Annotated in this window: 54 protein-coding genes (1 of these 54 cut by a window edge); 25 read left to right on the forward strand and 29 right to left on the reverse strand. The window is 72.7% G+C overall.

Going from position 1 to position 56701, the window contains the following annotated elements:
- Nucleotides 1–223, reverse strand: a 223-nt coding sequence (locus tag BM093_RS25500) for a transposase (RefSeq protein WP_143105517.1), incomplete at its 3' end; no start/stop codon positions are given.
- Nucleotides 224–632: 409 nt separating this feature from the next.
- Here BM093_RS25500 and BM093_RS25505 point away from each other — a divergent pair.
- The gene (locus tag BM093_RS25505) at nt 633–848 is read left to right on the forward strand and encodes a hypothetical protein (RefSeq protein WP_143105518.1); all 216 of its coding nucleotides are present in this window, start codon (nt 633–635) and stop codon (nt 846–848) included.
- A 27-nt stretch (nt 849–875) separates the two neighbouring features.
- Here the strand turns inward: BM093_RS25505 and BM093_RS25510 are convergent, their stop codons facing one another.
- Nucleotides 876–1487 (reverse strand): TetR/AcrR family transcriptional regulator, encoded by a 612-nt coding sequence (locus tag BM093_RS25510; RefSeq protein WP_093350930.1) that lies wholly within the window; start codon nt 1485–1487, stop codon nt 876–878.
- Nucleotides 1488–1591: 104 nt separating this feature from the next.
- On the opposite strand from BM093_RS25510, the gene BM093_RS25515 reads away from it, so the two are divergent.
- From BM093_RS25515 to BM093_RS25540, 6 genes are all read left to right on the forward strand, one after another.
- On the forward strand, nt 1592–3643 hold the full coding sequence (locus BM093_RS25515; RefSeq protein WP_093351148.1) for a fatty acid desaturase: 2052 nt from the start codon (nt 1592–1594) through the stop codon (nt 3641–3643).
- An 83-nt stretch (nt 3644–3726) separates the two neighbouring features.
- Nucleotides 3727–4359: a TetR/AcrR family transcriptional regulator gene (locus tag BM093_RS25520; protein WP_093350935.1), complete on the forward strand. Its 633-nt coding sequence runs from the start codon at nt 3727–3729 to the stop codon at nt 4357–4359.
- Between the two features lie 130 nt (nt 4360–4489).
- A complete protein-coding gene (locus BM093_RS25525) occupies nt 4490–5398 on the forward strand; it encodes an SMP-30/gluconolactonase/LRE family protein (protein WP_093350940.1) in 909 nt (302 codons plus the stop codon).
- 12 nt (nt 5399–5410) lie between these two features.
- Nucleotides 5411–6979, forward strand: a complete 1569-nt coding sequence (locus BM093_RS25530; RefSeq protein WP_093350945.1) for a class I adenylate-forming enzyme family protein — start codon at nt 5411–5413, stop codon at nt 6977–6979.
- Nucleotides 6979–7737, forward strand: coding sequence for an SDR family NAD(P)-dependent oxidoreductase (locus tag BM093_RS25535; RefSeq protein WP_093350950.1), 759 nt, complete (start codon nt 6979–6981; stop codon nt 7735–7737). The genes BM093_RS25530 and BM093_RS25535 overlap by 1 nt, the downstream gene beginning before the upstream one ends.
- The gene (locus BM093_RS25540) at nt 7734–8597 is read left to right on the forward strand and encodes an enoyl-CoA hydratase (RefSeq protein WP_093350955.1); all 864 of its coding nucleotides are present in this window, start codon (nt 7734–7736) and stop codon (nt 8595–8597) included. Before BM093_RS25535 ends, BM093_RS25540 begins: the two co-directional genes overlap by 4 nt.
- Nucleotides 8598–8612: 15 nt before the next feature.
- Here BM093_RS25540 and BM093_RS25545 read toward each other — a convergent pair whose 3' ends face one another.
- The gene (locus BM093_RS25545) at nt 8613–9269 is read right to left on the reverse strand and encodes a TetR/AcrR family transcriptional regulator (RefSeq protein WP_093350960.1); all 657 of its coding nucleotides are present in this window, start codon (nt 9267–9269) and stop codon (nt 8613–8615) included.
- A 173-nt stretch (nt 9270–9442) separates the two neighbouring features.
- Between BM093_RS25545 and BM093_RS25550 the strand changes: the two genes are divergently transcribed.
- From BM093_RS25550 to BM093_RS25560, 3 genes are all read left to right on the forward strand, one after another.
- Entirely contained in the window at nt 9443–10237 is a 795-nt protein-coding gene (locus tag BM093_RS25550) for an SDR family NAD(P)-dependent oxidoreductase (protein WP_093350965.1), read from the forward strand.
- A complete protein-coding gene (locus tag BM093_RS25555) occupies nt 10237–11784 on the forward strand; it encodes an acyl-CoA synthetase (protein WP_093350968.1) in 1548 nt (515 codons plus the stop codon). Before BM093_RS25550 ends, BM093_RS25555 begins: the two co-directional genes overlap by 1 nt.
- 70 nt (nt 11785–11854) lie before the next feature.
- Nucleotides 11855–12847: an LLM class flavin-dependent oxidoreductase gene (locus BM093_RS25560; protein WP_093350971.1), complete on the forward strand. Its 993-nt coding sequence runs from the start codon at nt 11855–11857 to the stop codon at nt 12845–12847.
- A 67-nt stretch (nt 12848–12914) separates the two neighbouring features.
- Here the strand turns inward: BM093_RS25560 and BM093_RS25565 are convergent, their stop codons facing one another.
- From BM093_RS25565 to BM093_RS25590, 6 genes are all read right to left on the reverse strand, one after another.
- Nucleotides 12915–13904, reverse strand: a complete 990-nt coding sequence (locus tag BM093_RS25565) for an NAD(P)H-dependent flavin oxidoreductase (RefSeq protein WP_093350974.1) — start codon at nt 13902–13904, stop codon at nt 12915–12917.
- A gap of 14 nt (nt 13905–13918) precedes the next feature.
- Nucleotides 13919–15319 carry a 4-hydroxyphenylacetate 3-hydroxylase N-terminal domain-containing protein gene (locus tag BM093_RS25570; protein WP_093350976.1) on the reverse strand — a complete coding sequence of 467 codons (1401 nt, stop codon included), beginning with the start codon at nt 15317–15319 and terminating at the stop codon, nt 13919–13921.
- Nucleotides 15320–15354: 35 nt separating this feature from the next.
- Nucleotides 15355–17010: a class I adenylate-forming enzyme family protein gene (locus BM093_RS25575; RefSeq protein ID WP_093350979.1), complete on the reverse strand. Its 1656-nt coding sequence runs from the start codon at nt 17008–17010 to the stop codon at nt 15355–15357.
- A 46-nt stretch (nt 17011–17056) separates the two neighbouring features.
- A complete protein-coding gene (locus BM093_RS25580; RefSeq protein WP_093350982.1) occupies nt 17057–17866 on the reverse strand; it encodes a mycofactocin-coupled SDR family oxidoreductase in 810 nt (269 codons plus the stop codon).
- A 126-nt stretch (nt 17867–17992) separates the two neighbouring features.
- Nucleotides 17993–18379: a nuclear transport factor 2 family protein gene (locus tag BM093_RS25585; RefSeq protein WP_093350985.1), complete on the reverse strand. Its 387-nt coding sequence runs from the start codon at nt 18377–18379 to the stop codon at nt 17993–17995.
- A 38-nt stretch (nt 18380–18417) separates the two neighbouring features.
- Nucleotides 18418–19611, reverse strand: coding sequence for an acyl-CoA dehydrogenase family protein (locus BM093_RS25590; protein WP_093350988.1), 1194 nt, complete (start codon nt 19609–19611; stop codon nt 18418–18420).
- A gap of 402 nt (nt 19612–20013) precedes the next feature.
- Between BM093_RS25590 and BM093_RS25595 the strand changes: the two genes are divergently transcribed.
- Entirely contained in the window at nt 20014–22665 is a 2652-nt protein-coding gene (locus BM093_RS25595) for an ATP-binding protein (protein ID WP_093350991.1), read from the forward strand.
- A gap of 13 nt (nt 22666–22678) precedes the next feature.
- Here the strand turns inward: BM093_RS25595 and BM093_RS25600 are convergent, their stop codons facing one another.
- Together BM093_RS25600 and BM093_RS25605 are read right to left on the reverse strand one after the other, a co-directional pair.
- The gene (locus BM093_RS25600) at nt 22679–23299 is read right to left on the reverse strand and encodes a LuxR C-terminal-related transcriptional regulator (RefSeq protein WP_093350994.1); all 621 of its coding nucleotides are present in this window, start codon (nt 23297–23299) and stop codon (nt 22679–22681) included.
- Nucleotides 23296–24528, reverse strand: a complete 1233-nt coding sequence (locus tag BM093_RS25605) for a sensor histidine kinase (protein WP_093350997.1) — start codon at nt 24526–24528, stop codon at nt 23296–23298. The genes BM093_RS25600 and BM093_RS25605 overlap by 4 nt, the downstream gene beginning before the upstream one ends.
- Nucleotides 24529–24701: 173 nt before the next feature.
- On the opposite strand from BM093_RS25605, the gene BM093_RS25610 reads away from it, so the two are divergent.
- Nucleotides 24702–25097, forward strand: coding sequence for an HsmA family protein (locus BM093_RS25610; RefSeq protein WP_093351152.1), 396 nt, complete (start codon nt 24702–24704; stop codon nt 25095–25097).
- 55 nt (nt 25098–25152) lie between these two features.
- On the opposite strand, the gene BM093_RS25615 is transcribed toward BM093_RS25610, so the two are convergent.
- The 7 genes from BM093_RS25615 to kdgD all read right to left on the reverse strand — a co-directional run bounded on the left by BM093_RS25615 (nt 25153) and on the right by kdgD (nt 32749).
- The gene (locus tag BM093_RS25615; RefSeq protein WP_093351000.1) at nt 25153–25626 is read right to left on the reverse strand and encodes a RidA family protein; all 474 of its coding nucleotides are present in this window, start codon (nt 25624–25626) and stop codon (nt 25153–25155) included.
- Entirely contained in the window at nt 25623–27278 is a 1656-nt protein-coding gene (locus BM093_RS25620) for a M24 family metallopeptidase (protein WP_093351003.1), read from the reverse strand. Before BM093_RS25620 ends, BM093_RS25615 begins: the two co-directional genes overlap by 4 nt.
- A 20-nt stretch (nt 27279–27298) precedes the next feature.
- Nucleotides 27299–28078, reverse strand: coding sequence for an ABC transporter ATP-binding protein (locus tag BM093_RS25625; RefSeq protein ID WP_093351006.1), 780 nt, complete (start codon nt 28076–28078; stop codon nt 27299–27301).
- A 19-nt stretch (nt 28079–28097) separates the two neighbouring features.
- Nucleotides 28098–29132 carry an ABC transporter substrate-binding protein gene (locus BM093_RS25630; protein ID WP_245773799.1) on the reverse strand — a complete coding sequence of 345 codons (1035 nt, stop codon included), beginning with the start codon at nt 29130–29132 and terminating at the stop codon, nt 28098–28100.
- Nucleotides 29129–29980 (reverse strand): ABC transporter permease, encoded by an 852-nt coding sequence (locus tag BM093_RS25635; protein ID WP_093351161.1) that lies wholly within the window; start codon nt 29978–29980, stop codon nt 29129–29131. Before BM093_RS25635 ends, BM093_RS25630 begins: the two co-directional genes overlap by 4 nt.
- A 191-nt stretch (nt 29981–30171) precedes the next feature.
- Nucleotides 30172–31782 (reverse strand): aldehyde dehydrogenase (NADP(+)), encoded by a 1611-nt coding sequence (locus tag BM093_RS25640; RefSeq protein WP_245773800.1) that lies wholly within the window; start codon nt 31780–31782, stop codon nt 30172–30174.
- Nucleotides 31783–31822: 40 nt separating this feature from the next.
- Complete coding sequence (gene kdgD, locus BM093_RS25645; protein ID WP_093351009.1) at nt 31823–32749, reverse strand: 5-dehydro-4-deoxyglucarate dehydratase; 927 nt, start codon at nt 32747–32749, stop codon at nt 31823–31825.
- A 104-nt stretch (nt 32750–32853) separates the two neighbouring features.
- Between kdgD and BM093_RS25650 the strand changes: the two genes are divergently transcribed.
- Nucleotides 32854–33744, forward strand: coding sequence for a LysR family transcriptional regulator (locus BM093_RS25650; RefSeq protein ID WP_093351012.1), 891 nt, complete (start codon nt 32854–32856; stop codon nt 33742–33744).
- A gap of 99 nt (nt 33745–33843) precedes the next feature.
- Here BM093_RS25650 and BM093_RS25655 read toward each other — a convergent pair whose 3' ends face one another.
- A complete protein-coding gene (locus BM093_RS25655) occupies nt 33844–36204 on the reverse strand; it encodes a penicillin acylase family protein (protein ID WP_093351015.1) in 2361 nt (786 codons plus the stop codon).
- 71 nt (nt 36205–36275) lie between these two features.
- Complete coding sequence (locus BM093_RS25660; protein WP_093351018.1) at nt 36276–37193, reverse strand: polysaccharide deacetylase family protein; 918 nt, start codon at nt 37191–37193, stop codon at nt 36276–36278.
- A gap of 248 nt (nt 37194–37441) precedes the next feature.
- Between BM093_RS25660 and BM093_RS25665 the strand changes: the two genes are divergently transcribed.
- The 6 genes from BM093_RS25665 (at nt 37442) to BM093_RS25690 (ending at nt 43912) form a co-directional block, all read left to right on the forward strand.
- A complete protein-coding gene (locus tag BM093_RS25665) occupies nt 37442–39229 on the forward strand; it encodes an ABC transporter substrate-binding protein (protein ID WP_093351021.1) in 1788 nt (595 codons plus the stop codon).
- Nucleotides 39230–39343: 114 nt separating this feature from the next.
- Nucleotides 39344–39658, forward strand: coding sequence for a hypothetical protein (locus BM093_RS25670; RefSeq protein WP_093351024.1), 315 nt, complete (start codon nt 39344–39346; stop codon nt 39656–39658).
- 5 nt (nt 39659–39663) lie between these two features.
- On the forward strand, nt 39664–40680 hold the full coding sequence (locus tag BM093_RS25675; RefSeq protein ID WP_177238706.1) for a CobW family GTP-binding protein: 1017 nt from the start codon (nt 39664–39666) through the stop codon (nt 40678–40680).
- 136 nt (nt 40681–40816) lie between these two features.
- On the forward strand, nt 40817–41731 hold the full coding sequence (locus BM093_RS25680; RefSeq protein ID WP_093351034.1) for a polysaccharide deacetylase family protein: 915 nt from the start codon (nt 40817–40819) through the stop codon (nt 41729–41731).
- A gap of 79 nt (nt 41732–41810) precedes the next feature.
- Complete coding sequence (locus BM093_RS25685; RefSeq protein WP_093351038.1) at nt 41811–42806, forward strand: asparaginase; 996 nt, start codon at nt 41811–41813, stop codon at nt 42804–42806.
- 92 nt (nt 42807–42898) lie between these two features.
- Complete coding sequence (locus tag BM093_RS25690; protein ID WP_093351043.1) at nt 42899–43912, forward strand: LacI family DNA-binding transcriptional regulator; 1014 nt, start codon at nt 42899–42901, stop codon at nt 43910–43912.
- 55 nt (nt 43913–43967) lie between these two features.
- Here BM093_RS25690 and BM093_RS25695 read toward each other — a convergent pair whose 3' ends face one another.
- From BM093_RS25695 to BM093_RS25710, 4 genes are read right to left on the reverse strand one after another with little or no spacing between them, the layout of a single operon-like run.
- Nucleotides 43968–44999 carry a pyridoxal-phosphate dependent enzyme gene (locus BM093_RS25695; protein ID WP_093351171.1) on the reverse strand — a complete coding sequence of 344 codons (1032 nt, stop codon included), beginning with the start codon at nt 44997–44999 and terminating at the stop codon, nt 43968–43970.
- An 8-nt stretch (nt 45000–45007) separates the two neighbouring features.
- Entirely contained in the window at nt 45008–45925 is a 918-nt protein-coding gene (locus BM093_RS25700; RefSeq protein ID WP_093351048.1) for a GHMP family kinase ATP-binding protein, read from the reverse strand.
- Nucleotides 45922–46731 carry a Rossmann-like domain-containing protein gene (locus tag BM093_RS25705; protein ID WP_093351053.1) on the reverse strand — a complete coding sequence of 270 codons (810 nt, stop codon included), beginning with the start codon at nt 46729–46731 and terminating at the stop codon, nt 45922–45924. Before BM093_RS25705 ends, BM093_RS25700 begins: the two co-directional genes overlap by 4 nt.
- On the reverse strand, nt 46728–47435 hold the full coding sequence (locus BM093_RS25710; RefSeq protein WP_245773802.1) for a class I SAM-dependent methyltransferase: 708 nt from the start codon (nt 47433–47435) through the stop codon (nt 46728–46730). Before BM093_RS25710 ends, BM093_RS25705 begins: the two co-directional genes overlap by 4 nt.
- Nucleotides 47436–47568: 133 nt before the next feature.
- Between BM093_RS25710 and BM093_RS25715 the strand changes: the two genes are divergently transcribed.
- From BM093_RS25715 to BM093_RS25730, 4 genes are read left to right on the forward strand one after another with little or no spacing between them, the layout of a single operon-like run.
- Nucleotides 47569–48600, forward strand: a complete 1032-nt coding sequence (locus tag BM093_RS25715; RefSeq protein ID WP_218162924.1) for a FecCD family ABC transporter permease — start codon at nt 47569–47571, stop codon at nt 48598–48600.
- Nucleotides 48601–49392 (forward strand): ABC transporter ATP-binding protein, encoded by a 792-nt coding sequence (locus tag BM093_RS25720; RefSeq protein ID WP_093351069.1) that lies wholly within the window; start codon nt 48601–48603, stop codon nt 49390–49392. It abuts the gene before it with no gap.
- 11 nt (nt 49393–49403) lie between these two features.
- Nucleotides 49404–50384 carry an ABC transporter substrate-binding protein gene (locus BM093_RS25725; RefSeq protein ID WP_093351073.1) on the forward strand — a complete coding sequence of 327 codons (981 nt, stop codon included), beginning with the start codon at nt 49404–49406 and terminating at the stop codon, nt 50382–50384.
- Complete coding sequence (locus tag BM093_RS25730) at nt 50381–51598, forward strand: MFS transporter (protein ID WP_093351078.1); 1218 nt, start codon at nt 50381–50383, stop codon at nt 51596–51598. The genes BM093_RS25725 and BM093_RS25730 overlap by 4 nt, the downstream gene beginning before the upstream one ends.
- Before the next feature lie 141 nt (nt 51599–51739).
- Here BM093_RS25730 and BM093_RS25735 read toward each other — a convergent pair whose 3' ends face one another.
- A complete protein-coding gene (locus tag BM093_RS25735) occupies nt 51740–52108 on the reverse strand; it encodes a DoxX family protein (protein WP_093351082.1) in 369 nt (122 codons plus the stop codon).
- The gene (locus BM093_RS25740; protein ID WP_093351087.1) at nt 52105–52401 is read right to left on the reverse strand and encodes a hypothetical protein; all 297 of its coding nucleotides are present in this window, start codon (nt 52399–52401) and stop codon (nt 52105–52107) included. Before BM093_RS25740 ends, BM093_RS25735 begins: the two co-directional genes overlap by 4 nt.
- Nucleotides 52402–52485: 84 nt before the next feature.
- Here BM093_RS25740 and BM093_RS25745 point away from each other — a divergent pair, with 84 nt between their 5' ends.
- Nucleotides 52486–53349 carry a sigma-70 family RNA polymerase sigma factor gene (locus BM093_RS25745; protein WP_093351092.1) on the forward strand — a complete coding sequence of 288 codons (864 nt, stop codon included), beginning with the start codon at nt 52486–52488 and terminating at the stop codon, nt 53347–53349.
- A 152-nt stretch (nt 53350–53501) separates the two neighbouring features.
- Here BM093_RS25745 and BM093_RS25750 read toward each other — a convergent pair whose 3' ends face one another.
- The 3 genes from BM093_RS25750 to BM093_RS25760 all read right to left on the reverse strand — a co-directional run bounded on the left by BM093_RS25750 (nt 53502) and on the right by BM093_RS25760 (nt 56155).
- Nucleotides 53502–54116: a DedA family protein gene (locus BM093_RS25750; protein ID WP_093351097.1), complete on the reverse strand. Its 615-nt coding sequence runs from the start codon at nt 54114–54116 to the stop codon at nt 53502–53504.
- 75 nt (nt 54117–54191) lie between these two features.
- A complete protein-coding gene (locus BM093_RS25755; protein WP_093351102.1) occupies nt 54192–55361 on the reverse strand; it encodes an LCP family protein in 1170 nt (389 codons plus the stop codon).
- Between the two features lie 443 nt (nt 55362–55804).
- Nucleotides 55805–56155: an ArsR/SmtB family transcription factor gene (locus BM093_RS25760; RefSeq protein WP_093351106.1), complete on the reverse strand. Its 351-nt coding sequence runs from the start codon at nt 56153–56155 to the stop codon at nt 55805–55807.
- A 320-nt stretch (nt 56156–56475) separates the two neighbouring features.
- On the opposite strand from BM093_RS25760, the gene BM093_RS25765 reads away from it, so the two are divergent.
- Nucleotides 56476–56701, forward strand: the 5' portion of a protein-coding gene (locus BM093_RS25765; RefSeq protein ID WP_093351111.1) for a hypothetical protein. 146 nt of this gene lie beyond the right edge of the window; only the first 226 of its 372 coding nucleotides appear in the window; the start codon lies at nt 56476–56478; the stop codon falls past the right edge of the window.

Consider the following 56701-nt stretch of genomic DNA (forward strand, 5'->3'; position numbering starts at 1 on the left):
CACCGGCGTTCTGGCGTGGCGCACGCACCGAACGTGCGCTGCGGGTGCGGGTGCCGTCGGGGGCGGTGCGGGTCCCGGTGCCGAGGTTGTCCAGCCACAACGCCAGCGTGGCCCGCTCGACGCCCAGGTCGGCGGCGATGCCCTTCACCGTCGCCCCGGGCGTGGACTCGTACAGCTCGACGGCCTGCCGACGGAACTCGTCGGAGTAGTTCTTGCGGGCCATGGTCAGACATCATCTCGCTTCCCCCGACCGTGCGGGGATCAGCGTGTCCACGGAACGGGGTCAGGGCCCCCCTGGGCGCCCGACCTCACTGAGATCAACCGGACCGTGTCCGGACACGACGTGTCGCGCCATGCGAGGTCGAGATCGGTAGCGGGTCGGTGACGAAGCGGGCGCAGGACAAGACGTCGGGCCGAGGCAACGGCGCCCTTCAGTCCGTCGCCGGGGGCGAGTGCCGCCCAGGCATCGGTCGAACGGGACCGGCCACTTCGGCCGGGCTCCCGCGCGGCGGTCTGCCGCACGCCTGGGGAAGCGCCCACCCGTCGATCGTTCGCTATCGCTCCTTCCCCACCCGGGACGCGCACATCGTCCTCGGGATGGGCACGCTCGGCGGCGAACCCAGCCCGTGCAGGTGGCCACGCTCGTGTCGCGCGGCATCTCGCTGCGTGGCTCGATGAGCGGCGACATCGGCGACTACCACACCGCGATGCAGCTGCTGGACCGTCACCGGACCCGGTTCGACTGGGACAAGCTGCTCGGCAACACCTACGGCCTCGACGGGATCGCCGACGCCATGGCCGCGATGCGCCGCATGGACGAAATCAAGCCGGTCATCCGGCCCGCGTAGCGGTCCCACGCCGGCCGGGGACGTACCTCAGGAGCCGCCGGCCACCCCGAGCAGCCCGTGGACCAGCCATCGCGCCTGCCTGACGGCCACCTCGGGCGGCGCCGAGGGCTGGGTGAGGTGGCTCAGGACGAGCCGCACGATCCCGTCGACGCACGCCTCCAGGTCCTCGGCGGAGCCGGCCCGACCGGCGTAGAGCTCGGTCATCGCCGTGGTGATCCGCTCGCTCGCCCAGCCGAGTACGGCATGCGGGCGGGCGGTGAGCAGTGGCAGCAGGCTCTCACCGCCCGCGCCGTCCGCGGCGAGGATCGCAGTGAGCAGCGCGTTCGTGGAGCCGTCGACGAGTGCGTGCCCGACCGCCGCGACGACCCCCTCGACGGGGTCGGCCGGGTGCTCACGCAGCCGCGCGAGGATCCCCTCCAGGAACAGCGCGGTCTCCCGGTTCACCATGGCGGCGCCGAGGGCCTGCTTGGTCCCGAGCTCGTTGTAGAGGTGCTGACGGCTGATGCCGACCCGGGTCGCGACGGCACCCATCGTCAGGGCCGACCACCCCTCGGTCGAGGTGATCTCCCGCGCGGCGTCCAGCGCCCGGTCGCGCAGCAACGCGCGCACGTCCTCCCGGAAGGATGCGGACTCCGCCACGTACCGAGACTACATCCAGGGCACGACCGTCGCTCCAGTTGACAAACAGTCTTCGTTTGTCAACGATCGTGGTCGCTCCGGTTCCCCGTCTCCTGGAGGCGTCGATGACGACGACCGAGCCCGCGGACGAGCGGCGGGTGCTGAGTGAGGAGGAGTCCCGGGCGATCCGCCAGGGCGTCCCCGATCCCCGGGTGCCGATGCCCACGGTGGCGCGCCCGACGGTGGCGTTGTTCGTCGTGTCGTTGCTGCTGTGGGTCGCGGCGACCTGGCTCGCGCTCGCCGCGACGAGTGCGTGGTGGCTGCTGCTGACGATCCCGGTGCACGCCGCGGTGACGTTCCTGATGTTCACCGTGCTGCACGAGACCGCGCACCTCGCCGCCGGCCGGCTCCGGTGGGTCAACGAGGCCCTCGGCAGGCTCTCCGCGGTGTTCGTCGCGGCCTGGGCGTCGTTCCCGACGTTCCGGTTCGTCCACATCGAACACCACCGCAACACCAACGAGGACTACTACACCGACCCGGACAGCTGGTCGGAGGCCGGACCGCCGTGGCAGCTGCCGTTGCGGTGGCTGACCCAGGACCTGTGGTACTTCCGCTTCTACATCCCGCGCATGCACCGTCGTCCGCGGGCGGAGGTGCTCGAGCAGGTCGGTGTCGCACTCGCGGTCGCGACCGTGTTCACCGCGCTCGTGCTCAGCGGTCACGGCTGGGAGCTGCTGACGATCTACCTGATCCCGCAGCGCCTCGGCATCCTCGTCCTCGCCTGGTGGTTCGACTGGCTGCCCCACCACGAGCTGGACGCCACCGCGAGGTCGAACCGGTTCCGGGCGACCCGCATCCGCGTCGGCTGGGAGCGCGTGATGACCCCGCTGATGCTGTACCAGAACTACCACCTGGTGCATCACATCCATCCGACGATCCCGTTCTACCGCTACGTGCAGGTGTGGCGGCGCACCGAGTCGGACTTCCTCGATCGCGACGTCCCGATCTCGACGGCCTGGGGTACCGAGCTCTCCCCCGCCGAGTACCGGGCGTGGCGCCGGCTGACCGACCACTTCGACCGTGACGCCGACCTGCCCCACCGGCCGCACCGGTTGCGCGTCGCCGACGTCCGCCGGCTCACCCCCGACTCGGTCTCGATCACCTTCGACGTACCGGACGAGCTGCGCGAGACGTTCCGCTTCGCACCGGGGCAGAACGTGGTCGTCGCCGCCGAGATCGACGGCGAGACGGTGCGGCGCAACTACTCGATCTGCACGGCCGCCGGTTCCGGCGTGCTGCGGGTGGCGGTCCGCCGCTGCGCCGACGGCCGCTTCTCCACCTATGCCGACACCCGTCTCGCAGTCGGTGACGAACTCGAGGTCAGCCCGCCGACCGGCCGGTTCACGCTGCACCCCGAACCGGGCGCCCGCCGGCATCTCGCCGCCGTCGCCGCCGGCAGCGGGATCACCCCGGTGATCTCCATCCTCGCGAGCGTCCTCGACGCCGAACCGGGCAGCCGGGCGACGCTGCTCTACGCCAACCGCGACGCCGGGTCGACGATGTTCGCCGACGAGCTGGCCATGCTGACCCGCCGGTTCGAGGGCCGGCTGACGATCGTCCACCACCACTCCCGGCCGGCTCCCGGCGCCGCGACGACGGCGACCGAGCACGAGCAGGTCCGGCACGACCGCCTCGACGCCCACCGGCTGCGCGAGCACCTGCGCGACCCCCGCCTGCGCGGCGCCGAGTGGCTGCTCTGCGGGCCGCCGGAGATGCTCGACCGGACGCGGACCGTGCTCGACGAGCACGGGGTCCCCGCCGAGCGGGTCCGGCGCGAGCTGTTCGTCGCCCCGGAGGACCAGGCCGACCAGGCCGAGCAGGACGCGCTCGCCGACATCGTCCCCGCCACGGTCGACGTCACCGTCCGCGGCGCCCGGGCGGCGGTGCGCACCGAGGGCACCGCGTCCATCCTCGAGGCGACACTCGACGCCGGCATCGACGTGCCCTACCTGTGCACCGGCGGGATCTGCGGCACCTGCCGCGCCACCGTCACCGAGGGGACCGTCCACATGCAGCAGAACTACGCGCTGGGTGACGACGAGGTACGTGCCGGCGCCGTCCTGACCTGTCAGTCCCGCCCGACCAGCCCGGTCGTCGCGGTCGACTTCGACCGGTAGGCCGCGTCCGGCGACCCCGACCCGGACGCCACCGATCCGCCCGCCACGAGACCGCGGCGCAACCGTCTGCCTAGGCTCGTCCCATGAACGACGACGGACGAGCGACGGCAGGCACCCGCGGGCGGCCCCGTCGCTCGAATGCCGAGCGCCGCGCCGCGACCCGCTCGGCCGTACTCGACGCGACCGTCACCGCGATCGTCCGCCACGGGTACCGGGGCGCGACCTCGGAGCGGATCGCCGAGATCTCGGGCCTGACCCGCGGCGCCCAGAAACACCACTGGGCGAACAAGGCCGAGATGATGGCCGAGGCGCTGCTGCACCTGCACGACAAGCTGATGGCGGCCGCCGTCGGCGAGCTCGAGCAGGCCTCCGACGCCGGCCTGCGGGCGACCATCGAGGCGTTGTGGCGCTCGTTCCAGTCGGACCTGTTCACCGCGGCGACCGAGCTCCACCTCGCCGCCCGCATCGACCAGGAGCTGCGCCCGCTGCTGATCGAGACCGAGCGCGAGATCGGGCGCCGGATCCGCAGCATCACCACCGCGGCCCTCGACGACGGCACACGCTCCTCCCAGCGCCTCGACGAGGTCGGCGACCACATCATCAACGTCATGCGCGGCATGGCCTTCCAGAGCTCGCTGAGCTCCAGCCCGGACCGTGAGCGCCGCCAGCTGCGGGTCCTCGAGCAGGCGGCGCTGGAGATGCTCCGGTCGGACTGACGCCACCGGCCGACCCCGGTGGGTGGTGGGTGGGCGCGGACCATTGACATCCATCCTGGGATGTTTTTACTCGGCTCGGCCCCGCGACGGCCACCGTCACACCTCTTCCGAGAAGGCAGGAACGCGCGTCATGACAACGAGGTCGGTCACTCTTCTGGCATCCGGTGGGCACTACTTCGAGGCGCCGCGCTGGCGCGACGGCCGGTGGTGGGTCTCCGACATCTACGCCGGAAAGGTCTGCACCTACGACGAGGCCGGGGTGCGGACCGAGGTCCTGCACGTCGAGGGCAACCCGTCCGGGCTGGCGTGGCTGCCGGACGGCTCGCTGCTCGTGGTGTCGATGCACGAGCGGAAGCTGCTGCGCCGCACCCCGGACGGCGAGGTGACGGTGCACGCCGACCTCTCGGCGGTGTGCGAGCACGAGATCAACGACCTGGTGGTCGACGCCGCCGGTCGGGCCTACACGGGCACGATCGGCTTCGCGGTCGCCGCGGGGGACGCCCCGCGCCCCGGCGCGGTCTACCGCGTCGACCCGGACGGGTCGGTGCACGTCGCGGCCGAGGACGTGGTGTGTCCGAACGGGATGGTCATCACCGGCGACGGCCGGACGTTGATCGTCGCCGAGTCGTTCGCCGGCCGGCTGACCGCGTTCACCATCGGCGACGACGGCGGGCTGAGCGACCGGCGGCTGTTCGCCCAGCTCGGGGAGCCGCCGGAGCTCGGTCCGCTGCCCGAGGTCATGGCCGCGCTCGCGCTGATCCCGGACGGGTGCGCGATCGACGCCGAGGACGGCGTGTGGGTCGCCGACGCGGGTCACCAGCGCGTGGTGCGCATCGACCGGACCGGCACCGTCACCGAGGAGATCCCCGACCCGGACGGCAACGGGGTCTACGCCTGCGCGCTGGGCGGGGACGACGGACGGACGCTGCTGCTGTGCGCGGTGTCGGACTTCTTCGCCGCGGCCCAGGGCATCGACACCGACAAGGCCACCCTCAAGACCGCCCGGGTGGACGTCCCGCACGGCGCGGGCCGGCCGTAACGGAGCGCGGACATGGACCCGGCGAACCTGCTGCGCAAGAGTGCCCGGCTGTACGGGCAGAACACCGCCTTCGTCTGCGAGGGCGCACGACAGACCTACTCCGAGCTCCTCGACCGGGCGATCCGGCTGGCGAACGCGCTGCGTGCCGCGGGCGTCCGCCCCGGCGACCGGGTCGCGATCCTCGGCGACAACGCCGCCGAGAGCCTGGAGCAGATCGCCGGACTCGCCCTCGGCGGGTACGTGCGGTGCGCGCTCTACGGCCACGACACCCCCGACCGGCACCGCTACCTGCTCGAGCTGGTCGGCGCCCGCGCGCTGATCGTGCAGGGCAGGCACCACCCCGCCCTGCGGGAGATGCTCGCCGAGCTGCCGGAGCTCGACACGGTCCTCGTCACCGGGGACACCCCGCCCGAGGGGGCCACCGGCTACGAGGCCGCCCTCGCCGCCGCCTCCACCGAGGACCCGCAGGTACCCCTCGCCCCGGACGACCCGCACATCATCCGGTTCTCCGCGGGCACCACCGGCAACCCCAAGGGCATCCTGCACACCGTCCGCGGCTGGGCGGACATGGGCACCGAGATGGCGCTCGTCCTCCCCCGCTTCACCGAACGGGACCGCTACCTCGCCCCCGCCCCGCTCAGCCACGCCGCCGGCATGTTCATCTGGCCCCTGGTCGCGGCGGGTGCCGCATCGGTGGTGATGCCGGCGTTCGACACGGCGCGGTACCTGGAGCTGATGGAGACCGAGCGGATCACCGTCGCGATGACCGTGCCGACGATCATGCAGATGGTCACCGCGCACCCCGACGCCGGGACCCGCGACCTAAGCAGCCTGCGGGCGGTCGTCTACGGGACCGCGCCCGCGCCGGCGGCCACGCTGGCCGCGGCGATCGAGGTGTGGGGCAACATCATGTACCAGATCTACGGGCAGAGCGAGGGGCTGCCGCTCAGCGTCCTGACGCCCGAGCACCACGTCGTCGACGGCACCGAGGAGCAGCGGCGGTGGCTGCGTTCGGCCGGTCGTCCGAGCCCCAACGCCGACGTCGCGATCCTCGACGACGACGGCAACCGGCTGCCCGTCGGCGAGATCGGGGAGATCGCCGGTCGCACCCCCGGCATGATGCGCGAGCTGTGGGGCAGTCCCGACGCCACCGCGGAGCGGATCACGCCGGACGGCTGGCTGCGGACCCGGGACATGGGCTCGATCTCCGAGGACGGCTTCCTCTACCTCAGCGACCGCAAGGAGGACATGATCATTTCCGGCGGCTACAACATCTGGCCGACCGAGGTCGAGGACGCACTCGCCGCCCACCCCGCGGTCGCCGAGGTCGCCGTGGTCGGCGTCGCGGACCCGAAGTGGGGCGAGACACCGCACGCCGCGGTCGTCCTGCGCCCGGGCGGGCAGGTGACCGAGGACGAGCTCATCGCCTGGAGCCGGGACCGGGTCGGCGCGGTGCGCAAGGTGACCGCCGTGCACGTCGTCGACGCGCTCCCGCGCTCGCCGCTCGGGAAGGTGCTGCGGCGCGAGGTCCGCGACCGTCTGGCCGCGGCCGGACGCCCCGAGCCGGTGGAGGCCGGGTGATGGCGCGCCTGACGGGCCGGGTCGCCGTCGTGACCGGTGCCGCGCACGGCATCGGCGCGGCGGCCGCCCGCCGGTTCGTCGCCGAGGGCGCCCGGGTCGTGCTCGCCGATGTCTCCGAGCGCGGCCTGGCCGCCCTGGCCGGCGAGCTCGGCGGGGCCGTCACCACGGTGCGGTGCGACGTCGCCGTCGAGGACGACGTCGTCGCGGCGGTGGACCGGGCGGTCGGCGCGTTCGGCGGGCTGGACATCGTCTTCAACAACGCCGCAGCGGGTGCCGGCGGGCAGATCACCGAGATGGACCGGGCCGAGTGGGACCGGGTCTTCGCCGTCAACGTCGGCGGCGTGCTGAACGGCATCCGGGCCGCCGTCCCGGCCCTGCGCGAGCGGGGCGGCGGCGCGATCCTCAACACCTCCTCGGTCGCCGGCCGCTGCGCCTCGCCGGGCATCGCGGCGTACGCGGCGTCGAAGGCGGCGGTGGAGTCGCTGACCCGCTCCGCCGCCCTGGAGCTGCGCGAGGACGGGATCCGGGTGAACGCGATCGTGCCCGGCCTGGTCCGGACGCGGGCCGCCGAGGCGAGTGCCCCGTTCCTCCTCGACGCGCTCGGCGCCGATCCCGACGACTACGTGGCCACCCGGCAGGGCCGCTGGGGCGAGCCGGACGAGATCGCCGCCGTGGCCGCCCACCTGGTCAGCGACGAGGCGTCGCTGACGACCGGACAGGCCTATGTCCTCGACAACGGAGCGACGCTGCGCGCATGACCACCGACACCGTCCGCTACGAGCGGCCCGAACCGGCCATCGCCCGGGTCGTGCTCGCGCGCCCGGACAAGCGCAACGCCCAGGACCGCGACCTGTTGCTCGCCCTCGACGACGCCTACCGGCAGGCCGTCCGCGACGAGGACGTCCGCGTGATCATCCTCGCGGCGGACGGGCCGGACTTCTCGGCCGGTCACGACCTCGACACCGACTGGGCGATGGACGGCGTCACGCCGCGCACGCTCACCGGCGGGTTCGACGCCCCCGGCGCGGAGGGCTGGTTCGCCACCGAGGAGGAGCTGTTCACCGGGCTGTGCCTGCGCTGGCGCGACCTGCCCCGGCCGACCGTCGCCGAGGTGCGCGGCCGGGTCATCGGCGGCGGGCTGATGCTGGTCTGGCCGTGCGACCTCATCGTCGCCGCCGAGAACACGACCTTCGTCGACCCCGTCACCGCGTTCGACATGAACGGGGCGGAGTACTTCACCCACCTCTGGGAGCTCGGGGCGCGCCGGGCGAAGGAGATGCTGTTCACCGGCGCGCCGATCACCGCGCACGAGGCCGAGGCGATCGGCATGGTCAACCACGTGGTGGCCGACGACGACCTGTCGGCCACCACGCTGCGGATCGCCCGCCGCATCGCCGCGCGACCGTCATTCGGGGTGCGGCTGGCCAAACGGGCGATCAACCAGGGCCTGGACCTGCAAGGACAGCGCGCGGCCGTCGAGGCGGCCTTCGGCTTCCACCAGCTGGCGCACAACCACAACCGGTTGCTGCACGGCGGGATGGTCGATCCGCGGGGGCGCGCGGTCATCCGCGACGAGGCACGCGGCGCGGCGCAGCGGGACACGCCGCAGAGCGGGTGACCCGGCGGCGCCGGCTCACGCCGTCGCCCGCACCTCGACCGCAGCCGCGCCCGCCGCGCCCGGCGCGCCCGCTCCCAGGGTGAGCGGCACGAGCGCGCGCACCTCGGTGCGGAGGTCGTCGAGCGCCTCGCGCTCCTGCCCGGCCACGTAGCGCAGCAGCGCCTGCTGGAAGACGCCGTCGAACATCCCGTAGACGGTGTGTGAGGTCAGCGCGACGTCGGTGCCGGCCAGCTCGGCGACGCGGGTGACGACCCGCCAGACCATGTCCTCGAGTGTGTGGTCGATCTGCTGGACCGCCTCGCGCAGACTCTCCTCGAACATGCTCTGCGAGCGCAGGTCGTACCAGAGCCGGTGCATCGGTGCCTCGTCGACGATCGTCTCGCACAGCTTGTCGGCGAACGCCGACACCAGCCCCCCGGCCGTCGTCGCGCCGGCGACGACACCGTCGTAGCGGGTGACGCACACGGCCTTGTACTGCCGGACGCCGTAGACGATCAGCTCGAGCTTGTCGCTGAAGTAGTAGTGGACGACCCCGTGGCTGAACGGCGAGTTGTTCGCGATCTCGCGCAGCGACGAGCGGGCGTAGCCGAGCTCACCGAGGGTGCGCAGCGCCGAGTCGGCGAGCGCGCGCCGGCGCTCGTCGTGCTTGTCGATCGGGTTGGCGCGCGCCATGCCACTTCCCTTCCCCTGCCGGCAGCCGGACCTCACAGACTCACAAACCCCACCGTAACCCATTCTCGTGACAGTCGGTCACGAAAATCTTGACACCTGCCCAGGAAAATCTTGACAGTCGGTCAGGGACCCGGGATGGTGTGCCGACCATCACCGCCGATGAAGGAGTGCCAGTGACTCAGATCGACCTGACCGGACGCACCGCGCTCGTCACCGGGGGCGCGCAGGGACTCGGTGAAGGGATGGCCCGCGCGCTGGCCGACGCGGGGGCGCGGGTCGTCGTCGCGGACATCCAGGACGATCTCGGGACCAAGCTCGCCGAGACGCTCGGTGAGCAGCACGGGTTCGTCCACCTCGACGTCACCGACGACGCGTCGTGGGAGGCCGCCGCCGCGTCGGTCGTCGAGCGGTTCGGCGGGCTGGACGTCGTCGTCAACAACGCCGGTCTCGAGGTCACGCAGCTGCTGGCCGACACCGAGGCCGACGACATGCGCCGGATGCTGGACGTGAACGTGGTCGGCACGATGCTCGGCATCAAGCACGCCTTCCGGACGATGCGCCCGGGCGGGGCGGCCGGGCAGGGCGGGACCGTCATCAACGTCGCCTCGGTCGCCGCGACGATCGCCTTCCCGGCGATCGGCGGCTACTCGGCCACCAAGTCGGCCATCGACCGGCTCACCCGGGTCGCGGCGATGGAGTCGGGCAAGCTCGGCTACGGCGTCCGCGTCAACTGCCTCTACCCCGGCCTGATCCCGACGGCGATGGGCCAGAAGCTCGCGGTGGAGACCGCCGGCCTCGGCCTGTTCGAGAGCCCGGAGGCCGCCGTCGGCGCCGTGGTGGAGCTGACTCCGTCGGGCCGGCTCGGCGAGGTCTCCGACATCGCGGACGCGGTGGCCTTCCTCGCCTCCGACGCGTCTCGCTTCGTCAACGGCGCCGGGCTGCCCGTCGACGGCGGCATGGGCATGTGATGCGCCTGACCGACTACCTCGACAAGGGGGCCTCGCTGGACCCCGGCGCGCCGTGCCTGGTCTGCGACGGCGAGGTGGCGACCTACGCCGAGGTGCAGGACCTCGGCGGCCGGGTCGCCGCCGCATTGGCCGCGAACGGCGTCGAGCCCGGTGACCGGGTCGCGATCCTCTCGGCGAACGACCCGACGGCGTTCACCTGCGTCTTCGGGATCAGCCGGGCCGGCGCCGTGTGGTGCCCGATCAACCCGCGCAACGAGGCGGCGGAGAACCGCGAGCTGCTGGAGCTGTTCGGCTGCTCGGTCCTGATCTTCCAGTCGTCGTTCGCGCCGCTGGTGGACGCGATCCGTGCCGACCTGCCGCAGCTGCGGCAGCTGGTCTGTCTCGATGCCGACCTGCCGTGGGCGACCGGGTGGGACGCCTTCCTGGCCACCGGCGCGTCCGACCCGGTCGACCGGCACTGCCCGGACGACGTCGCCATGATCGTCGGAACCGGCGGAACCACCGGCCGCCCCAAGGGCGTGGTGCTCACCGGCACGAACATCGAGACGATGACGGCGATCACGCTGATGAGTTACCCGTGGCCGGCGGACGGCGGGCGGCCGGTCTACCTGGCGCTGGCCCCGCTCACCCACGCCGCCGGGGTGCTGTGCTTCCCGATGCTGTGCCGGGGCGGCTCGATCGTGGTCATGCGCAGCCCCGACGTCGGCGGCTTCCTGGACCACGTCGAAGCGCACCGGGTGACCCACACGTTCCTGCCGCCGACGCTGATCTACATGGTGCTCGACCACCCGTCGCTCGACGGGCGGGACCTGTCGTCGCTGCAGTGCTTCTGGTACGGCGCCGCACCGATGTCGGTGACCCGGCTGGAGGAGGCGCTCACCCGGATCGGGCCGGTGATGGCACAGCTCTTCGGGCAGACCGAGGCGCCGATGATGGTCTCGACGATGGCCCCGGCCGAGCACTTCGGCCCCGACGGCGCCGTCGCCCGCGGGCGGCTGGCCTCGGCCGGACGACCGTCGCCGCTGGTGCGGCTGGCCATCATGGCCGACGACGGTCGGCTGCTCGGCCGCGGCGAGCGCGGGGAGATCGTCGTGCGCGGCTCCCTGGTCATGCGCGGCTACCTCGACAACGAGGCGGCCACCGCGGAGGTCTCGGCCCACGGCTGGCACCACACCGGCGACATCGGCTACCTCGACGACGACGGCTTCCTCTTCATCGTCGACCGGGCCAAAGACATGATCATCACCGGTGGGTTCAACGTCTACTCCTCCGAGGTGGAGCAGGCGCTGATGGCCCACCCCGCCGTCGCCGACTGCGCCGTGGTCGGCCTGCCCGACGACAAGTGGGGCGAGCGGGTCACCGCCGTCGTCGCGCTGCGTCCGGGCAGCGAGCTCGATCCCGCCGAGCTGACCTCCTTCGTCAAGGCCCGCATCGGCAGCGTGAAGACGCCCAAGCAGGTCGCGGTCTGGCCGGACCTCCCCCGATCGAAGATCGGCAAGGTCCTCAAGACCGAGGTCCGGGAGCAGCTCCTGAACGTTCCGGCCTGACCGGACCCCTCGTACACACCCACACCGGGCGGCGCGACCCGCTCGTCGACACGGCTGGGAGGCCGCGCACATGAAGCTCTCGCTCTACCTTCCGAACTTCCGGGACACGGTGACCGTCTCCGAGCTCGAGGAGCTCACCGCGCTCGCCGAGGACCTCGACTTCGACTCGGTCTGGACGCTCGACCGCATCGTCGTCCCCGAGGCGTCGGACCGCGGGGAGCTGCAGTACTCGTTCGGCATGATCCCCGAGATGCCCAAGGGGCTCCCGGTGTCCTCGCGGGGCCAGTGGCTCCAGGGCATGCCGCTGATCCCGTGGCTGGCGGCGAAGACGTCGACGGTCCGGATCGGCATGAGCATCATCGACACCCCGTTCCGGGCGCCCGGTGTCCTGGCCGCCGAGATGGCCACCATCGACCACCTGTCCGGGGGCCGGCTCAATGTCGGTGTCGGGGCTGGGTGGATGCCCGAGGAGTTCGCGGCCTCGAGCGCCTCGCACATCTTCCCCAAGCGCAACAAGCACGTGCGCGAGACGATCGAGATCATGCAGGGCATCTGGACCAACGATGTCTTCGAGTACCACGGCGAGTTCGCCGACTTCGAGAAGTGCGGCTTCGGCGCCAAGCCCGTGCAGCAGCCCGGCCCGCCGATCTTCTTCAGCGGCCTGAAGGACCCGAAGCGCGCGGCGACCCGCATCAGCCGCTACAACCTCGCCGGCTGGATCGGCATCCAGGACTCCCCCGAGGACATCGCCCGCTGGCGCAGTGAGATCGCGCGCGAGCTCGGCGAGATCGGCAGCGACCGCACGGTCGACGACCTCGAGATCAGCAGCATGCTCTGGACCGTGATCACCGACCAGGAGGTCGACCAGTCGCCGCAGGGCAAGCTCACCAACCTCCTGGTGGGCACCGCCGAGCAGATCACCGACCGGCTGAAGGCCTACAAGGAGGCCGGTATGACGATGCCGATGTTCTGGCCGCCGTTCCAGGACGTGCCGGTCGCGAAGACGCTCGACGACCTCAAGCGCCTCAAGGAGGAGATCCTGCCGAAGGTCGAGGCCGCGTAGCCGCGTCCTCGACCCACGTGGGTTCGGCCGTGACCGGGAAGGTCACGGCCGACCCCGCCGCGTTTCCTCAGGATCCGGCGACGACGACGGCCTGCGCCATCCCGGCGAGCCTCCCGCCGATGATCTCCTCGGCCTCCCGCACGATCCGGGAGACCAGCTCGGCACAGGTCGGGACGTCACGGACCAGGGCCTGCACCATGCCGGCGGTCCAGATGCCGTGGTCGAGGTCGCCGGTCTCGTAGACCTTCGCCCCGCGGACCCCGGCGACGAGCTCGCGGACGTCCTCGAAGGCTGCGCCCGCCGCCAGCCGCTCGACGACCTCCCGGGAGACGGCGTTGTCCGCCACCCGGGCGGTGTTGCGCAGCTGCCGGAAGATCAGCCGGGTGTCCCGCTCCCCCGCCTCGACCAGGCGGTCCTTCACGTTCTGGTGGATCCCGGACTCCACGGTCGCCATGAACCGGGTGCCCATGTTGATCCCGTCGGCGCCGAGGGCGAGCGCCGCGACCAGGCCGCGGCCGTCGGCGAACCCGCCGGAGGCGATGAACGGGATCTCGAGGGCGTCCGCCGCGGCGGGCAGCAGGACCAGCCCGGGGATGTCGTCCTCGCCGGGGTGGCCCGCGCACTCGAAGCCGTCGACGGACAACGCGTCGACCCCGAGCGCCTGCGCCGTGAGCGCGTGCCGCACCGAGGTGCACTTGTGGATGACCTTGATGCCGGCGGAGTGGAAGTGCTCCAGGTGCTCGACCGGGTTGGCCCCGGCGGTCTCCACGACCGGCACGCCCTCGTCGATGACGACCTGCCGGTACTCCGCGTACGGGGGCGGAGTGATGGCGGGCAGGATCGTGAGGTTGACCCCGAAGGGCCGGTCGGTGAGCTCCCGGGCGCGGCGGATCTCCGTGCGGAGGTCCTCCGGTGTCGGCTGGGTCAGGGCCGTGATGAACCCCAGCGCAATGGCGTTCGCCACCGCGGCGACCAGCGGTGCCCGCCCGACCCACTGCATCCCGCCCTGCACGACGGGATGGGTGACCCCGAACAGTTCGGTGAACCGTGTCCGCATTCGCTGCTCCTGCCTCAGATACCGGCGAGCCGGCGGACGTAGTCGGTCGCCGCGGCCGGGTCGTAGGACCGGGCGATCTGCATCTTCTCCGCCTCCAGCGCCCCCTCGGCGTGGGTGGCCAGCACCGACTGGTAGCCGCCGTAGTCGCGGATCGTGAGGTCCCCGATGAAGTTCAGGATCCGCAACCGCTGCTCGGCCGGCACCGCGGCCGCGTAGTACTTCTCCAGCACCGCCCGGATCTGTGGGTTGCCCCAGTCCTCGCTGCCCGGCCCGGTCGCCAGCAGACCCCCGGACAGATCCACGAGCGTGGCACTCGCCTCGTGGAACCCGTGGGCGAAGGTGTACTTGGCCATGTTCACCGCCAACGGGTCCGGCAGCCACACCCCCTGCGCCCCCTCGCGCGCACGCAGCGCCGACAGCTCCGCCAGCCCCCGCACCGTCTCCGCCCACGCGATCAACCGGGCGATCTTGTCCCGGACGTGCCCGGCCCGGCTGATCCCGTTCGCCTCGGCGACCAGGTGCGCGGAACCGACGATGATGTCGAGCAACGGCAGCTTGTAGTTGATCGCAGTGAACCGGTGGTAGTCGACGAACGCCAGTGCCAACGGCCCCGCCAGCTCCGGACGGCGATCGAGGAACACCCGCTCCCGCGGGACACGGACGTCGTCGAACACCGTCAGCGACTCGAGCAGCTTGTGCTTCGACGACAACGGGAAGCTGAACGCGTCACGCTCACCCGCCGCATAGGGCGAGACGTAGAGGTTCAACCCCGGCGTGTCGATCGGCACCGCGAACGAGACCGCGTAGTCACCGTCGTCGCCGCCCATCGCCCGCGTCGGCAACACGATCAGCTCGTCGGCGTTCGCCGAGAACGAGGTATGGGTCTTCGCGCCCCGCACCGTGATCGAGTCCGCATCGGAGTCGACCACCCGCAGGTACAGATCCGGGTCGGCCTGCTGCGACGGCCCCAGCGCCCGATGCCCCTTCACATCGGTCTGGGCCACGGCCAACGCGAGATCCCCCTCCAGGCACCGCCGGGAGAACGCCCGCGCCGCCTCCAGACCCTCGCCCTGCCCGGCCCGCAGCAACGCGAACAACGCGTCCGAGCCGACCTCCTTGAGCACGATCGTGCCGGCCCCCCGACGGGAGACCTCCTCGATCAGCGCACCCCGCTCCCGCATATCCTCCGGAGAGGTCGGCAGGTGGTAGAACGCGGAGTAGTCGCCGATCTCGTCGTCCGTGCGCACCGCCAGATCCGGCCGGTCCGCCGCGATCGAATAGCACAGCGCCGAATGATCGACCGCAGGCCGCAGCTCGGGGTGCGCGACGACGTCGTCCACGGTGTCACCGCGGTAGAAGATCCGTCGACCGTCGCGCAGGCCGTCACGGTACTGCTCGGGAGTCCGCAGACCCATGGTGCTGGAGTTCCTTCCTACAGGGGGTGGCCGGGTCAGTCCCGGCTGCGGAGCCGGCGGCGCAGGACCTTGCCGCTGACCGTCTTCGGGATCTCGTCGAGGATCTCGAGCTGCCGCGGGTACTTGTAGGCCGCCATCCGCTCCTTGCAGAACGCGATGACCTCCTCCGGCGTGACCTGCGCCTGCGCCTTCAGCGAGACGAACGCCTTCACCGTCTCCCCGCGGTACTCGTCGGGCACCCCCACGACCGCCGCCTCACGGACCGCCGGGTGCTCGTAGAGCACGTCCTCGACCTCCCGCGGCCAGATCTTGTAACCACCCGCGTTGATCTGGTCCTTCTTGCGGTCGACGATGTAGAACCAGCCCTGGGCATCCATGTAGCCGACGTCGCCGGTGTGCAGCACACCGCCGGGCAGCGCGGCGGCCGTCTCCTCCGGCTTGTTCCAGTACCCGGCGACCACCTGCGGCCCGGCGGTCACCAGCTCACCGACCTCACCGACGCCGACGTCGTGACCGTCATCGTCTACGACCCGCACGACCGTGTCGTAGACCGGCACCCCCACCGACAACGCGCCGGAGTCCGGGTCGACCGGCGCCTCGATGCCGAACGGCACGGCGTGCGACGGCGAGGTGGTCTCGGTCAGCCCGTAGATGTTGTGGATGTAGTGCCCGAACGTGTCCCGGAACGCCTGCACGGTGCTCGGCGGGATCGGTGCGCCACCGGAGTACACCTTGCTCAGCGTGGCCAGCTTGGACTTCTCCGCACCGGGGGCGTTCATCATCGCGATGTAGACGGTGATCGAGCCGACGGTGAAGGTGGCGCCCTCGGCCTCGGCGGTGTCGAGGGCGAGGGCCGGGTCGAGCCGGTACATCAGCACCAGCGGCGCCCCGGCCAGCAACGAGACCGCGATGTGCCCGACCAGCCCGGTGACGTGGAACAGCGGCGCGATGCCCAGCACCACGTCGTCGTCGCCGATCCCGATCCAGTCGCGGTAGGTGTGGGCGTTGAACACCACGTTGCGATGCGTGGTCATGGCGCCCTTGGGCGGGCCGGTGGTGCCCGAGGTGTAGGTCAGGAACGCGACGTCGTCGGGGCGCAGCGTCACCGCGGGCGGGGCGGTGTCGCGGTGCCGGTCCAGGAACGTCAGCAGGTCCAGCGTCCCGGCACAGTCGATGCGCTCCACCCCGGCGAACACCACGGCCCCGGTGTCCTCGCACAGGTCGAGCTCGGAGGTGGTCAGCACGGTGCGCACGCCCGAGTCCGGGACCACCTCGGCGGCGACGTCGCGCCACAGCGACTGCAGGCACACCAGCACCGCGGCACCGGAGTCCGCGAGCAGCTCGGCGACCTCGCGCTGCTTGTTCATCGGATTGATCGAGACGGCGATCCCCCCGGCCTTCCACGTCCCGACCTGAGCGATCACGAACTGGGGGACGTTCTGCGCGAAGATCGCGACCCGCTCGCCGGGGGCGAAACCCTCCGCCGCCAACCCCGCCGCGAACGCGTCGCTGAGCCGGTCGAGCTCGCCGAAGCTGATGTGCCGTCCGAAGTAGCGGATCGCGTCCCGGTCGGACGCCCGTGCCACGGTGGCCCGGAACATCGTCAGCGCGTCGTCGAAGCCCGGGCTGATCTCACCCGGCCTGCCCGGGGCGTAGCGGGCGAGCCAGGGCCGTTCGTCGTAGGCACTCATTGCGTTCCTCGGAGATGCAGCGGTCGGAAGGGGTCCCGTCACGGGATCAGTACTCGGTGACGCCCGCGTCGGGGGCGAGCTCGTGCGCGGTCATGGTCCGCGACCCGTCGGAGGCCAGGAACAGCACGGTGTCGGTGATGTCGGAGGGCTCGAGCTGGTCGACGGGCAGCAGGGTGGTGAACATCCCGCCGAGCTTCGGGTGGGCCTCGATCGCCTCGCCGACGATCCCGAGCACGTCCTGGCTGCCCATCGGCGTCTTGACCGCGCTGGGGTGGACGCTGTTGACCCGGACGTTGTACTCGCCGAGCTCGACCGCGAACGCCTTGGCCATGCCGCGCACGGCGAACTTGCTGGTCGTGTACGGGATCAGGAAGGGCTGCACGGTCAGCCCGGCCGCGGAGCTGACCAGGATCATCGACCCGCCGCCCGCGGCGACCAGGTGCGGGGCACCGACCATCGCGGTGTTCCACACGCCGGTGACGTTCGTGCTCATGTGCTGCTCGAACAGCTCGGGGGTGACGCGGTCCCACATGGCGGGCACGCAGACCGCCGCGTTGGCGACGACCGTGTCGAGCCGGCCCAGCTCGGCCACCGCACCGTCGACGACGGCGCGCAGGGCGGCGAGGTCGCGCACGTCGACCTGCGCGGTGACGATCCGGCGGCCGGTCGCGCCGACGAGCCGTTCGGTCTCGGCGAGCTCCTCCGGGGTCGCCGACGGGTACGGCGTTCCGAGGTCGGCGCAGATGTCGACCGCGATGATGTCGGCGCCCTCCCGGGCGAACCGCAGTGCGTGGCTGCGGCCCTGGCCGCGCGCGGCACCGGTGATCAGGGCGACCTTGCCTTCGAGCATTCCCATGGTTGCGCTCCTCGGGTCGGGGTCGGGGTCGGGTTCGGGTGGGGGGCGGGGTCGGGCTGCGGTGCAGGGGCGGAGCACCGACGGATCCGGCAGCTGTCGGTGCCGGATCCGTCGGTTCCGGTGGGATCAGGCCAGGCCGGTGGCGGCCCAGTACTCCGCGAAGGACGGCGGGCAGACGTCGGTGCTGCGGGTGATCTTGCCGTCGACGAACTGGTGCGTGGTCAGCATCGTGACGTCGAGGACCTTGTCGCCGAGCTTGCGGTAGGTGCGCACCCAGGCCACGACCAGGCCCTCGGGGGTCGTCTCGGTGCGGGTCACCTCGTTGGCGAACTCGTCGACCTTGGCGAGCACGCCGAAGGCCTCGAGGAACTCGTTCTTGGTGTAGATCTGCTGGGTGCCCTCGAGGGTGAACCCGGCCCACGTCATGTCGTCGTGGAACAGCTCCACCAGCGGGGCGGCGTCGCCCTTGTCGGCGGCGGCGAACGCGGCGACCAGGTTGTCGGCGTCGGACATCGTCGTACTCCTTCGATCCGGGGGGTTCGGGTTGGGGTTCAGGACCTGGCGTAGCCGGCGAGGATCGGGCCGGCGGCCTCGACGAGGGTCATCGGCTCGACGAGCATGTGGCGCGCACCCACGGAGATGTCGCGCATGCAGCGCCCGAGGACACTCGGGTTGCGGATGGAGGAGCTGCCGCCCCAGCCGTAGGCGAAGGTGACGACGTCGTGGGCGACGCCCTGCACCCAGGTGGTGACCTGGCGCAGCCGGGCCCGGTGCTCGTCGGTCATCGCGCCGGCCGCGCCGGCGGCCTCGGCGTCGGCGTGCGCGTCGTACATGTAGCGGCGGGCCGCCTGCAGCAGCGCCTCGTGGGTGACGAACTCGCGGCGGAACATGTCCGAGTCGCCGATCACCGAGGGGTAGCCGGGGCGGGTCTTCACCGCGGCGATCGCGGCGATCTCCTCGAGCGCGCGCTGGGCGATCCCGAGCGCGACCGGGCCGTGCCCGCCGACGCCGATGCCGAGCAGCCCCAGCTTGTAGACACCCTCGTCGCGGACCGGCACCGTGGAGAAGGTGTCCATCGCGCGGGCCTCGGGCACGAACACGTCGGTGACCGAGTAGTCCTCGCTCCCGGTCGCGACCATGCCCATCACGTTCCAGTTGCCGAGGAACTCGACCTCGGAGCGCGGGACGAACGCGACCCGGCAGACCGGCTGGCCGTCGTCGCCGATCTCGGGGTTGCCCTCGTCGTCGTGGACGACGAACCCGGCGCCGATCCAGGACGCGTGCCCGGACCCGCTGGCGAAACCGTAGGTGCCGTTCACCCGGTACCCGCCCTCGACCCGCACGCCCTTGCCGGTCGGCAGGATCATCCCGGCGGTGATGCCCTTCTCCGCGCCGGCGAAGATCTCGCGGCCCCCGGCGTCGGGCAGGAAGCCGGCGGCGACACCGGTGCTGAACGCGTTGGCCATCACGGCCCAGCCGGTCGAGCCGTCGCTGCGCGAGAGCTCCTCGATCACCTTCAGCGAGTCGACGATGCCGAGCCCGGCGCCGCCCCACTCGCGGGGCACGAGCATCCAGAAGATGCCGTTGTCGGCGAGGCCGTCGACGACGGCCTCCGAGATGGCCCGGCCGGTCTCCATCCCGTTGGCCTCGGCGTCGATCAGCGGCGCGAGCCCGCGGGCGGCCTCGATGTAGCGCGCGCCGTCACCGATCTCGTCGAGCGCCGGGCGGGAAAGCGTGTCTGTCATGAGCGTCTGACCTCCGTTGGTCGGATCGGTTCATCGGGGACGGCGGTACGGCGCGTGCGCTGCCGGCCCGTGGGAGCTCGCCCCTCCGTCTCGGGCGACGGGGGACGCGCCGCAGCGACGCGGACCCCGTATGACTGGGAGCACAGTGCTGCCGGCAGCGGGGTACGCGGCAGCGGGCGACCCCGCACATCGGACGGTCGGGTGCTCCCGGTCACAGGGACCCGCGCTGAGCTGCGGGTTCGCACAGCACGTAGGTGGGGGGTCCGGATCGGGCGCCGATCTCGGGACGCACATCCCGGCCGGCCGCGGACCCGAACGGGGTCCGGTGTCGGCGTCGAACACGTGGCTGCGGCGTGCTAGACCTACCGGCGGAGCGTCGATGGCGACGCGGGAGGACGGATCGTGGACACCGACACCTGGCTCGACATCCGGGCGCGCCACGCCGCCGGTGCGGCGATCAAGGCGATCGCCCGCGACAAGAAGATCTCGCGCAACACCGTCCGGCGTGCGCTGCAGTCGGACAGCCCGCCGAGCCGCGGGCCCGCACCGGCCCGCAGGAGCGGGCTCGACGACTTCACCGCCGAGATCCGCGACCTGCTCACCGTCGACCCCGGACTGTCCGCACCCGAGATCGCCCGTCGGATCGGCTGGCCGCACTCGCTCACGGCGTTGAAGGAACGCGTGCGGGCCGTCCGGTCCCGGCCGGTGCCGACGGTGACCCGCCCGGCGGCGTCCGGCGCGCGGGTGTCGGGCGAGCTGACCTCGTTCGTGGGGCGCGAGGAGGAACTGGGCGAGATCCTGCACGCGGTCCACCGCCACCGGCTCGTCTCGCTGGTCGGCCCCGGCGGGGTCGGCAAGTCCCGGCTGGCCCGGCGGGCCGCCGCCGACGCCACGACCGTCTTCCAGGACGGCGTGCGGACCATCGAGCTCGCGTCGCTGCGGGACCCGGAGCTGGTCCCGCATGCCCTGCTCGACGGGTTCGGCCTCTCCGCCGGCGAGGCCACCAGCGGGTCGTCGCTGCAGGCGCTCGTCGAGCACCTCGAACGCCGGTCGGTGCTGCTCGTGCTCGACGACGCCGAGCACCTGCTCGACGGGCTGGCGGCGATCCTGCACCCGCTGCTGCGGGCGGCCCCGGCCCTGCGGGTGCTCCTGACGACCCGCCAGCCCATCGGCATGGCAGGCGAGCACGTGCTGCCGGTCGCGCCGCTGGGTGTTCCCGACGCGGTCCCGGACAGTGCCGCGGAGGCGCTGCGCCATCCCGCGATCGCCCTGTTCGTCGACCGGGCCGGCTCGGTGCTGTCCGGGTTCGTGCTCGACGACACGACGCTGCCCGACGTCGTCGAGCTGTGCCGGCGCCTCGACGGGATCCCGCTCGCGATGGAGCTCGCCGCGGTGCGGCTGCGGGTGCTCTCGCTGCGCCAGCTGCTGTCCCGCCTCGCCGACCGGTTCGCCGTCCTCACCGGTGGCGACCGGGCCGGGCCCGCCCGGCACCGCACGCTCCTGGCGACGGTGACCTGGAGCCACGAGCTGTGCACGACGACCGAACGGACACTGTGGAGTCACGCGACCGTCTTCCCGGGGTCGTTCGACCTGGACGCGCTCGACGCCGTGTGCGCCCGGGACGACACCTTCCCCGACGGCGTGGCCTCGACCGAGCTGCTCGACGCGGTGTCCGGGCTGACGACCAAGTCCATCCTGATCCGCGACGAGGACGACCAGGACGGCCACGTCCGGTTCCGGATGCTCGAGACCATCCGCGAGTTCGGCCGGGAGACCCTGGACGAGGCGGCCGGCCGGACGCTCGCCGCGCGCCACCTCGCCTACCGGCTCGCGGTGCACGACGCGCTCGCCGACGGGTGGTACGGGCCCGACCAGGCCCGGTGGGTGCGCCGCATGAAGCTCGAGCAGGCGGACCTGCGCTCGGCGCTGACCCACGCGCTGGCCCCCGACGGCGACCCGGTCGCGGCGTTGCGCCTGGTCAGCAGGCCGTGGTTCCAGTGGTCGGTCTCGCTGTCGATGACCGAGCACCGCCGGTGGCTGACCCGGGCGCTCGCCGCGGCTCCGGACCCCGGCCCGCAGCGCGCCGCCGCCTTGCTCACCGCCGCGTTCGTGGCGGCGCTGCAGGGCGACCAGCCGGCCGCCGCGGTCCTGGTGAAGGAGGGCCGCGCGCTCGCCGACGAGGTGGGCGACCCGCTGACCATCGCGTTCGGGGCGCACGCCGCGGGGCTGACCGCCTTCTTCAGCGACGAGTTCGCCGCCGCCACCCGGCTGTTCAACGAGGCCGACACCCTCTACCGGGCCGCTGGCGCGGCGGCGGACATCCTGGTCGCCGCCCTGGACGTCCAGATCGGCCTGCTGCGCATCTCCTGCGGCAACCTCGACGGCGCACGCGACCGCCTCACGGCCGTCCACGAGCGCAGCGGCGCCGCCGACGAGACGTGGATCCGGTCCTACGCCCTCGACGGGCTCGGCTTCATCGCGCTGCTCAGCCACGACGTCGACCGGGCCCGCCGGCTCGCCCGCGAGGCGCTCACGGCGACCTCCCGGTTCGAGGACACCATCGGCCTGTCGCTCTCGCTCGACCTCGCCGCCTGGACCGCCGCCGCGGACGGCCGCTACGAGCGTTGCGCCGTGCTGCTCGGCGCGGCCTCCGCGCGCTGGGGCTCGTTCGGCAACCAGCTCTACGGGTCACCCGACTGGCAGGCCCGCCGCCAGGGCTACGAGCAGCAGGCCCGCGACACCCTCGGCAGCCCGATCTTCGACACCGCCTTCCAGCACGGCGCCACGATGAGCGCGGGCGACATCGGTGACTACGCCCTCGCCGAGGCCCCCGAACCCCTCCACGCCGCCGACGAGTACCTCACCGCCCGCGAGTACGAGATCGCCGGCTACGTCGCCCGGGGCATGACCAACCGCGAGATCGCCGACCGGCTCGTCATCTCGCACCGGACCGTGGAGGGGCACGTCAGCCGGGTGCTGACCAAGCTCGGGTTCGGCCGGCGCGCGCAGCTCGCGGCATGGATGGAACGGACGCGTCCGACCGGCGCCCACTAGTCACTCGTCGGTGTCAGAGGATCCCTCGCCCCCGCGCCACCGAGAGCGCCGCGGTGCGGGACTGCACGCCGAGCTTGTTGTAGACGTGGGCGAGGTGGGACTTGACCGTGGCACGGGAGAGTGACAGCTCGCGGGCGATCGCATCGTTCGAGCGTCCGTCGGACACCAGGCGGAGGACGTCGAGCTCGCGCAGGGTCAGCGAGGTGTCGGGCCGGCGCAGGCGGGTGAGCAGTCGCTGCTGGATCGTCGGCCCGAGGGTGGTCTCGCCGGCGGCGGCCGCGCGGATCGCCGCCGTCAGTTCCTCGGTCGGGGCGTCCTTGAGCAGGTAGCCGGTCGCCCCCGCCTCGACGGCGGCGAGGATGTCGCCGTCGGTGTCGTAGGTGGTCAGGATCAGGATCGGCGGCCCACCCGCGGCCACGAGGTCGCGGGTGGCGTCGACCCCACCGCGCTGGGCGCTGCCGAACCGCAGGTCCAGGAGCACGACGTCGGCCCGGCCACCCGTGGTGATCCAGGAGACCAGTTCGTCGGTCGTCGCGCACTCGCGCACGACGTGCATGTCCGGCTCGGTCTCGACGACGGCCCGGATGCCGGCGCGGACGACGGGATGGTCGTCGGTCAGGACGATGTCGATCATTGGTGCTCCGGGGTCGGGCCGGCGGTCGGCATGGTCACGGTCAGCACCGTCCCCTCACCGGGCGAGGACTCCAGGGCGAGCGACCCGCCGAGTTCACGGGCCCGGGAGCGCATCGTGGGCAGGCCGAACCCGCCCGGTGAGCCGGACGGCGTCACGGCCGTCGGGTCGAAACCGGCACCGTCGTCGATGACGTCGAGCACGACGTCGTCGCGGGTGTAGTCCACGACGAACTCGGCGTGCCCCGCGCCGGCGTGCCGGTCGACGTTCGCCAGCGCGGACTGGGCGATCCGCAGCAGTGCGGTCTCCACCGGAACCGGCAACGGGCGGGGCAGGCCCTCGGTGCGGACGACCACGTCGAGGTCCCGGGCGCGGTAGCGCCGTGCCACGCGTTCCAGCGCACCGACGAGCGTCGCGTCGTCCAGGTCCGGGGGTGCCAGCGCGCGGACGAACCGGCGTGCCTCGTCGAGGCTGTGCCCGGCCAGCTCGCGAGCCCGCTCGATGTGCCCGGCCGCGCGCTCCGCGTCGTCGCGGGCCAGCGATGTCCCGGCGGCGCGCAGCAGCAGTTCGATGGCCGAGAAGCCCTGGGCCAGGGTGTCGTGGATCTCGCGGGCGAGGCGCTCGCGCTCCTCGTGCACCAGGCGTTCACCCTCGGCGTCGGCGAGCAGCTCCCGGGCCTCGAGCAGCTCGTCGACCGTGGCCTGGCGCTCGGCCGACTCCCGCACCAGGGCCTCGAAGCCGAGCACCACACCGACCGCGACGGCGGCCCCCAGCATCGGCCCGAGGACGAACCCGAGCGGCGGAGCACCCGGTGGTGCGACGACGGTGACACCATCGACGACGACGATCGCCGTCGTCACCGCCACGGCGACCGGTCCGCGGTGCGGGCCGAGCACGTGCATCTGCAGCAGGAAGAGCGGGAACGCGACCCAGAGCGCCGTCGGGCTGACGAGCAACAGCACACACCAGAGCACCACCAGGGCTGCGATCCACGCGCTGTCGGGCCACCAGGCCCCGCGGGGCTCGGTGATCGAGCGCTCGTGGACCCGGACCGTCACCCGGCCCGACGCGTAGACCACGAGCAGTCCGGCCCCGGCCACGACAGCGACCACCGTGCTCGACGTCGGCCGACCGAGCGCGCCCGCGACGGCGAGCACCACCAACCCGGCGAACAGCAGGTCGAGCCCGACGGCGAGCGCGCGGATCCAGGACGACCAGCGATGAACGCGCACCCGTCCATTGTCGCCCGCGGGTGGCGGGCCCCCATCAGCCGAAAGGTGGAGGCCGACGGCCACCTCGCGGCCGCGCACGTGCGTTCCTCGGGTCGATGTCGCGGGGCGTCGACGCGGCGAGCCTGGACACCGTCCCACCGGCGACCCGGCCGGCCCACCCCGAAGGAGTCCTGATGCTCGTATCGGCCATCGTTCTGATCACCGCGGCGCTCGTGTTCTACACACTGGGTGTGTGGGCCGAGCGCCGCGTCGGTGTGCTGCGGTGGTGGCACGTCGGTGCCTTCGGCGCGGGCCTCGCCTTCGACATCGCCGGGACCGCGGTGATGGCCCGGATCGCCGCGACCCAGCCCCCGCCGCCGCCCGGGCTCGGTGCGGTCCTCCAGACGATCATGTCGACGACCGGGCTGATCGCGTTGATCCTCATGGCCGCGCACCTGCTCTGGGCGGTCTTCGTCATGGTCCGCGCCCGGCCCGCCGAGCGGGCTCGGTTCCACCGCTACAGCGTCGCGGTGTGGGCGATCTGGCTGGTCCCCTACTTCTCCGGGATGACCGCGTCGATGGTGGCCTGACACCGCAACGGCGCGACCCGCACGTCCACGGTCGAGTGCCGACCGCTCCCGGCGCTCAGGGCCGTACCGCCACGATCGCGTCGACCTCCACGAGGGCGCCCTGCGGCAACACGTGCGCCGCGAGCGCCGTACGGGCGTGCCGACCCGCGTCGCCGAGGACGTCGAGCAGCAGCCGCGAGGCCCCGTCGGCCACTTCGGGCTGACCGTGGGCGTTCTTCGCACTCGCCACCCAGGCGTTGAGCTTGACCACCTGTGCCACGTTGTCGAGCCCGATCGCCCCGTCGATGCGTGCCAGCAGGTTGAGCGCGCTGATCCGGGCCGCGGCGACACCGTCGGCGACGTCCGCGTCCTCGCCCAGCCGTCCCCCGAGGACCTCCCCCGTGGCCGCGCGGGAGATCTGACCGGAGACGTGGAGCAGGTTCCCTGCGCGCACGGCGGGCTCGTAGGCGCACCTGGGCGGACCGAGCAGTGGCAGGTCCAGGGACAGCTCGGCGAGCCGACCGTGCACACCCGTGACACGGGTGCTCATCGCTTGCTCACGACGTAGGTCCGCTCCCGGCCGATGTACCAGAGATCCTCGGTACCGATCGCGACATCGTCGTAGCGCCACGGGATCTCGGCGGCACCGTACGAACCGACCTGCAGAACGTGCTTGTATCCCGGGCGCAGCTCGTTGGCGAACGACTCCTGCTTACCCATGAGGTGCCCGACGTTGCGCTTGCGGTACTCGGTGTCGAAGTCGACCTCGGTACCGAGCATCCCGATGGCACGCATCCGGTCGAGGTGCGGCGCCAGGTAACGCAACGTCCCGTCGTGCACGTCCTCACAGACGGCGCCGGGCCGCAGCTGGCCGATGATGCCCTCCCGCACGACGTCGAAGAAGAACGCGTACGCCTCCCGCGCCGCGTCGGTACGCGGCAGCGAGCGGGCCATGTCCGATGTGGCGACGGTGACGCCGTCGACGACGACCCGCACGCCGGCGTCGAGCTGGATGCAGGTCGTCGTGGAGTCGATCGGGAAGTCCACCGGCGGGCCGGGGAACAGCATCCGGTTCGACGAGTGCAGGTTCGTGAAGTACGGCTCGATGCCGAACGGGATCCCGTTCGCGGCCCGGAACTCGGCGATCTTCTCCAGGTACACCGCGTGGATGTCGAGCTCGGTGAACCGGCGGCCGTCGTCGATGCCCTGCTCGGCCCATGCCAGTGCGGCCTCGATCGCGAACACGCTGGTCCGCGCGGCGATCAGCTGGAACGCCAGGTCCTCGTGGTCGCGCACGTCGCGCCAGTGACCGAGATCGGCCGAGACCCCGACCGGTTCCGCGCCGGCGTGCTCCAGCTCGCGGGCCAGTCCGATCCCGACGAACTCCTCCTCGACGCCGACACGCGGTCCGGGGCCCAGCGCGACGACGGCGGCGCCGACCGACGGGTACGCCCCGACCACGGTCCCGGGGAGGCCCGGACCGCCCTCCGGTGCGAGCACGAGGAGCCGCTCCGTCGCGGGCAGCCACACCGCGACGGCGCCGCCCGGCCCGGCCCGGCCGGTCGCCTCCGTGTAGTCGGGCTCGGCGGCGAGCAGCACGGCGTCCAGCCCGCGTTCGCGGGCCAGCGCGGTCAGGGCCGTGAACCGGGTGTCCACGGTGGCGGTCAGCTCGTCCGCCAGCCCGTCGAGGTGCTCGACGCTCTCGATCAACCGCCGGGCGACCCCGACGCCCTCGGCACGCCACCCGGCGAACCGGGCCAGCACCTCGGCCGTGTCGATCTCGTGCGCGACCACCGGGACCGGGTCCCGATCGTCGGCGGACACCTCGAGCGTCCCCGTCCCGGTGAGTGCGTGATGGTGGGCCAGCGCGACGTCGGCGGCGAGGTGCACCCGGCCGTCGCCGGCCAGTTCCTCGACCAGACCGGCCAGCGAGGCCGCCGCCGGGGTGTCCGCGACGACCCGGGGGTCGATCGTCACCCACGGGGCGTAGAACCGGATCCGTTCCTTCGGCACGCCCGCCGAGAGCGCGTTGCCCTGCTCCTGCTGGCGCACGAGCAGGACCTGCTCCCCGTCGCGTTCCGCGATCAGTGGGGCGACGAGCGGGTAGGAGTCGAGACGGATCGCGGAGAACAGCAGGCTCCGGCGGGCGTCGAGTCCGTAGCGCTGCTCGACCTGTGTGGCGTCCGCGGTGAGGTGCAACATGGTTTCCTCCGGGGGTGGGGTCAGCTGATGCCGGCGGTGACGCCGATGTACGACTCGACCTCGGTCGCGTGCTCGGAGAACGCCGGGGAGAAGCGGTGCTCCTTGCCGCGGGGACGCGGCAGGTCGATCTCGACGTCGGCGACGATGCGGCCCGGCCGGTCCCCCACCACGACGACGCGGTCGGCGAGCCACACCGCCTCGGGGATGCTGTGGGTGACGAACAGGACGCTGCAGCCGGTGTTCCGCCAGATCCGCTGGATCTCGATGTTCATCGAGTCGCGGGTCATGGCGTCCAGCGCACCGAACGGCTCGTCCATGAGCAACAGCTCGGGGTGGGTCACCAACGCCCGGCAGATCGCGACCCGCTGCTGCATACCCCCGCTGAGCTCGTACGAGTAACGTGTCGCCCGGTCCCCCAGGCCCACCATCTCCAGGAGCTCGCGGGCGTACCGCGTCGCCTCCTCGGTGCGGGTGCCCCGGAACTCCAGCGGCAACAGCACGTTGTCGAGGTTGTTGCGCCAGGGCAACAGCACCGGGCTCTGGAACACCATCGCGATGTCCTCGAGTCCCTCCCGGATGGGCCTGCCCTTCACCAGGATCTCGCCCTCGGTCGGGTCCTGCAGGCCCGAGATCGTCTTGAGCAGGGTCGTCTTCCCGCTGCCGGACTGCCCGACGATCGAGACGAACTGCCCCGGCCTCACGTGGAAGTCGAGTCCGCTCAGGACGGTGTTGTCCGCTCCGTCGCGGGACCGGTAGGTCTTGCCGACGTTGTTGACCGAGATGGCGTACTCGTTGTTCATGTGACTCTCCGTCCGGCCGTCACGGCGCCTGGATGATCTCGCCGCGGTGCAGCGGGGTGAGGTAATCGTTGCTGTACACGTCAGCCGGCGTGAGGCGGGCCTGGGGATCCAGGCCCAGGAAGCGGTGCGCGACGTCGATCATGTGCTGGACGCTCGCGGCGTCCATCACGCCGAAGTCCTCCGCCGCGGCGCCCGGGCCCCAGTTGAGCGCGCACTGCTCGTCGACGGCGAGGACGATCGTGCGCTCCTCGAACCCGCTGACCTCCTTCTGGAAGTCCTGCGCGGCCTCCCGCGGGTTCTCGCAGGCCCAGAGGTAGCCCTTCTGCATCGCCCGGTTGAACCGCTTCACCTGCTCCGGGTTCGTGCGCAGCTTCTCGTCGGAGAACACGATCCCGTTGCCGTAGAGGTCGATGCCCAGGTCCGACCACTTCAGGACGGTGGCCTGCCGGTCCAGCGCGTCGATCGCGGGCTGGTCGGACACGTAGAGCGCGAGGTTGGCGTCCCACTGTCCGGCCAGCAGCCCGGGGATCTTGGCTGCGCTGGTGGCGTGCACGACGTTCACGTCGTTCTCGGAGAGCCCGAGCCTGCTCAGTGCGAGCGGCCACATGGCGGTCATCGCGCCGGCGCCCTCGGTCGCCACGGTCTTGCCCGGCAGGTCCTCCCAGCCGTCGATGCCGGTGCCGGCGAGCGCGACGACGGCGTAGGCCGACCGGGCCTGCACCTGGTTGACCTGCTTGACGGCCGCACCGCGGCCCTGGCTGACAATGGTCGCACCGTAGTCGGCCCACCCGGCGTCCACCCGGCCGACGTCCACCGAGGTCACGGTGTTGGTGGAGCCGGAGCCGGGCATGACCTCCAGGTCGATGCCCTCGGCCTCGAAGAAGCCCCGCTCGACGGCCGAGATGAACAGTGCGTGCTTGGGCAGCCAGCCGACGTCGAGCATCAGCGACATCCGTTCGCGACCGCTGCCGCTGCCGCACGCGGTCAGCGCCAGCAGGACGACGACCGCCCCGAGCGCGACGACGGACCGGCGGACCCGGTTCCCGGCCCTCACCTGGTGTGCTGCTTCCACGGGACGAGCTTGCGCCCGGCGAGGTCGACCAGGAAGAACAGCGCCAGCGCGATCGCCGCGAGCACGATGAACGCCGCGAACATCGACGGGAGGTCGACCTGGCTGTTCGCCAGCATGATCACGTACCCGAGCCCCTTCGAGCCGGCGATGAACTCACCGACGACGGCACCACCGACCGCGAGCGAGATCGAGATCTTCGCGCCGGAGAGGATCGACGGGATCGCGTAGATGAACTCGATCTTAGCCATCCGCTTCCACGCCGAGGCCTTGTTGATCCGGGCCAGCTCCTGCAGCTCGTGCGGGACCGAGCCGAGCCCGTCGTAGGTGTTGATCACGAGCGGGAAGAAGGCGATGGCCATCGCCACGAACGCCTTCGACTCGAAGCCGAAGCCGAACCACACGATGAACAGTGGCGCCAGCGCCACCTTCGGGATGGTGTCGATGGCGATGAGCGCCGGGTACAGGAAACTCCGGATCGTCGTCGAGTAGTGCAGCGCGGCGCCGCACAGCACACCGAGTGCCGTGCCGAGCGCGAACCCCGCGAGCGCCTCCTGCAGCGTGATGAACGTGTTCTCGGCGAAGTAGCCCGGCCGCTCGGCCAGCTCGACGAACGCCGAGATCGGGCCGACCAGCAGGTACTCCGGCGGGTCGGCGAGGGCGACGACGAGCTCCCACACCGCGAACAGGCCGAGGACGCCGACGACGGCCTTGACCGCCGCGGTGACCGAGTCGCGCCGGGGCCCCCGGCGGCGGACGGGTCGCTCGGCGGCAGGGCCGGCCGCAACGGCGGGACGGCCGCGGTCCTTCTGCGTGACGTCAGGACTGGCCACCACGGAGGCTCCTCTCTGGACGGCGGGCGGCGGGCCGGGGCGTGCCGTTGCCGGGTCGGATCGGACGGGACCGCGACGGCGGGGACGGTGTCATGCGTTCCTCACAGCGTTGGAAGGGTGCGGTCGGGGCCGCGAGAATTCGGGGGTCGGGCCGGTCCGGGCGGTCGCGGTGCCGGACCGGCCCGTGTCGCTCAGCCGGTGACCGGTCCGCGGCCGGGTCGGCCGTCGGTCCGCCGCCACACCCGGTGCGGGTCGGCGTCGGCGAGCTCCGCGGGCAGCAGGGCCTGCGGTACGTCCTGGTAGGCCACCGGCCGGAGGAACCGTTCGATCGCGAGGGTCCCCACCGAGGTGCTGCGCGGGTCCGTGGTGGCCGGGAAGGGCCCTCCGTGCACCATGGCGTGCCCGACCTCGACCCCGGTCGGCCAACCGTCGAACAGGATGCGCCCGGCCCGTTCCTCCAGCAGCGGCAGCAACCGCCGGGCCGCGTCGTGGTCGGCGTCGCCGGCGTGCACGGTCGCGGTCAGCTGACCCTCCAGCACGGCGACCGCCGCCGTCAGCTCGCCGAGATCGGCGCACCGGACCAGCAGCGACGTGGCCCCGAAGACCTCGGACTGCAGCTGCGGATCGGCGAGGAAGCGCTCCGCCGGGACCGAGAGCAGTCGCGCCGATCCGGCCGCGGCCTCCCCGGCGCGGGCGCCGTGGGCCAGCTCGGACACCCCGGGACGTGCGGCCAGCGCGTCTCCGGCGGCCGCGTAGTGTCCGGCGATCCCGGTCGTGAGCATGGTGGCGCCGGCGTCCCCCCGCACCGCCTCCGTGGCCGCCGTGACGAACGCGTCGAGCCCGGGGCCGTCGACGGCCAGCAGCAGGCCGGGGTTGGTGCAGAACTGGCCGGCCCCGAGGGTGAGCGATCCGACGAAGGCGGTGCCGAGCTCGGCGCCGCGGTCGGCCAGCGCGTCCGGCAGCAGCAGCACCGGGTTGATGCTGCTCATCTCGGCGTACACCGGGATCGGCACCGGCCGGGCGGCAGCCGCCGCGGCGATCGCGAGGCCGCCGGTCCGGGAGCCGGTGAACCCGACCGCCCGGATACGGGGATCGGAGACGAGCCGGGTGCCGATCTCGTTGCCGGCCCCGACCACCTGGGCGAACACACCCGCCGGCATGCCGGTGTCCACCGCCGCCTCGGCGACGGTACGGGCCACCAGCTCGGCCGTGCCGAGGTGGGCCTGGTGGGCCTTGACCACGACCGGGCACCCGGCGGCCAGCGCGGACGCGGTGTCCCCGCCCGCCGTCGAGAACGCGAACGGGAAGTTGCTCGCCCCGAACACCGCGACCGGGCCGAGCGGGATCCGGCGCTGCCGGATGTCCGCACGGGGTGACGGGGTCCGGGCGGGCCGGGCGGGGTCGATCCGGGCGCCCTGCCAGGTGCCGGTCCGCAGTTCCTCGGCGAACAGCCGAAGCTGGCCGCTGGTGCGGCCGACCTCTCCGGTGAGCCGCGGGCGGGGCAGCGCCGTCTCCGCATGTGCTCGTTCGACCAGCAGGTCGACGCGCTCGTCGAGCAGGGTGGCGATCCGCTCGAGGAACCGGGCCCGCCGGTCCGGTGACGTCTCCCGGTAGACCGGGAACGCCTCGGCGGCCAGTGCGCAGGCCCGGTCGAGCTGCCCGGCCGACGCCGCGGGCCAGCCGGGCTCCAGCGCGGTACCGGTCCGGGGATCGGTGGAGCGGACCTCGTCGCCGGTACCGGTCACCGGCGCGGCACCGATGACCATGGCTCCGGTCGGGCCGGTGCGGGTGGGTGTGGACACGACCGACTCCTTCCTCGTCGTCTCGGGTGGGTGGGCCGGTTCAGGCGGCGACGGATCGGGACACCGCGACGACCTCGGCCAGCATCGCCCGCTCGTGCTCGTCGAGGTCGGTCAACGGCGGGCGGACCGGCCCGGCCGGGTGCCCGGCCAGCTCCATCCCGGCCTTCACGATGCTCACCGCGTAACCGGCCTTGCGGTCACGAATGGCGGTGTAGGGCAGCACCACCTCGTCGAGCCACCGGCGGACGGTGGCCCGGTCGCCGGCCCGGACCGCGGCGTAGAAGGCCAGCGCGAACTCGGGCAGGAAATTGAAGATCGCCGAGCTGTAGGTCGTGACCCCCAGCTCCAGATACGGCAGCGCGAAGGTCTCCGCGGTCGGCAGCCCGCCGATGTAGATCAGGCGGTCACCGAGCCGGGAGTGGATCCGGGTGATGGACTCGAGGTCGCCGACGCCGTCCTTGAAGCCGATCAGGTTCGGGCACGTGTCGGTGAGCTCGGCCAGCGCCTCCGCGGTGTACACGGCGTTCGCCCGGCTGTAGAGCACCACGCCGAGCGAGGTGGATGCGCAGACCGCGCGGACGTGCGAGACGAGTCCGTCGGTCGAGGCCTCGGTGAGGTAGGGCGGGAAGAGCAGCAGCCCGTCGGCACCCGCGGCCTCGGCGTCCCGGGCGAACCCGATCGCCTGCGCGGTCCCGTGCCCGGCCGGGGCCAGGATCGGGGTGCCGGCGGGGGCGCTCTCGACCGCGGCACGGACGACCGCGCCCACCTCGCCCGGGGTCAGCGAGAAGAACTCCCCCGTACCACCGGCGGCGAACAGCCCGGCCACGTCGTACTCGCCGAGGCGGACGACGTTGTCCCGGTATGCGGTCTCGTCGAACTCGAGATCACGGGTGAAGTGCGTGACGGGGAAGGACAACAGCCCCGAGCCGAGACGCTGCGCAAGCTCGGTGGGAGCGATGGCGGGCATGAACGGGTTCCTCCTGGACGGTCGGTGACGGCAACGACCCTAGAAAGCAGGAGTGATACCCGTCCAACACCCGTTTCGCATTGACCGATGCCTAACCTGGATCGGTGTTCACGCTCAGCCAGCTCGAGAGCTTCGTCGCGGTCGCCGAGACACTCCACTTCGGCCGGGCCGCGGAGCGCCTCTCCATGACCCAGCCGCCACTGACCCGACGGATCCAGCTACTGGAACGCGAGCTGGGGGTCGAGCTGTTCGACCGGACCGGGCGGACGGTGCGGATGACCGCGGCGGGGAACGCCTTCCTGTCGGACGCACGACGCATCCTCGGGATGTCCACCCGGGCCGTCCTCGACGTCCGGCGGGTGCCGACCGGGGAGGTCGGCACGGTGGCGCTGGGTTTCACGGCCTCGGCGGCCCACTCCGTGCTCGACGCCGTGGTGGGTGCCGTCCGGACGCAGCTACCGGGTGTCGACCTCGTGCTGCGCGAACGGGTCTCCGGAACGCAGCTCGACGAGCTCCGTTCCGGGGAACTCGATCTCGCCCTCGTCCGCCCGCCGATCCCTGCCGGTCTCCATGGACACCTCCTGCACCGGGAGGCGTTGCTCGCGGCCGTGCCCGTCGACCACCCGCTGGCCGACCCCGATCGGCCGCTCCACCTGCGTGACCTGGACGGCCTACCGTTCGTGATGTACTCCCCGACCGAAGCCCGGTACTTCCACGAGGTCCTCGTCGGAGAGTTCCGCAGTGCCGGTATCGCCCCGCACTACGTCCACCACCTCAGCCAGGTACACACGATCCTGGCTCTGGTGCGCGCCGGGCTGGGGCTCGCGCTGGTCCCCCAGGCGGCCACGGCACTCGGACTCGACGGCGTCGTGTTACGGCCGATGGCCGGGCTCCGCGGCAAACCCGTCGAACTGGTCGCCGCCTGGCGAGCCGACGACGACACCCCCGCGATCCGCGCCGTCCGCGAGGTGCTGGCGACGGGGCCACGAACCTGACGGCGGATCAGCGGTCACTATTCCTCCTCGTGTACTCGGCGGTCCCGGGCAGTGAGCGCAGCGAGACGCTACGGCTGCCGCCCGTCACCGGCACCCCGGTCACGTGACTGAGGACGGAGTGGAGCGGGTCGGGGTCAGCCGCAGGCGGCTCTCGGCAGCCGCCTCGACCGCGGCCCGGGTGTAGGCCAGCGGGAACGCCGCGCCCTCGGCCCAGAGATCGAGCTGGTCGGCGTAGTGCACCGATCGCGGGTCCCCCGACTGGCCGGGCGAGTTGAGGACCAGGGTCGCGTCCCACTCCCCCACGTCGACGGCGATCCGGAAGCTGCTGCCCATCACGGCGTTGAACGACGGGTCGTGCCCGGAGAGCCCGACGGTGTCCCCGCTACCGGCCCGCGGCACCGACGGCAGCGAACGCCACGCGTCCGGGGCCGAGGGGTCGTGGGAGAAGACCGTGTGCCGCAGCTCGGTGCGGTGCAGCGCTCCCCAGGTCCACGTCGCCGGGTCGCCGCCGAGCAGGCCGGCGAGCTCGGTCAGCGCCTCCCCGAGGGTGTCGCCGATGCCGGCGCGGAGCAGCTCGGCATCGCCCGGGTCGGCCGGGTCGAACATGTCGATCATGCGGAGGTCCGGGCGCAGGTCGGAGAACAGGGTGTCGGCGCGGATCAGCCGGTGCCGGGCCGCCTTCGCCCGTTCCGCGTCGACCCCGAGCCGCTCCAGGCACCGGTCGACCAGCCACGGACGCAGGTGCCGCCGGACCCACACCTGGAAGATCAGGGCGGGCCGGGACCCGGTCGTCTCGACGCCGTCCCACTCCTGCAGCGCCGCCCACTCCTGCTCGTGCCGCACCGGCCCGGTGATCGGGCTCAGCCGGTCGAGCAGCCGCCTGCCGTGCACGTTCACGGCGTCGCCCTGCATCCGGACGCTGCTCGCGACGTCGACGGGGCCGTCGCCGTCGAGCCAGCCGGTGAGGCGTTCGTGCCGCGCGGACGAGTACCAGTCGGTGGTGATCGTCAGCGCGTCGTCGTCGAAGCCGGGCGGCAGGTTCTCCTCGTTCGAGGTCGAGAACCAGCCCGACTCCGGGTCGGTGAGGCCGGGGAGCTCGTCGAGCTGGGCGAACCCGTCCCACTCGAAGCGGCCGTCACCGGGCACCGGCAGGGCGCCGTCCCAGCCGGGCCGGCGCGGCACCAGACCGCAACCCTGCCAGCCGATCGTCCCGTCCGCGGTGGCGAACACCTGGTTCACCCCGGGCGCTCCCCACCGGCGCAGGGCCCGGCGGAACTCGGCGGCGTCGTCGGCGTCCTGGTACTCCAGGCTCGCCAGGTAGGGCGCCATGCCCGGTTCGAGCCAGACCGCACGCACGGCCACCGCCACGCGGGCGTCGGTGTCGAGGTGCACCACCGGCCCGTGTCGCGAGTAGGTGAGCCGCAGGGTCTCCTCGCCGGCGCCCGCGACCGCGGTCTTCTCCTCGACGACGCTGAACTGCTCCCATGCACCACGGTGGCGGTACCGGCCGTCGTCGTCGGGGTGGAGCTCGTAGACGTAGAGGTCCTCGTGGTCGATCGGCCAGATCGTCAGTCCGAATGCGACCCGTCCGTTGTGGCCGATCGAGACCCCCGGCAGGTTCGGCTCCCCCGCCCCGATCACGCTCATCCCGGGTGCCTCGAGGTGGGTCAGGTAGCGCAGCGACGGCACCGTGACCGCCCGGTGCGGGTCGTTGGCCAGCACCGGGCGGCCGGTGGCCGACCGCTGCGGCGACACGACCCAGTTGTTGCTGCCGGTCGGGATCGCCGACGTCGCGGACGCCCCGGGCAGGCCGGTGAAGTCGGCGGGGGCGAAGGCCAGCCGGTAGACGTCGAGCACGTCCTCGGTGAGGTGGCTCAGCGCCGCGGGGTCGGGCACGGCGAGGTCGGTGTGCGGGTCCCGCACCGAGCGTAGCTCCTCGGCGGCGACACCGAGGTCACGGACGGTGAGCGCCCGCGCGAGCTCCTGCTCGGCGTTGTAGAGCAGGCCGTGGGTGCGGATGCGGACCACGTCCTCGGGCTCCCAGCGCGCCGGCTCGTGGCCGAGAGCGGCGAACTCCGGCGGGAGCCGCTCCTCGGGCGCCTGCAGCGCCCAGTCGACGTAGGCGTTGACCCCGGCCACGAACGCGGTGACGACGTCCCGGACAGCAGTGCCGTAGGCGAGCCACTCGGCCCGCATGTCGCCGCGGTAGAGGAACAACCGGGTCGCCCGGTCCTGGGCCAGGAACCGGCTGCCGAAGACCTCCGACAGCCGGCCCAGACCGCGCCGACGCCACAGGTCGATCTGGAACAGCCGGTCGCGGGCGGCCTGGAAGCCTTGCGCCACATAGGCGTCGTGCCGGGTCGTGGCGTAGATGTGCGGAACGCCCCAGCGGTCGAGGAGCACCTCGACCTCACCGTGCAGTCCCGGCAGGGGAAGGGAATCGGACGGGAGCGTGGTCATGCCTCTCCTCATCGAGGGTGCGTCCTGAGCGCGTGTGCTCGGGCGTGCGTGCTGGGGCATGCGTGCCGGGGTCAGGCCCAGCCGGAGTCCGCCGGCGCGGGCTCGACGCCGCGCACGTCGGGGAGGGCGAACTTCGCCTCGTCGGTCTCGTCGTCGACCCAGGCGCGCGCGATCTCCTCGATCGTGGCGAACCAGACGCCCTCGTGCCCGCTGATGTAGTCGACCAGCTTCTCGTACCAGAGCATGTGGTGCGCCTGGCCGATGATCTGCGGGTGGACGCACGTCGCGAAGACCGGGTTGGTCTCGTTGCGGTACGCGTAGTCGAAGATGTCCTTCCAGCGCCGGTAGATCGTGTCCGAGTCCTGCATGCCGATCGAGCTGCCGGTGTAGGCCAGCGGCGGGAAGTCGTCGAGGTACCAGCTCACCGGGACCTCGAGGATCCGGCTCGCGCGGCCGGCGACGTTGCCCTGCTCCCAGCGCACCTGCCAGCGCTGCGGGTGGTAGGGGTGGAAGTCCCGGCCCATCAGGCTGGTGTCGTAGATCAGCCCGGAGTCCTCCAGGATGTCCAGGGTGGACTCGCTGTAGTCCCAGTACGGGGAACGGTAGCCGACGGGCCGGATGCCCAGCACGTTCTTGAACGTCGAGAAGGCCAGGTCGACCAGGCGCCGCTCGGTCTCACCGGAGATCAGCGTCGGGTTCTCGTGGTAGTAGCCGTGATGGCCGAACTCGTGGCCGTCGTCGAGCACCTTCTTGCACCACTCGGGGAACGTGTCGACCGTGTGGCCCGGGGTGAACCAGGTCGTGCGGACGTCGTAGCGCTTGTAGAGCGACAGCAGACGCGGCACGCCGACCTCGGCGCCGAACTCCCCGCGCGACATGGACGACGGGGTGGGTCGGTTGAACGCCCCGAGCCAGAGGCACTGCGAGTCGAAGTCGGTGCCGAGATTGACCGCGATCTTCTTCCCCGGGGGCAGTTGCAGATGTCCCATGACAATCTCCGATCCTCGGTGTGTCGGTCCGGCCGGGCACGGCTCCGGTGGCGGCGCGACCGCTCGCCGGTGAGCCCGGTCGGTTCGGAGCGAAGCTAGGAACGGCCGAGGCGCCCGCCATCGTCAGATGTACGTAGCGTCGCCGGGCGCGCCCCCGGACCGGGCCGCGTTCGACCATCGCCGGATGCGCATCCGTACGGCATGCTCGTGGGCGCGACGCGGCCCCGTGCCGGGGAGGAGGTACCTCGATGACGACACCGGGTGGCTCCCGATCGACGTGGTCGGGCGCGGCCTTCACCGTGCAGGTGCGCCCCGACGGACGGTTGGGGCTGACCGACCGCGGCACCCACTCCGACGTGCCGCCGCAGCTGCACCGCATCGCGTCCGCCATGCGGCACACCGACCTGCGGGAGTGCCGGTTCCACTGGCGGGCACCACGGTCCGCCCGGTTGTGCCGGGTCTCCCTCACCGCCCGCGCCGAGCTCGGCTTCGACCACGTCGAGCTGAGCGGTGATCCCGTCGAGCAGCTCCCGGGCGGGCTGTCGACGCGCGAGCTGGAGGTGCTGACGATGCTCGTCGTCGGCCTCTCCAACGCCGAGGTCGCCGGCGAGCTCGGCATCACCCAGCGCACGGCCGCCACCCACGTCACCCACCTGATGCAGAAGCTGGGGACCCCGACCCGCACGGCTGCCGCCACACGCGCGCTGGACACCGGCCTGTTGTGCGTCCCGCTGCCGGGCTCGGCGGAGCACTACGCGGGCCTGTCGGTGGGCCGGCTCCTCGCCGCCGCGTCCTCCGACGCGGCCGCTCCCTCGGGCGAGCCCCGGCGCGAGGTGCCCCGTCCCCGCCGGCCGGAACCGCGCCGCGAGCTCGTCGTCGGTGCCGCGCTGCCGCTGACGGGCACGGGCAGTGACGACGGGCGGGAGATGATCAATGGTCTTCAGCTGGCGATCGAGGAGATCAACGCCGCCGGCGGGGTCCGCGGTCGCCGGGTCCGGGCCGCGGTCCGCGACGTCGAGGTGACCAGCTCCACGTCGGTCCGGACGGCCTTCGAGTCACTGGCTCGCGGCGGCGTCGACATCCTGACCTCGGGCTACCTCGCCGCCCAGGAGATCGGACACGAGACCGCGGCGACCACGGGCGTGCCCTACCTGCATGCCGCGACCAGCGGCGCCATGGAGCAGATGGTCCGCGACGACCTCGGCCGGTTCGGCCGGGTCTTCCAGGTCTGCGCCAGCGACACGGAGTACGCCTCACGGTTCGTGTCCTTCATGACCTCCGTACGGGAACAGGGTCACTGGGGAATCGCGTCCGACCGGCTGGTGATCGTCGTGCGGCCGTGGCACGGCGTCGACTTCGGGATCGACCGCGCCCGGACGGTCGCCGACCGGCAGGGATGGTCGCTCGACGTCGTGCCGGTCGGCCGGGCAGGCGATGGTGACGGCTGGGCCCGGGCCATGGGTGCGGCCGTTCGGGAACCGGCCGCGGCGGTCATGATCGGGAGCTTCTTCGTCGACGACGCGGTCCGGGCCGTGACCGCCCTGCACGAGCGGGGCGCCCCCGCGCTCCCCTACTCGATCTACGCCCCGTCGGTCCCCGCCTTCCGCCACCGGCTCGGGCGCCTCGCCGAGGGCGTCGTCTGGGCCACCACGACCGGTACCTACTCCGATCGTCCCGGGCGCGCCTTCGCCCGCCGCTACACCGACCGCTTCGGCGCCGCCCCGGGCCGTTCCCACGCCGGCCTCGCCTACGACCGCATGCAGCGCATCGCCCGGGCCTGGAGCGCGTGCGGCGACCTGAGCGACGCCGACGCGATCGCCACCCACCTGCGTGCCGAGCCGTACCGCGGGGTCAACGGCACCTACAACTTCGACACCCCCGGCCAGGTCGCGCTCGGCGTCGACGAGCACGGTGACCCGTCGCTGGCCCAGCCGCAGCTGATCTACCAGGTCCAGGACGGGCGGCAGGTCATCATCAACGGCGGGCCGTTCCGCACCGGCGAGTTCCGCCTGCCCGCTCACCTGCAGCGGCGATGAGCCCCGCGACGACGGCGTGCACCGCCCACGCGCTCGGCCTCGCTCCGGGGTGCAGAGCTGTCTAAGCTTGCTTCGCAAACGTTTTCGGCAGGAGCGACCACGCAAGGAGTGACCATGTGTGCACAGTGCCGCGCCCCGAGCGCACGCGAGGACTGGTTCGCAGCGGGCGCCCCGGACTCGCTCGCGGGACGGCGCCGAGCCCGCAGCGACCTCGCCCGCGCGGCCACGACCCTCCTGGGCGGCCACGGCCTGCGGGTGGAGGCACCGCCGGGAGCGATGGCACTGCACCTCCGCACGCCGACCGGGCGCGGCGCCCTCGTTCATCGCCTCGACGAGGTCGTCGAGGCGGCCCACCGCCTGACCGGCCGTTCGGTCGACCCGCTCGACCCACGACTGCTCGACGAGGCCGGCGGAGCCACCGGACGATGATCGAGATGACGCTCGTCAGCGGGTTCCTGGGAGCGGGCAAGACCACGTGGCTCGGCCATCGCCTGCGGCACGAGCGCGACGCGGCCGACCTGCTGGTGGTCAACGACTTCTCGAGGACCGGCGTCGACGACCTGATCCTGCGCGACGCCGGCGGCGCCGGAGGACCGCCGGTCGAGTCCGTCGTCGGGGGCTGCCTGTGCTGCGAGAAGCTCGACGACCTCACCGGCCTGCTGCACGACGCCGTCGGTCGTCGGCACCGGGGCCCGGCGGGCGGGCACGAGATCCGTCACGTGGTCGTCGAGACGTCCGGGGTGGCCGAGCCTCAGCGGATCGTGGACGCACTCGACGCCGACCCGGTGCTCCGCGCGAACCTCGTGCTGCGCTCGCTGGTCGTGGTCCTCGACGGCGTCGGTGGTCTCGGGCTCCTCCGGCATCGGCGCGCTGTCCGGTCACAGGTCGCCGTCGCGGACCGGGTCGTCCTCGCCCGGACCGATCTCGCGACCCGAGAGGAGGTCGGCGACCTCGCCGGGGTCGTCCGCCGGCTCAACGCGACAGCGGAGATCGTCGGTGCGGCGCACGGGTGCGAGCACGCCCTCGCCGAGACCCGGTCCGACGGGAGCGGACCCACCGGGAACGGGGCCGCCGAGATCGAGACCTTCGATGACACCGATAACGCGTCGGACGTGCGCTCATGGGCCGTGGAGCTCGCTCCCGGCACGAACTGGGCCGAGTACGCGCTGTGGCTCGACGCGGCCTCTCGGGCCCATCCGGATCGACTGCTCCGCACCAAGGGGCTGGTGCCGACCTCGGACGGTCCACTGCTGGTGCAGTCGATGGGGGCCCAGGTGGCCCGGCCGGCCCGCGCCCCGGACACGACGGGCCCCAGCATGATCTTCATCGTCGACCGGCTCGACCTCGACGTCCTGGAACGGTCGTTGCGCACCTTCGTCCCCTCCGCGTTCGACGCCCCCTCCGACGGCGAGGCGCCCCGGGACGCAAGGGTCCGCCCTCAGCACCGGTGATCGACCGACGCCCGTGCTGTTGACCGGGCGGGACGGGTCGCATACATTTTGCGCAATCGTTCGCGTTGCCTGGGCCACAGAGCTGACCCGCAGCTCCGCGGGCGTCACGACGACGGATGCGAGGCAAGGAGGCCCCATGGCGAAGGAGATCAAGGTCTGCGTCGGTGCCGACATCGACGCGGTGGCCGGCTGGCTGGGTTCCTACGGCGGCGAGGACTCCCCTGCCGACATCCAGCGCGGCATGTTCGCCGGTGAGGTGGGTGTGCCCCGGCTGCTGAACCTCTACCGCAAGTACGGTCTGACGACGACGTTCTTCGCCCCGGGGCATTCGATCGAGACGTTTCCCCATCGCATCGAGCAGATCGTCGAGGCCGGGCACGAGCTCGCGGCGCACGGCTACTCGCACGAGAACCCGATCGCGATGAGTCCCCAGCAGGAGGAGGACGTCCTCAACAAGTCGATCGAGCTGATCGAGAAGTTCTCCGGGAAGAAGCCGCGTGGCTACATCGCCCCCTGGTGCGAGCTCTCGGAGGTCACGGCCGACCTCCTGATGAAGAACGGCTTCCGTTACGACCACAGCCAGGCGTTCCACGACTTCCAGCCGTTCTACGCGCGCACCGGCGACAGCTGGACGAAGATCGACCTGTCGGGCCCCGCGGCGAACTGGATGAAGCCGCTGGTCCGGGGGAAGGAGATCGATCTCGTCGAGATCAACTTCTCGTGGTACATCGACGACCTGCCCCCGATGATGTTCATCAAGGGCAGCCCGAACAGCCACGGCTTCGTCAATCCGCGCGATGTCGAGGATCTGTGGCGGGACCAGTTCGACTGGGTCTACCGCGAGTACGACTACGCGATCTTCCCGATCACGATCCACCCCGACGTCTCGGGCCGGCCCCAGGTCCTGATGATGCTCGAGCGCTTCTTCGAGCACATCCTGCGGCACCCGGGAGTCTCGTTCGAGACCTTCGAGACGATTGCGGAGGACTTCCGGCAGCGGTTCCCGTTCGAGCAGAACGCGAAGTACCCGTTCGACCGAGAGCTGCCCTGAGCCTCGTCGCCCCGTTCTCGCGAGCTCGGCCGGTGCGTGTACCCGGCCGGGCCCGCCCCACCGCCCTCGGAGGAATCCCGTGAGTGACCGGCTGCCGCGCGTCCTCGTCGTGACGCTGGGGGGCACGATCGCGTCGGTTCCCGACCCCGCCGGTCACGACGCGGTCCCGCGGCTCGGCCCGGACGAATTGATCGCCTCGGTCCCGGGAGCGGAGCACGTGGCGACGTTGCGGACCGAGTCGTTCCGCCAGTTCCCGTCGGGCGACCTCTCGGTCGCCGACGTCGTCGCCCTGGCCCGGCTGATCCACCGACGTGCTCCGGAGATCGACGGCGTGGTGGTCACCCAGGGCACCGACACGCTGGAGGAGACCTCCTACCTGCTCGAACTGCTCCTCGACCGAGACGCCCCACCGGTCGTCCTGACCGGGGCGATGCGCAACGCCGGGCTCGCCGGCGCCGACGGGCCGGGCAACCTGCTCGCTGCGCTGCGAGTCGCGGCGTCACCCGAGGCTCGTGGGGCCGGGCCGCTGGTCGTGTTCGCCGACGAGATCCACCTGCCGCGGTTCGTGCGCAAGCAGCACAGTTCACGGGTCCACGGCTTCGGCTCGGCGAACGCCGGGCCCGTCGGCTGGGTCGTCGAGGGACGGGTACGCATCCCGCTCCTCCCGCGCCGGCGCGAGCCGGTCTGCTCGCCCGACTCCGTGCCGGCCGAGCTGCCCGCAGTCGGGATCATCCGGGTCGGCCTGGGCTCCGGGCCGGTGCTCCCCGAGCACGTCACCGGCTTCGCAGGGCTCGTCGTCGAGGCGTTCGGCGGAGGTCACGTGCCCAGCCCGATCGTCGGTTCGCTGGCCGCCGTCGCCGAGCACATCCCGGTCGTCATGGCCAGCCGCACCGGGGCGGGGGAGGTCTACGAGTCGACCTACGCCTTTCCCGGGTCCGAGCGTGACCTGCTGGAACACGGTCTGATCAGCGCCGTCGCCCTGGACGGGATCAAGGCGCGCCTGCAGCTGATCCTGCTGCTGGCCTCCGGCGCGGACCGGGACCGGATCCGCGCTCGGTACGAGTCCGCGGTCTAGTCACGGCGATGCGCTCCCAGCCGACGTCCTGACGCCGCCCGTGCGGGCCGGTCGGTAAGCTCCGCGACGACGAACCCGAGAACGGAGGGCCGGTGACCGTGTCCGAACCGGTCACCCTGGCCGAGATCGCCAAGCGCGCGGGCGTCCACATCTCCACCGTGTCCCGGGCGCTGGCCGGGTCGAGCGGGGTCGGTCGGGCGACGGTCACCCGGATCCGGGCGATCGCCGACGAGCTGGGCTATCGACCCGATCCTGCAGCAGCCGCCCTGCGGACCCGCCGCAGCGGCGCGCTCGGCATCATCGTGCCGCGGCTCACCGACTACGTACTCGCCCGCATCTACGAAGGCGCCGACGAGGCCGCGCACGACCTCGGCTTCACCACCCTGGTCGGGAACTCCAACGACGATCCCGGCCTGAGGCTGGATCGTATGGAGAAGATGCTGGCGCGGCGGGTGGAAGGGTTCCTCATCGGCGACGCCCGCCTCGACGGAGACGACCTGATCAGCGCACTGCAACGGCGCGGGGTCCCCTACGTGCTGGTCAATCGGCGTCTGCGGGGCCATCCGTCAGTGACCACCGACGACGTGCACGGCGGACGGCTCGCCGGAGAGCACCTGCTCGCCCTCGGGCACCGGGAGGTCGGGGTCGTCGCCGGTCCGACCTATGTCAGTACGTGTGTCGAGCGCACGCACGGGTTCGTCGAGCGCTTCCTGTCCGCCGGCGTACCGGTCCCCGACAGCCGCATCGAGCCGTCGACCCCCGACGCCGAGGGTGGCCATGCGGCCGCCGACCGCCTGCTCACCCGGCATCCGGGCATCACCGCGTTGTTCGCCATCAACGACTTCGCCGCGATCGGCGCGATCGGCGCGGCCCGTGAGCACGGCCGGACCGTCGGGCAAGACATCGCGGTCGTCGGCTACAACGACATCCCGCTCGATGCCTGGCTCCCGGTTCCGATGACCTCGGTCCGTTCCCCCATGCTCGAGATGGGCCGGGCCGGGGCGCGGGCACTGCACCGCGTCCTCGCCGGAGAGACCGTCGAGCCGGTACTGCTCGAACCGACACTCAGCGTCCGGGACTCGACCGTCGGTGTGGCCACCGTGTGACGCTCCCGGTCCGATCCTCACTCCGCGTAGCGGCCCCGGTGATGTCCACCGCGACCTACCGGGGATCGTCGGAGAGCGCCTCCGGAGGTCCGTGTGCCCCGGCCCAGTCCATCCGGGACCACGGCAGGGCGAGCTCATCGGTGCCGGCCGCCGTCTGCGGGGCGAGCGTGTCGAGCGGTACTGCTTCGGTGTGCCGGGCGTACACGTCGGTGACGTAGCGATGCCCGGTGTCGGCGGCGACGATCACCACCGTCCGGTCCGGGGCGAGGTCGCGTTCCCATCGGCCCGCGAGGTAGGCGGCGCCGGCGGAGAGCCCGGCGAAGACTGCGTGATCGCGCAACAACGCCACCGCCCCGGACAGTGCCGCGGTGAACCCCGTCCAGTGCACGACGTCGTAGACGGCGTGGTCGACGTTGGCGAACGGGATGGAACTCCCGATGCCGGCGATGATGATCTCCGGGTCGCAGACGTGCTCGCTGCCGAACGTCACGCTGCCGAAGGGCTGCACCGCGACCACCCGGGTCGGGTCCCGTGGTGGATCACCGGCCCGTAGGTACCGGGCGAGGCCACCGGTGGAGGCCCCGGAGCCGACCCCGCCGACGATGGTCAAGGGCTCCGGGCCGAGCGCGTCCCGCAGCCGCTGGGCCACCGGCTGGTAGCCGAGGTAGTGCACGTCGTCGTGGTACTGGCGCATCCAGTGCAGCCGCGGGTCGGCGGCGAGCAGCTCCCGAATCCGGGCCACCCGGCGGCTCTGGTCGAGTTTCAGGTCGTCGCTGGGCGGCATCCGTTCGAGGGTGGCGCCGAGCAGCTCCAGCTGGAGCCGGGCAGCGTCGTCGACGGTGGTCGAGCCGACGATGTGGCAGCGCAGGCCGTGCCGGTGGCAGGCGAGCGCGAGTGCGTAGGCGTAGATCCCGCTGGAGCTGTCGACGACGGTGTCGCCGAGAGCGATCCGACCGGTCTCGAGGAGCGTGCGCACCGCGGCGTCGGCGCTGAGCACCTTCATCGTCTCGAATCGCAGACAGACCAGCCGGTCGTCGAGGCGGACCAGGTCGGGGCGGCCGACGGCGTCGGCGACGTGGGCGTCGATGCCGTCGCTCACCACGCGCCCCCGAGCGCCCCGACCGGTCGTGGATGCCGCGCGCCGCCCGAGGTGAACCATCCGGTGGGCACGATCCCGGCCGCGCGCAACGCCGCGGTGACCCGCTCCGCGTCGGGGCCGTCACCCGGGGCGAGCAGCACCCCGGCCACATTGCCGCTGTGCGCGATCTGCACCCCGAGCACTCCCGGGCCGTCGACCGCAGCCAGCAACCGGTCCACCTCGCCGTCGGTGCGGTGCAGCTGCGCGCTGCGGGTCGCGACGCGCGCGACCCCGGCGGCGTCCCCGGCGGCCAGCGCCGCGCGCAGCGCGGTCCGCAGCTCCTCGTAGGTGGCGACGACGGCGGGCCGCGGTTCGGGCGGGCGACAGGCCGGGGTGTCCACCGGCCGTCCCCCGTCGAGCAGGCAGCCGACCACCAGCAGTGGGGGGAGCCCGCCGGGCAGAACCTCCAGGACGTCGCCGTCACGCTGGGCGAACAGCCGGGGTCGGGCGTCCTCGAACATCAGCGGGTCGCTGGCGGCCTCCGCGGCGACGGCGAGACGCGCCAGGGTGGGCGGCGCGATCCGCACGTCTGCGGCGTCGGCGACCGCACGCACCGCTGCCACCACGTCCGCCGTCGACGAGCCCAGCCCCAGCCCCGGCGGGACGGCGCCGTGCAACGTCAGCAGCCCGCCCCCGGTCGCCGGGCCGACCACCGCGTCGAGCGCCAGCCGGGCCGCGCGGGCGGCCTTGCCCCGGCCCGGTGGCCGCACCGTCACCTCGGTGCCGGTACCCGATGGCCGGAACTCCGCGCGCACCCCCGCGACCGGCGACGGCAGCGTGACCAGCCCCGGCCGGGCCGCGCCGACGGAGTCCCGGAAGAACCCCTGCAGCAGCTCACCGTGGTGACACGGCGCGCTCCCCCGGCCGGGCCTCACGAGGCCGCCCGGTACCGGTAGAGCGCGGTCAAGTCCGCGCTGAACTGGGAGAACGGGAACGGCTCCGCGGACAGCGCGGACACGCCGTCGCCGAGGAAGGCCCGGGCCACCGCGGGCCCGGTCTGCGCGTAGACGGTCAGCGGGATGCCGCGGTCGCGGCACCGGGCGGCGATGGGGTCGAAGGTGCCGTTGGCCAGGGTCATCCCGGTGGCGACGACGGCGTCCGCGGCGTCGATCACCTCGTCGGCGGAGCCGGAGACCGTGTCGCCCCACTGCGTGGTGCGCAGGTCGAGATCGCAGGGCAGGCACTCGGCGCCGCGCTCGCGGATCGCGGCGACGAGCGGGTTCACCACCCCGATCAGCGCGACCCGGGCCCCGGCGGGCACGTCGAGCAACCCGGCGACGGCCGCGTCGCGGGCCAGCGCGCGCTCCTCCGGCGTACCGGCGGGCAGCTCGACCCGCTCCGCACGCGGGTCGTCGCGGAAGGGCCGCACCCCGGCGAGGTAGGCGTCGAGGGCTGCGGTCCGGACCGGGGCGGGCACGTCGTCGCCGAGCAGCGCGGCGAGCGGGCTCCCGGACAGCTCCTGGCAGGCGACCGGGTCGAGCTCACCGGCCCGCGCCGACGCCGCCCCGAACGCGGCGCCGCTGCGGACCAGGACGTAGTGGTTGCGGTAGGTCACCGGTCCGCCGGCCAGCCGGGTGCCGTGCCCCGCCCAGAACACGCTGGTCGCGGTCCGCTCCGCCGGGTCGGGGCCGTGCCCGCCGGCGAGCACCTCGGCGACCAGGTCGTCCACCGTGCGGGTCATCGGGTGCCTCCGGCACGGGTGAAGCGGAACAGGTGGGTGATCACACCGTCGCCCCAGTCGTGGCGCAGCGCCAGACCGGCGTCGAAACCGTGCCGCAGCGCACTGTCCACCAGGGCAGGAAGGTCGGCGGTGTTGGAGGCGATCACGAACACCTCCCCGTCGGGGGCGAGCACGTCGCGCACCGCCAGCTGGGCGAAGAACCGTTGCAGCAGCGGGGCGCCCTCGCAGACGTTGCGGACGACGTCGGGGTCGTCGTCGACCCGGACGCTCACCGCGGGCGGGTTGAACGTGACCACGTCGACGACCGTGGAGTCCGGGACGCCGTCGAGCAGGTCGGCGACGATCCCGGTGCGCGCGGTGCCGCCGACGAGCCGGTCGAGGTGGCCGACGGCGGTCTCCACGCTCGCCGGGTGGACGTCGACGGCGTAGGTGTGCGCGGCCCCGCGCACCCCTGCGGCGAGCACCTCCAGGCCCAGGCCGCAGCCCATGGCGAGGTAGCGGCGGCCGCGGGTCTCGATCTCCCCCGACAGCACCCGGTCGGCGATCATCTCGCTGGTCAGGCCGGGGCGGAACACGCCGGGCGGGACCTCGAGGTCCCAGTCGTTCCAGTGCCGGGTGCGGGTGGTGTGGAGGGTGCCGTCGGGCCGGTTGAGTGCCGACACGGTCTCGGCCGGCAGCGGCGCCGGGAGCTCCTGCGGCGTCACGGGAACACTCTGCGTCATAATGAAAATGGGTATCATTTCGAGACCGGGCCGGACAACGGTGACGCGGCGTGCATCACGACTCGCTCCGGACGCTGGCGGATCGCCCGCCCGGGTGTTACTACATACGACAATCATGTTCATCAGATGCACAGTCGGGCTCGGCGTGGCCCTGGTCGCGTCGGTCGTCCTCGCGATCGGGCTCGGCCCCGCCCCCGTCTCCCCCGCCGACACGCTGCGCTACCTCGGGGCCGCCCTGACCGGCGGCACGATCCGGCTCGACGAGGTCGCGACCTACGAGATCGTCTGGCAGCTGCGCACGCCTCGGGTGCTGCTCGCCGCCGTCGTCGGGGCGGGGCTGTCCGCGGTCGGGGCCGGGGTGCAGGCACTCGTCCGCAACCCCCTCGCCGACCCGTTCGTCCTCGGGATCTCCTCCGGGGCCGCCGTCGGGGCGGTGTCGGTGCTGGTCACCGGTGCACTGGCCGTCGCGGGCATCTACGCGCTGTCGGTCGGTGCGTTCGCCGGTGCGCTGGTCGCCGCGGCGCTGGTGCACGTCACCGCGCGGCGCCGGGGACCGGGCGGGACGAGCCCGCTGCGCCTGGTCCTGACCGGGGTGGCGATGGCGTACGCGTTCCAGGCCGCGATGGCGTTGCTGATCTACCTGGTTCCGCAGGGGGAGGCGACCGCGACGGTCCTCTACTGGACGCTCGGCGGGTTCGGCGCCGCCACCTGGGGCTCGCTGCCGCTGGTCGTCGTCGTGGTGCTCGCGGGCATCACGGCACTGCGGCTGCGGGCCCGCGACATGGACGTGCTCGCCCTCGGCGACGAGACCGCCGCGAGCTCCGGTGTGGACACCGCACGGCTGCGGCGCGAGCTGTTCGTGCTGACGTCGGTGATGACCGGGGCGATGGTCGCGGTCAGCGGGGCCATCGGGTTCGTCGGGCTGATCGTGCCGCACCTGGTGCGGATGGTGACCGGCGCCGTGCACGCCCGCGTTCTGGTGCTGGCCCCGCTGGTCGGGGCGGTGCTGGCGGTCTGGGTCGACCTGCTCTCGCGCACCGTCGTCGCACCGCGGGAGCTGCCGCTCGGTGTGGTGACCGCGCTCGTCGGCGTCCCGGTGTTCGTGGTGCTGCTGCGCCGCCGCGGCTACGTGTTCGGGGGCGTGTAGGTGACCGGCCTCTCGCTCGACGGCCTCACCGTCGCCGCCGGTGGCCGCGAGATCGTCCGGGAGTTGTCCCTCGACGTCGCGTCCGGCTCCGTGGTCGGGCTCGTCGGCCCGAACGGCAGCGGCAAGTCCACGGCGCTGCGCTGCGTCTACCGGACGCTGCGCCCGCTGCGCGGGACCGTCCTGCTCGACGGCGAGGACCTCACCACCGGCCCCCTGCGCCAGAGCGCACGCCGGGTCGCCGCGATGACCCAGGACCACGCGTCCGACCTGGACTTCACCGTCGCCGAGCTCGTCGCGCTCGGCCGGACACCGCACCTGGCCGGGCACCGCTGTCCCGGCCCCGACGACCTGCGGATCTGCCGCGAGGCGATGGACCGCGTCGGCGTCACCCACCTGGCCGACCGCGGCGTCCTGACGCTGTCCGGCGGCGAGCGCCAACGGGTGCTCGCCGCTCGCGCGCTGGCTCAGACGCCCGAGGTGCTGGTGCTCGACGAGCCGACCAACCACCTCGACATCTCCTATCAGCTGGGCCTGCTCGCCCTGCTGCGCGAGCTCGGCACGACGGTGCTGGTCGTGCTGCACGACCTGAACCTCGCGGCGTCGGTGTGCGACCGGATCGGCGTGCTGTCCGACGGCCGGCTGGTCGCCGCGGGCACCCCCGCCGAGGTGCTCACCCCCGCGCTGGTCGCGGACGTGTTCGGCGTGCGCGCCGACGTCGTCACCCATCCCGTCACCGGCGGGACCCGCCTGCTCTACGCCCTGCCGGACACCCCGGCCCGTCCCGACCCCTGAGGAGACCTCCCGTGCGCACGACCCGCGCCGTACCCCTGCTGCTCGCCACCCTGCTCGCCGCCACCGCCTGCGGCGCGCAGGTCGAGCGGTCGACGGCGGAGACCGTCACCGTCCCCCGCTGCGCGCAGCCGGTGCCCTACCGCGCCCCCGAACGCGCCGTCGCCTACGAGGCCGGCAGCGCCGACAAGCTGTTCGCCCTCGGGCTGGGCGAGAAGGTGCGCGGCTACGTCATGCCGCCGGCGAACCCGCCCGTCGAGGAGTCCCCCTGGGCCGCCGACTACGCCGCCACCGAGAAACTCTCCACCGACCTGCTGAACCGCGAGCTCGTCGTCGACGCGGGCGCCGATCTCGTCGTCGCGGGCTGGCGGTCCGGGTTCTCCGACGAACGCGGCATCACCCCGGAGCTGCTCGACCGGCTCGGCATCGGAAGCTTCATGCACACCGAGACCTGCTGGAACTACCCCGGCTTCCCCGAGCGGGTCGCGCCGCTCGAGGGGCTCTACGAGGACATGCACCGGCTCGGCGCGATCTTCCGGGTGCCCGAGCGGGCCGACGACGTCGTCGCCGGGATGCAGGCCAGGGTCGCCGCCGTGACCGACGCCGCGCCGCGACTGGACCCGCCACCGTCGGTGTTCCTCTACGACTCGGGCACCGACCGGCCCAACACCGCGGGCAACCAGGTGCCGCCGAACGACATCATCACCCTCGCCGGGGGCCGCAACGTCCTCGACGACGTCGACGGCCGCTGGACCGACGTCGGCTGGGAGACCGTCGTCGAGCGGCAGCCGGAGATCATCATGATCCTCGACTACGGCGACCAGAGCGCCGAGCAGAAGATCGACTACCTGACCTCGCTGCCGCAGCTGCGCAGCGTCCCGGCGATCGCGAACCGGAACTTCTTCGTGCTCGACTACAACGAGGGCATCAGCGGCCCCCGCAACATCGACGGACTGGAGCGCTTCGGCGCCTACCTGCGGGAGTTCCGCCGGTGACGGGCGCGCGGACCGTCCTGCGCGACGGCGCGTTCCTGCGGCTCTGGACCGGGACGACAGCGTCCGGCCTCGCCACCTGGGCGCTGCCGTTCGTGCTCGGCCTCGGCGTCGTCCAGGGGGTGCTGACCGCCGTCGAGCTCGGACTGGCCCTCGGGGTGCGCACGGCCGGCTTCCTCGCCGCGATGCCGGCCGGCGGTGTGCTCGCCGACCGCTACTCCCGCCGGACGACCGTCGCCTGGTCCGGCGCGCTCGCCGCGGCCGGCTCCGCGGCCACCGCGCTCGCCCTGACCGGCGCCGGCGGGATCGCCCTGCTGCTCGCCGGGTGCGCGCTCGCCGGCGTCGGGCAGGGCGCCTGCCGCCCGGCATTCCAGGCACTGGTCGCCGAGATCGTCGACGGCGACCGGCGACAGGAGGCGAACGCGGCGATGACGTTCGCCGTGCGCGGCACCACCCTCGTCGCACCGGCCATGACCGCACTGGTCGCGACCGTCCTCCCGGTCTCCGGCGTCACGCTCGGCATCACCGCGCTCTGGGTCGTCGCGGCCGTCGTCCCCGGGCCGGGGACGCACCGGCCGGTGCCCGCCGGGCCCCGCGCCGGGTTCGTCGCCGAGTTCACCGAGGGACTCACCGAGGCACGCCGGCACCCGTGGTTCCTCGCCGGGCTCGGCGCGCTGACCGCCGTGATCGCGACCGGCTACTCCGCGACCGGGGTGGCGTTGCCGCTGGTCAGCAGCGAGAACTACGGCGGATCGGCGGTGCTGGCCGCCGCACTCACCGGCTACACCGCAGGGGCACTGGTCGGCGCGGTGATCGTCGCGCGGTGGCGGCCCGTGGCGCGCGGCCGGGTCGCGCTCGCCGGGCTCGCGGTCTACGCCGTCGCGCCGCTGTCGCTGCTGACCCCGCTGCCGGTGTGGGTCGTGGTCGGCGCCTACGTGGTGTGCGGAATCGGGATCGAGCTGTTCAACGTCCCGTGGTTCACCGCCGTGCAGCGCGAGGTCGAGCCGTCGAAGCTGGCCCGGGTGTCGTCGCTGGACTTCCTGCTGTCCTACGGCCTGGCCCCGCTCGGCCTCGCACTGATCGCTCCGGCGATCGAGGCGTTCGGGTTGGGGTCGGTCCTGTTGGTGTGTGCGGCAGTGTCACTCGTGGGTCCGCTCCTGGCGATGCTCGCCCCCGGCGCTCGGCGATTCTCCCCGGAATCCGCGCCGGGACGGTAGGCGGCGGCAGCGACACGAGCCGCATCCCTGCATGACGGAACCGGAACGGATCGGCCGCCGAGCGCCCGGACGAGAGGAGGCGATCACTCGACGGCGCGGTCGCGCTCGGAAACGAGGGCCGTGTCGCTCCGTCCACCCGCGTCAGGCCGTGACCAGGGTGAAGTAGGTGACCGCGCTCAGAGCCAAGACCAGGAAGAGCACCGGGAACCCGATGTTGTGGAAGACCGACGCTCGAACGTGCGCTCCGACCGCGCACAGGTAGAACAGCACCAGTCCCACTGCCGCAGTGAGGCCGAGGGGGGCGACGCCCGCGAGCCCGACCACCAGTCCGACCGCACCGGCCCCCTTCAGGGCAGCGAGAAAGGGCAGAGCTTCAGGCCACAACCCGACCTCGGCCGAGTTCGCCAGCACGAATCGTGCCCGTGCCAGATCTGCGGCAACGATGAAGGCGTTGGCGGCGACACACACGACCGTGACGATCAGCAGCGCCGTCGAAGCCACGTCGCTCACGCGGTGTACCGCCCAAGGAGGTGAAGCGTCGACGGCGGCACAGGGCCGCCGGCCCACTCACCCACCTTGGCCAGGAACTCCCCGGCCGCCGGAACCTCGAGGAGCGGGTTGGCAGCGGCATCGGGGAGGACGAGCGTGAGCAGAAACTGCGAACTGTCCCCAACACGGGCAGCCGTGTACTCGATGCCCGTGGGCGCAGCCGCCTCGAGAGCGGCGAACAGCTTCCTGATTGCCTCCTCGACCTCGCCCACTCGCTGAGGCTCGGTGCCGAACTGGACGATCTGTACGCTCATGAGTGTCTCCTACGTGCTGGGGCTGTCGACGTCTGGTTGGTCGCCCGTCATGACGCCCGGCACGACCGAAAGGTGACCGCTCATATGGACTTGGCCAACGAATTCGAGGTGGCACGGCGTCGGCTGCTCTCACTCGCCCACCGAATCCTCGGCTCGCTCGAAGACGCCGAGGACGCCGTGCAAACTGCCTGGCTGCGCGCAGACGGCGCAGCCCAGACCCAGGTCGACAACCCGGCCGCCTGGTTCACCACCGTGACCGCGCGCGTGTGCCTCGACCAGCTGCGATCACGGGAACGACGCGGAGAACTGCCACTCCTGGCCGACGCGATCCCCGGTGACCAGCTTGCCGCCGACGAGGAGTTCCTCCGGCGCGAAGACATCTCACGTGCACTCCTCGTGCTCCTCGACCAGCTCACCGCCACCCAGCGAGTCGCCTACGTCCTGCACGACATCTTCCGCATACCGTTCGGCGAGGTAGCCGTCGTACTGAACACCACACCGACGACCGCGAAGAAGCTGGCCAGCCGTGCACGGCAGCGCCTCGAAGGAGCCGACGCGGCATCCACCGAAGCCTCAGACGAATCAGGTCACCGGCGGATCGTCGACGCGTTCCTCGCGGCCGCTCGTGGCGGACGCATCGACACCCTCACTGCGCTGATGGCACCTGACGTCGTGCGGGCCGCCGATCCAGCGGTGCTTCCCGACGGCGGAGCCGTCGAAGTCGTCGGGAATCGCGCCGTGGCCGAGGAGACCCGCTACTTCACCGACCGGGTTCATGCCAGCATCCCGATGCTCGTCAACGGCACCGACGCCGCGGTCATCGCCCCCGGCGGGCACCCGCTCGCGGCCATCACCTTCACGTTCGAGAACAACAAGATCGCCCGTATCGAGATCACTCGCCTCAAGCCGACCGACACGGTCAGCGCGAGGCGCCCCAGCAGCGCCTGACCTCCTCCGCGCCCGGGGCGGGATCCGCTCGACCCGGGCCCGACCGGCTCGCAACCGTGATCGGCACCGCGGTTCAGCCGTGCCCACCCGGTCGCGGGGGTGGAACCACCCGCTCGTCACCCGGACCGGGGCCGCTGTCACCGATTCCGCTGTCATCGACGCCGGGCCGCAGTGCGGTGACCTCCGCGCGGACCTCCCGCGCGCCGGGGAGCCGCACGGCGCCGACGCACCGCCCACACGGCCGCCCCGGCCACGATCCCGACCGCCAGCACCGCCCAGCCCAGGACGCCGAAGGCGTGCTCGAACTGCGTCGCCGCCTCACGGAGCAGGTAGCCGACGGCGATGTGCAGCGTCGCCCAGACGCTCGCCCCCACCATGGCGGCCGGCAGGAAGCGGTACATCCCCAGCCCCGAGGCCCCTGCCGCGGCCGGTGTCATCGTCCGCACCACCGGCAGGAAGCGGGCGCCGAGCACCGCCCAGGTGCCGTGCCGGCGCAGGATGTGCGCGGCGTGGTCCCACTTGTCGCGACCCATCCTGGCGATCAGGGCGGTCTCGCGTAGTCGCGGGCCGAATCGGCGGCCGATCGTGTACCCGATGGCGTCCCCGGTGACGGCGGCGACCGCGACGACTCCGATCACCAGGACCGCTGCCGGCACGTCGGCCACGCCCATAGCGGCGGCGATCAACACCGTCTCGCCGGGCAGGATCAAGCCGACCCCGAGGGTGCACTCACCGAGGGCGACCACCCCGGCGACGAGGACCACCACCCACAACGGGACGGCCGTGAAGAACTCGATGATCTCTGAGATGGGGACTCCTCGGCTCGGAGGGGCGGGCAGCGGTCAGTCCACGCAGGGCACGCCGTCGGCGGTCAGGGCCGGCGGGTCGTCCTCGGCGGTCCCGCCGGTCACGTCTCCGGGGTCGGCGTTCCCGTCGTCGTCGGGCTCGGCGGGGACCGAGTCACCGCCCGGCGCCGCGGCGCGGGCGGTGTCGGCAGGGTCGACCGGCGGCGGGTCGGCCGGGTCGGCACCGGTCAGCCCGGCGAAGAATGCGGTCACCCGCTCCGGATCGACCTCGACCGCGACCCCCTCGGAGCCGGTGCGCAGGTCCGAGCGTTCGGTCGGGACGGTCCGGAACTCGACCCGGTCCCCCCGCAGCCGTCCGGCGTGCGCGATCAGCGACGCCAGGTCCCACTCCTGGTCCAGCACGACGGCCCCGTTCACCGCGCGCAGCAGCGCCGCGACGGCAGTCGGGTCGGCGAGCGTCCCGGCGGAGAGCAGCCGGTGAGTCAACCCGGCCAGGAACGCCTGTTGGCGGCGCACCCGGTCCAGGTCACCGCCGGGCAGGCCGTGCCGCTGCCGGACGAACGACAGCGCAGCTGCGCCCTCGACGGTCTGCGGGCCGGCGTCGAAGTCGGCGCCGGAGTACCGGTCGTCGACGGGGGCGCGCAGGCACACCGGGACCCCGCCGAGCGCACGGGTGATCTCCGCGAACCCGGCCAGATTGACCTGGGCGTAGTGGTCGATCGAGACGCCGGTGAACCGCTCGACGGTCTGCACCAGCGTCCGGCTGCCGGCCGCGTTGGCTTCCTTCTCCAGCTCGGGGCCGGTGACGCCGCGGGCCGCGAGGTCTTGCCGGGCCACCGCCGCGCTGCGGGCGAGCGCCGAATTGATCTTGCGTTTGCCGAAGCCGGGCACCTCGACCCAGGCGTCCCGCGGGATGGAGACGGCCGAAGCGCCCTGCGACGGGTCGTCCGGGACCCGGACGACCATCAGTGTGTCGGTGTTCTGCTCGCCGTCGGAGTCGCCGGCGTTCAGTGCGTCCAGGACGTCGCGGGGCAGCGGGTTGCCGTTCGCGTCGACCCGGGAGTCGCTGCCGACCAGCAGGATGTCGGTCGCACCGTCGGCGACATGGCCGCCGGTGATGTCCGCGGTGACGAGACCGCCGTCCCCGCCGAGCACCGCGTAGCCGGTGCCGGTGGCCAGGAAGACGGTCGCGGACAGCGCGGCCACCCAGGTTCGGGACCGGCTCCGGCGTCGCGGCGGGCGTTCGGTGGAGCGTGGCCACGGCGGGGCGGCCGCGGGCCGCGGTCGCACCGGGACGGTCGAGGCCGCGTCCACCGGCTCGCGTCCGGGGCCGGGTACGCGCCGGGGACGCCCGGACGGCGGAGCGGTGGCGGGACCCGGTCGGGGGGCCGCACCGCGGGCCGCGGGCCGGGACGGTGGTGGCGTGGTAGGCCACCCGCCGGGCGGCGGGGCCGGACGCCGGGCGGGCGGCGGCACCGGGCGGGCCGCGGGTGGCGGCGCCGGGCGGCCCGGGCGGGGCGCCGACCTGCGGCCCCGGTCCACCGACCCGGGACGCCTCGGGGGCGGGCCCGCGACCCGGCCGGGCGGCGGGGCTGCCGGGCCGTCCGGGTGCGGGTCCGGGCGACCGGGCCCGAGTACGTCCCCCCGGCTCACGCGATGCCCTGCGCCCGGCCCGAACGACCGGCACGGCGGCGGTCCGCCTCGGCGCCGACCACAGCCTGGACGAGCTCGACCGCACGCGGGTCGGCGATCGCGTAGATCTGGTGTCGGCCCTCTCGACGGGAGCGGACGGGGCCGGCCGGCTTCAGCTCGGCGAGGTGCTGGCCGGCCGCGGCGACCGGCTGGCCGAGCGTGCCGGCCAGGGTGCCGACGTCGCTGGGACCGGCCGCAAGCAGCCAGACCACCTGCAGCCGGGAGGTCGCGCTGAGCATCCCGAACGGCGTCGTGACGTCGGTCAACAGCTCGGGATCGAGGGGGTGCCCCTCCACCGGCTCGTCCACCGCTCCTCCAAACACTTGCGCCAGTTACGCAAGTGTTACCGTACCCGGACGCTCACGGCTGCAGTGGCCGGACCCGGAGGTGCGAGAGCGATGGACCCGACGACGGAGGCCGGGGCCCCGCCGTCCACTCCCCCACCGTCGGGTGCCCGCGCGAGCGGCACCGTCGCCCCCGGCGGGGCCGCACTACGCGGGTACGCTGACGCCGCGTTCGCCCTTCTCCGCGGCCTCGAGACCTCCCCGCGCGGGCTGACCGAGAACGCCGCCGACTTGGTCCTGGTCCCGCGCCGTGGAGCGCACACCTGCTCGGCCACCCTGGCGTCGTGTTCGACCTGCTCATGTTCTGGTTGATCTGGTGGTCCCTGGGCCCGGACACCCCGCAGGAGCAGGCGGCCTTCCGGGCCGTCTGGTTCACGGACGGTGTGCTGTCCCAGATGCTGGTGCTGCTCCTGCTGCACACCCGGGCCAGGCGACCGGCCCGGCCGGTGATGCTGACGGTGGCTGCGGTCGTCGCCGCCGGGGTGACGTTGCCGTTCACCGCGCTCGTCC

It is taken from the genome of Pseudonocardia ammonioxydans (assembly GCF_900115005.1).
GTDB classification, from domain to species: Bacteria; Actinomycetota; Actinomycetes; order Mycobacteriales; family Pseudonocardiaceae; genus Pseudonocardia; species Pseudonocardia ammonioxydans.

Excerpts from the sequence above, each read along its gene's own strand:
- BM093_RS25515 (WP_093351148.1), top strand. The coding sequence starts at position 1,592 with ATGACGACGACCGAGCCCGCGGACGAGCGGCGGGTGCTGAGTGAGGAG.
- BM093_RS25520 (WP_093350935.1), top strand. The coding sequence starts at position 3,727 with ATGAACGACGACGGACGAGCGACGGCAGGCACCCGCGGGCGGCCCCGT.
- BM093_RS25525 (WP_093350940.1), top strand. The coding sequence starts at position 4,490 with ATGACAACGAGGTCGGTCACTCTTCTGGCATCCGGTGGGCACTACTTC.
- BM093_RS25530 (WP_093350945.1), top strand. The coding sequence starts at position 5,411 with ATGGACCCGGCGAACCTGCTGCGCAAGAGTGCCCGGCTGTACGGGCAG.
- BM093_RS25535 (WP_093350950.1), top strand. The coding sequence starts at position 6,979 with ATGGCGCGCCTGACGGGCCGGGTCGCCGTCGTGACCGGTGCCGCGCAC.
- BM093_RS25540 (WP_093350955.1), top strand. The coding sequence starts at position 7,734 with ATGACCACCGACACCGTCCGCTACGAGCGGCCCGAACCGGCCATCGCC.
- BM093_RS25545 (WP_093350960.1), bottom strand. The coding sequence starts at position 9,269 with ATGGCGCGCGCCAACCCGATCGACAAGCACGACGAGCGCCGGCGCGCG.
- BM093_RS25555 (WP_093350968.1), top strand. The coding sequence starts at position 10,237 with ATGCGCCTGACCGACTACCTCGACAAGGGGGCCTCGCTGGACCCCGGC.
- BM093_RS25560 (WP_093350971.1), top strand. The coding sequence starts at position 11,855 with ATGAAGCTCTCGCTCTACCTTCCGAACTTCCGGGACACGGTGACCGTC.
- BM093_RS25565 (WP_093350974.1), bottom strand. The coding sequence starts at position 13,904 with ATGCGGACACGGTTCACCGAACTGTTCGGGGTCACCCATCCCGTCGTG.
- BM093_RS25570 (WP_093350976.1), bottom strand. The coding sequence starts at position 15,319 with ATGGGTCTGCGGACTCCCGAGCAGTACCGTGACGGCCTGCGCGACGGT.
- BM093_RS25575 (WP_093350979.1), bottom strand. The coding sequence starts at position 17,010 with ATGAGTGCCTACGACGAACGGCCCTGGCTCGCCCGCTACGCCCCGGGC.
- BM093_RS25580 (WP_093350982.1), bottom strand. The coding sequence starts at position 17,866 with ATGGGAATGCTCGAAGGCAAGGTCGCCCTGATCACCGGTGCCGCGCGC.
- BM093_RS25585 (WP_093350985.1), bottom strand. The coding sequence starts at position 18,379 with ATGTCCGACGCCGACAACCTGGTCGCCGCGTTCGCCGCCGCCGACAAG.
- BM093_RS25590 (WP_093350988.1), bottom strand. The coding sequence starts at position 19,611 with ATGACAGACACGCTTTCCCGCCCGGCGCTCGACGAGATCGGTGACGGC.
- BM093_RS25600 (WP_093350994.1), bottom strand. The coding sequence starts at position 23,299 with ATGATCGACATCGTCCTGACCGACGACCATCCCGTCGTCCGCGCCGGC.
- BM093_RS25610 (WP_093351152.1), top strand. The coding sequence starts at position 24,702 with ATGCTCGTATCGGCCATCGTTCTGATCACCGCGGCGCTCGTGTTCTAC.
- BM093_RS25615 (WP_093351000.1), bottom strand. The coding sequence starts at position 25,626 with ATGAGCACCCGTGTCACGGGTGTGCACGGTCGGCTCGCCGAGCTGTCC.
- BM093_RS25620 (WP_093351003.1), bottom strand. The coding sequence starts at position 27,278 with ATGTTGCACCTCACCGCGGACGCCACACAGGTCGAGCAGCGCTACGGA.
- BM093_RS25625 (WP_093351006.1), bottom strand. The coding sequence starts at position 28,078 with ATGAACAACGAGTACGCCATCTCGGTCAACAACGTCGGCAAGACCTAC.
- kdgD (WP_093351009.1), bottom strand. The coding sequence starts at position 32,749 with ATGCCCGCCATCGCTCCCACCGAGCTTGCGCAGCGTCTCGGCTCGGGG.
- BM093_RS25655 (WP_093351015.1), bottom strand. The coding sequence starts at position 36,204 with ATGACCACGCTCCCGTCCGATTCCCTTCCCCTGCCGGGACTGCACGGT.
- BM093_RS25660 (WP_093351018.1), bottom strand. The coding sequence starts at position 37,193 with ATGGGACATCTGCAACTGCCCCCGGGGAAGAAGATCGCGGTCAATCTC.
- BM093_RS25665 (WP_093351021.1), top strand. The coding sequence starts at position 37,442 with ATGACGACACCGGGTGGCTCCCGATCGACGTGGTCGGGCGCGGCCTTC.
- BM093_RS25670 (WP_093351024.1), top strand. The coding sequence starts at position 39,344 with ATGTGTGCACAGTGCCGCGCCCCGAGCGCACGCGAGGACTGGTTCGCA.
- BM093_RS25675 (WP_177238706.1), top strand. The coding sequence starts at position 39,664 with ATGACGCTCGTCAGCGGGTTCCTGGGAGCGGGCAAGACCACGTGGCTC.
- BM093_RS25680 (WP_093351034.1), top strand. The coding sequence starts at position 40,817 with ATGGCGAAGGAGATCAAGGTCTGCGTCGGTGCCGACATCGACGCGGTG.
- BM093_RS25705 (WP_093351053.1), bottom strand. The coding sequence starts at position 46,731 with ATGACCCGCACGGTGGACGACCTGGTCGCCGAGGTGCTCGCCGGCGGG.
- BM093_RS25715 (WP_218162924.1), top strand. The coding sequence starts at position 47,569 with ATGTTCATCAGATGCACAGTCGGGCTCGGCGTGGCCCTGGTCGCGTCG.
- BM093_RS25740 (WP_093351087.1), bottom strand. The coding sequence starts at position 52,401 with ATGAGCGTACAGATCGTCCAGTTCGGCACCGAGCCTCAGCGAGTGGGC.
- BM093_RS25745 (WP_093351092.1), top strand. The coding sequence starts at position 52,486 with ATGGACTTGGCCAACGAATTCGAGGTGGCACGGCGTCGGCTGCTCTCA.